General features: G+C 38.8%; 55 protein-coding genes, 1 tRNA gene and 1 other RNA gene (2 of these 57 only partly in view). 44 read left to right on the top strand and 13 right to left on the bottom strand.

From position 1 onward, the window contains the following. From nagE to J2Z82_RS01660, 14 genes are all read left to right on the top strand, one after another. Positions 1–87, top strand: partial view of an N-acetylglucosamine-specific PTS transporter subunit IIBC gene (nagE, locus tag J2Z82_RS01725; protein ID WP_209479058.1) — the 3' portion only. Its footprint begins 1,383 nt before the window's first position; the window shows 87 of its 1,470 coding nt (coding positions 1,384–1,470); the start codon falls outside the window, past its left edge; the stop codon is at positions 85–87. Positions 88–348: 261 nt separating this feature from the next. Next, positions 349–594, top strand: coding sequence for a hypothetical protein (locus J2Z82_RS01720; protein ID WP_209479057.1), 246 nt, complete (start codon positions 349–351; stop codon positions 592–594). 31 nt (positions 595–625) lie between these two features. After that, positions 626–1,612 (top strand): LacI family DNA-binding transcriptional regulator, encoded by a 987-nt coding sequence (locus tag J2Z82_RS01715; protein ID WP_209479056.1) that lies wholly within the window; start codon positions 626–628, stop codon positions 1,610–1,612. A gap of 4 nt (positions 1,613–1,616) precedes the next feature. After that, a complete protein-coding gene (gene rbsK / locus J2Z82_RS01710; protein ID WP_209479055.1) occupies positions 1,617–2,513 on the top strand; it encodes a ribokinase in 897 nt (298 codons plus the stop codon). Next, positions 2,510–2,905, top strand: coding sequence for a D-ribose pyranase (rbsD, locus tag J2Z82_RS01705; RefSeq protein ID WP_209479054.1), 396 nt, complete (start codon positions 2,510–2,512; stop codon positions 2,903–2,905). Before rbsK ends, rbsD begins: the two co-directional genes overlap by 4 nt. Positions 2,906–2,923: 18 nt before the next feature. Next, positions 2,924–4,426, top strand: coding sequence for a sugar ABC transporter ATP-binding protein (locus tag J2Z82_RS01700; RefSeq protein ID WP_209479053.1), 1,503 nt, complete (start codon positions 2,924–2,926; stop codon positions 4,424–4,426). Beyond that, the gene (locus tag J2Z82_RS01695; protein ID WP_209479174.1) at positions 4,426–5,361 is read left to right on the top strand and encodes an ABC transporter permease subunit; all 936 of its coding nucleotides are present in this window, start codon (positions 4,426–4,428) and stop codon (positions 5,359–5,361) included. Before J2Z82_RS01700 ends, J2Z82_RS01695 begins: the two co-directional genes overlap by 1 nt. Positions 5,362–5,386: 25 nt before the next feature. Beyond that, the gene (gene rbsB / locus J2Z82_RS01690) at positions 5,387–6,337 is read left to right on the top strand and encodes a ribose ABC transporter substrate-binding protein RbsB (RefSeq protein WP_209479052.1); all 951 of its coding nucleotides are present in this window, start codon (positions 5,387–5,389) and stop codon (positions 6,335–6,337) included. A 240-nt stretch (positions 6,338–6,577) separates the two neighbouring features. Then, entirely contained in the window at positions 6,578–8,182 is a 1,605-nt protein-coding gene (locus J2Z82_RS01685; RefSeq protein WP_245250987.1) for a fatty acyl-CoA synthetase, read from the top strand. Between the two features lie 224 nt (positions 8,183–8,406). Further along, positions 8,407–8,544, top strand: coding sequence for a small, acid-soluble spore protein L (locus J2Z82_RS01680; RefSeq protein WP_209479051.1), 138 nt, complete (start codon positions 8,407–8,409; stop codon positions 8,542–8,544). Positions 8,545–8,569: 25 nt separating this feature from the next. Then, positions 8,570–8,806, top strand: coding sequence for a sporulation protein (locus tag J2Z82_RS01675; RefSeq protein WP_280922959.1), 237 nt, complete (start codon positions 8,570–8,572; stop codon positions 8,804–8,806). 64 nt (positions 8,807–8,870) lie between these two features. Continuing rightward, positions 8,871–9,051, top strand: a non-coding RNA gene (gene ssrS / locus J2Z82_RS01670) — 6S RNA. Between the two features lie 207 nt (positions 9,052–9,258). After that, positions 9,259–10,662: a S8 family serine peptidase gene (locus tag J2Z82_RS01665; RefSeq protein WP_209479050.1), complete on the top strand. Its 1,404-nt coding sequence runs from the start codon at positions 9,259–9,261 to the stop codon at positions 10,660–10,662. A gap of 190 nt (positions 10,663–10,852) precedes the next feature. Next, complete coding sequence (locus tag J2Z82_RS01660; RefSeq protein WP_209479049.1) at positions 10,853–11,224, top strand: VOC family protein; 372 nt, start codon at positions 10,853–10,855, stop codon at positions 11,222–11,224. A gap of 58 nt (positions 11,225–11,282) precedes the next feature. Here the strand turns inward: J2Z82_RS01660 and J2Z82_RS01655 are convergent, their stop codons facing one another. Next, positions 11,283–12,704: a DUF4179 domain-containing protein gene (locus tag J2Z82_RS01655; protein WP_209479048.1), complete on the bottom strand. Its 1,422-nt coding sequence runs from the start codon at positions 12,702–12,704 to the stop codon at positions 11,283–11,285. Beyond that, positions 12,682–13,221, bottom strand: a complete 540-nt coding sequence (locus J2Z82_RS01650; protein WP_209479047.1) for a sigma-70 family RNA polymerase sigma factor — start codon at positions 13,219–13,221, stop codon at positions 12,682–12,684. The genes J2Z82_RS01655 and J2Z82_RS01650 overlap by 23 nt, the downstream gene beginning before the upstream one ends. Before the next feature lie 140 nt (positions 13,222–13,361). Here J2Z82_RS01650 and J2Z82_RS01645 point away from each other — a divergent pair, with 140 nt between their 5' ends. After that, positions 13,362–14,510 carry an AI-2E family transporter gene (locus J2Z82_RS01645; protein WP_209479046.1) on the top strand — a complete coding sequence of 383 codons (1,149 nt, stop codon included), beginning with the start codon at positions 13,362–13,364 and terminating at the stop codon, positions 14,508–14,510. A gap of 202 nt (positions 14,511–14,712) precedes the next feature. Here the strand turns inward: J2Z82_RS01645 and J2Z82_RS01640 are convergent, their stop codons facing one another. Both J2Z82_RS01640 and J2Z82_RS01635 read right to left on the bottom strand, forming a co-directional pair. Next, the gene (locus J2Z82_RS01640) at positions 14,713–14,898 is read right to left on the bottom strand and encodes a hypothetical protein (RefSeq protein WP_209479045.1); all 186 of its coding nucleotides are present in this window, start codon (positions 14,896–14,898) and stop codon (positions 14,713–14,715) included. A gap of 421 nt (positions 14,899–15,319) precedes the next feature. Further along, positions 15,320–15,880: a nucleotidyltransferase family protein gene (locus J2Z82_RS01635; RefSeq protein ID WP_209479044.1), complete on the bottom strand. Its 561-nt coding sequence runs from the start codon at positions 15,878–15,880 to the stop codon at positions 15,320–15,322. A gap of 114 nt (positions 15,881–15,994) precedes the next feature. Here J2Z82_RS01635 and J2Z82_RS01630 point away from each other — a divergent pair, with 114 nt between their 5' ends. Beyond that, positions 15,995–17,440, top strand: coding sequence for an MDR family MFS transporter (locus J2Z82_RS01630; RefSeq protein ID WP_209479043.1), 1,446 nt, complete (start codon positions 15,995–15,997; stop codon positions 17,438–17,440). A 91-nt stretch (positions 17,441–17,531) separates the two neighbouring features. Here J2Z82_RS01630 and J2Z82_RS01625 read toward each other — a convergent pair whose 3' ends face one another. Continuing rightward, entirely contained in the window at positions 17,532–18,479 is a 948-nt protein-coding gene (locus J2Z82_RS01625) for a DMT family transporter (RefSeq protein ID WP_209479042.1), read from the bottom strand. A gap of 437 nt (positions 18,480–18,916) precedes the next feature. Here J2Z82_RS01625 and J2Z82_RS01620 point away from each other — a divergent pair, with 437 nt between their 5' ends. Genes J2Z82_RS01620 through J2Z82_RS01610 form a run of 3 tightly spaced genes read left to right on the top strand, consistent with a single transcriptional unit; the run spans position 18,917 to position 20,769 of the window. Then, on the top strand, positions 18,917–19,417 hold the full coding sequence (locus J2Z82_RS01620; RefSeq protein WP_209479041.1) for a GNAT family N-acetyltransferase: 501 nt from the start codon (positions 18,917–18,919) through the stop codon (positions 19,415–19,417). Between the two features lie 48 nt (positions 19,418–19,465). Beyond that, positions 19,466–20,428: a phosphotransferase enzyme family protein gene (locus J2Z82_RS01615; protein ID WP_209479040.1), complete on the top strand. Its 963-nt coding sequence runs from the start codon at positions 19,466–19,468 to the stop codon at positions 20,426–20,428. Then, positions 20,425–20,769 carry a hypothetical protein gene (locus tag J2Z82_RS01610; RefSeq protein ID WP_209479039.1) on the top strand — a complete coding sequence of 115 codons (345 nt, stop codon included), beginning with the start codon at positions 20,425–20,427 and terminating at the stop codon, positions 20,767–20,769. The genes J2Z82_RS01615 and J2Z82_RS01610 overlap by 4 nt, the downstream gene beginning before the upstream one ends. Before the next feature lie 195 nt (positions 20,770–20,964). On the opposite strand, the gene J2Z82_RS01605 is transcribed toward J2Z82_RS01610, so the two are convergent. Continuing rightward, positions 20,965–21,900, bottom strand: coding sequence for an NADP-dependent oxidoreductase (locus J2Z82_RS01605; RefSeq protein ID WP_209479038.1), 936 nt, complete (start codon positions 21,898–21,900; stop codon positions 20,965–20,967). Positions 21,901–22,025: 125 nt separating this feature from the next. Here J2Z82_RS01605 and J2Z82_RS01600 point away from each other — a divergent pair, with 125 nt between their 5' ends. Continuing rightward, a complete protein-coding gene (locus J2Z82_RS01600; RefSeq protein ID WP_209479037.1) occupies positions 22,026–22,520 on the top strand; it encodes a DNA-deoxyinosine glycosylase in 495 nt (164 codons plus the stop codon). A gap of 607 nt (positions 22,521–23,127) precedes the next feature. Here the strand turns inward: J2Z82_RS01600 and J2Z82_RS01595 are convergent. Then, on the bottom strand, positions 23,128–24,228 hold the full coding sequence (locus J2Z82_RS01595) for an SDR family oxidoreductase (protein WP_209479036.1): 1,101 nt from the start codon (positions 24,226–24,228) through the stop codon (positions 23,128–23,130). 160 nt (positions 24,229–24,388) lie between these two features. On the opposite strand from J2Z82_RS01595, the gene J2Z82_RS19665 reads away from it, so the two are divergent. The 8 genes from J2Z82_RS19665 (at position 24,389) to J2Z82_RS01555 (ending at position 31,497) form a co-directional block, all read left to right on the top strand. Next, on the top strand, positions 24,389–25,480 hold the full coding sequence (locus J2Z82_RS19665) for a sensor histidine kinase (RefSeq protein WP_209479035.1): 1,092 nt from the start codon (positions 24,389–24,391) through the stop codon (positions 25,478–25,480). Beyond that, positions 25,480–26,118 (top strand): response regulator transcription factor, encoded by a 639-nt coding sequence (locus tag J2Z82_RS01585; protein WP_209479034.1) that lies wholly within the window; start codon positions 25,480–25,482, stop codon positions 26,116–26,118. The genes J2Z82_RS19665 and J2Z82_RS01585 overlap by 1 nt, the downstream gene beginning before the upstream one ends. Before the next feature lie 19 nt (positions 26,119–26,137). Continuing rightward, positions 26,138–26,440 carry a hypothetical protein gene (locus J2Z82_RS01580; RefSeq protein ID WP_209479033.1) on the top strand — a complete coding sequence of 101 codons (303 nt, stop codon included), beginning with the start codon at positions 26,138–26,140 and terminating at the stop codon, positions 26,438–26,440. 100 nt (positions 26,441–26,540) lie between these two features. Next, the gene (locus J2Z82_RS01575; RefSeq protein WP_209479032.1) at positions 26,541–27,473 is read left to right on the top strand and encodes an ABC transporter ATP-binding protein; all 933 of its coding nucleotides are present in this window, start codon (positions 26,541–26,543) and stop codon (positions 27,471–27,473) included. A 15-nt stretch (positions 27,474–27,488) separates the two neighbouring features. After that, positions 27,489–28,757, top strand: coding sequence for an ABC transporter permease (locus J2Z82_RS01570; RefSeq protein WP_209479031.1), 1,269 nt, complete (start codon positions 27,489–27,491; stop codon positions 28,755–28,757). Next, a complete protein-coding gene (locus tag J2Z82_RS01565) occupies positions 28,754–29,869 on the top strand; it encodes an ABC transporter permease (protein ID WP_209479030.1) in 1,116 nt (371 codons plus the stop codon). The genes J2Z82_RS01570 and J2Z82_RS01565 overlap by 4 nt, the downstream gene beginning before the upstream one ends. Positions 29,870–29,916: 47 nt before the next feature. Next, positions 29,917–30,411 (top strand): DinB family protein, encoded by a 495-nt coding sequence (locus J2Z82_RS01560; protein ID WP_245250986.1) that lies wholly within the window; start codon positions 29,917–29,919, stop codon positions 30,409–30,411. 126 nt (positions 30,412–30,537) lie between these two features. Beyond that, positions 30,538–31,497: an alpha/beta hydrolase gene (locus tag J2Z82_RS01555; RefSeq protein ID WP_209479029.1), complete on the top strand. Its 960-nt coding sequence runs from the start codon at positions 30,538–30,540 to the stop codon at positions 31,495–31,497. 272 nt (positions 31,498–31,769) lie between these two features. Here the strand turns inward: J2Z82_RS01555 and J2Z82_RS01550 are convergent, their stop codons facing one another. Both J2Z82_RS01550 and dat read right to left on the bottom strand, forming a co-directional pair. After that, positions 31,770–33,767 carry a S9 family peptidase gene (locus J2Z82_RS01550; RefSeq protein WP_209479028.1) on the bottom strand — a complete coding sequence of 666 codons (1,998 nt, stop codon included), beginning with the start codon at positions 33,765–33,767 and terminating at the stop codon, positions 31,770–31,772. 60 nt (positions 33,768–33,827) lie between these two features. Then, positions 33,828–34,691, bottom strand: coding sequence for a D-amino-acid transaminase (gene dat / locus J2Z82_RS01545; protein WP_209479027.1), 864 nt, complete (start codon positions 34,689–34,691; stop codon positions 33,828–33,830). A gap of 159 nt (positions 34,692–34,850) precedes the next feature. Between dat and J2Z82_RS01540 the strand changes: the two genes are divergently transcribed. From J2Z82_RS01540 to J2Z82_RS01485, 12 genes are all read left to right on the top strand, one after another. Continuing rightward, a complete protein-coding gene (locus J2Z82_RS01540) occupies positions 34,851–35,531 on the top strand; it encodes a Crp/Fnr family transcriptional regulator (RefSeq protein ID WP_342453592.1) in 681 nt (226 codons plus the stop codon). A 354-nt stretch (positions 35,532–35,885) separates the two neighbouring features. Further along, positions 35,886–35,959: transfer RNA gene (locus J2Z82_RS01535), tRNA-Gly, on the top strand. A gap of 136 nt (positions 35,960–36,095) precedes the next feature. Further along, a complete protein-coding gene (locus J2Z82_RS01530) occupies positions 36,096–37,799 on the top strand; it encodes an ABC-ATPase domain-containing protein (protein WP_209479025.1) in 1,704 nt (567 codons plus the stop codon). 14 nt (positions 37,800–37,813) lie between these two features. Then, positions 37,814–38,959, top strand: coding sequence for a tRNA epoxyqueuosine(34) reductase QueG (gene queG / locus J2Z82_RS01525; protein ID WP_209479024.1), 1,146 nt, complete (start codon positions 37,814–37,816; stop codon positions 38,957–38,959). A 193-nt stretch (positions 38,960–39,152) separates the two neighbouring features. Beyond that, entirely contained in the window at positions 39,153–39,659 is a 507-nt protein-coding gene (locus J2Z82_RS01520; protein ID WP_209479023.1) for a methylated-DNA--[protein]-cysteine S-methyltransferase, read from the top strand. Between the two features lie 63 nt (positions 39,660–39,722). Continuing rightward, positions 39,723–40,568, top strand: coding sequence for an amidase domain-containing protein (locus tag J2Z82_RS01515; RefSeq protein WP_209479022.1), 846 nt, complete (start codon positions 39,723–39,725; stop codon positions 40,566–40,568). 42 nt (positions 40,569–40,610) lie between these two features. After that, positions 40,611–41,084, top strand: a complete 474-nt coding sequence (gene trmL, locus J2Z82_RS01510; protein ID WP_209479021.1) for a tRNA (uridine(34)/cytosine(34)/5-carboxymethylaminomethyluridine(34)-2'-O)-methyltransferase TrmL — start codon at positions 40,611–40,613, stop codon at positions 41,082–41,084. A gap of 436 nt (positions 41,085–41,520) precedes the next feature. Continuing rightward, on the top strand, positions 41,521–44,385 hold the full coding sequence (locus J2Z82_RS01505; protein WP_209479020.1) for a 2-oxoglutarate dehydrogenase E1 component: 2,865 nt from the start codon (positions 41,521–41,523) through the stop codon (positions 44,383–44,385). Beyond that, positions 44,372–45,634: a 2-oxoglutarate dehydrogenase complex dihydrolipoyllysine-residue succinyltransferase gene (gene odhB / locus J2Z82_RS01500; protein ID WP_209479019.1), complete on the top strand. Its 1,263-nt coding sequence runs from the start codon at positions 44,372–44,374 to the stop codon at positions 45,632–45,634. The genes J2Z82_RS01505 and odhB overlap by 14 nt, the downstream gene beginning before the upstream one ends. Positions 45,635–45,737: 103 nt before the next feature. Then, entirely contained in the window at positions 45,738–45,938 is a 201-nt protein-coding gene (locus J2Z82_RS01495; RefSeq protein ID WP_209479018.1) for a hypothetical protein, read from the top strand. A gap of 164 nt (positions 45,939–46,102) precedes the next feature. Next, positions 46,103–47,395, top strand: coding sequence for an NCS2 family permease (locus J2Z82_RS01490; RefSeq protein WP_245250985.1), 1,293 nt, complete (start codon positions 46,103–46,105; stop codon positions 47,393–47,395). A 384-nt stretch (positions 47,396–47,779) separates the two neighbouring features. After that, positions 47,780–48,970: a NupC/NupG family nucleoside CNT transporter gene (locus J2Z82_RS01485; protein WP_092493547.1), complete on the top strand. Its 1,191-nt coding sequence runs from the start codon at positions 47,780–47,782 to the stop codon at positions 48,968–48,970. A 73-nt stretch (positions 48,971–49,043) separates the two neighbouring features. On the opposite strand, the gene J2Z82_RS01480 is transcribed toward J2Z82_RS01485, so the two are convergent. Further along, the gene (locus tag J2Z82_RS01480) at positions 49,044–50,405 is read right to left on the bottom strand and encodes an MATE family efflux transporter (protein ID WP_209479017.1); all 1,362 of its coding nucleotides are present in this window, start codon (positions 50,403–50,405) and stop codon (positions 49,044–49,046) included. 112 nt (positions 50,406–50,517) lie between these two features. Here J2Z82_RS01480 and J2Z82_RS01475 point away from each other — a divergent pair, with 112 nt between their 5' ends. The 4 genes from J2Z82_RS01475 (at position 50,518) to J2Z82_RS01460 (ending at position 55,137) form a co-directional block, all read left to right on the top strand. Continuing rightward, positions 50,518–51,591 (top strand): undecaprenyldiphospho-muramoylpentapeptide beta-N-acetylglucosaminyltransferase, encoded by a 1,074-nt coding sequence (locus J2Z82_RS01475; protein WP_209479016.1) that lies wholly within the window; start codon positions 50,518–50,520, stop codon positions 51,589–51,591. Between the two features lie 396 nt (positions 51,592–51,987). Continuing rightward, entirely contained in the window at positions 51,988–53,001 is a 1,014-nt protein-coding gene (locus J2Z82_RS01470) for an ABC transporter substrate-binding protein (RefSeq protein WP_209479015.1), read from the top strand. A 70-nt stretch (positions 53,002–53,071) separates the two neighbouring features. Next, the gene (locus tag J2Z82_RS01465) at positions 53,072–53,929 is read left to right on the top strand and encodes an ABC transporter permease (RefSeq protein WP_209479014.1); all 858 of its coding nucleotides are present in this window, start codon (positions 53,072–53,074) and stop codon (positions 53,927–53,929) included. After that, positions 53,929–55,137, top strand: a complete 1,209-nt coding sequence (locus tag J2Z82_RS01460) for a quaternary amine ABC transporter ATP-binding protein (RefSeq protein WP_209479013.1) — start codon at positions 53,929–53,931, stop codon at positions 55,135–55,137. Before J2Z82_RS01465 ends, J2Z82_RS01460 begins: the two co-directional genes overlap by 1 nt. Before the next feature lie 43 nt (positions 55,138–55,180). Here the strand turns inward: J2Z82_RS01460 and J2Z82_RS01455 are convergent, their stop codons facing one another. The 3 genes in view from J2Z82_RS01455 to J2Z82_RS01445 are tightly spaced (at most 8 nt apart) and all read right to left on the bottom strand, a layout consistent with a single transcriptional unit that may run on beyond the window. Next, on the bottom strand, positions 55,181–56,326 hold the full coding sequence (locus J2Z82_RS01455) for a Ger(x)C family spore germination protein (RefSeq protein WP_209479012.1): 1,146 nt from the start codon (positions 56,324–56,326) through the stop codon (positions 55,181–55,183). Then, a complete protein-coding gene (locus tag J2Z82_RS01450; RefSeq protein WP_209479011.1) occupies positions 56,323–57,438 on the bottom strand; it encodes a GerAB/ArcD/ProY family transporter in 1,116 nt (371 codons plus the stop codon). Before J2Z82_RS01450 ends, J2Z82_RS01455 begins: the two co-directional genes overlap by 4 nt. An 8-nt stretch (positions 57,439–57,446) precedes the next feature. Then, on the bottom strand, positions 57,447–57,671 hold the final stretch of the coding sequence (locus J2Z82_RS01445) for a spore germination protein (RefSeq protein WP_209479010.1). It continues 1,284 nt past the right edge of the window; the window shows 225 of its 1,509 coding nt (coding positions 1,285–1,509); its start codon lies off the right edge, out of view; its stop codon occupies positions 57,447–57,449.

Raw genomic sequence — 57,671 nt, 5'->3', positions numbered from 1 at the left:
GTTGGCAAGCATAATATACAGGTTGTTGTCGGGACACAAGTACAATTTGTTGCAGATGAAATAAGAAAGATTCGAAATAAGAAATAACATTATGGAAGCGGGCAGTGCTAAGTGCACTGCTCGTTTGTTTTAGCAGTCAAGGTGTTACTGCAAAAGTGTAACTAAGGCTATTATGGCTTGTGATTTATAAGGAATTAACAAGTTTTGTGGCTGTTGATGGGTTACGGTAAATTTTTATAATTCAACTATTGACACATTAATGAAAACGCTTTACCATAATGTGTAACGGGTTACATGAAGGACGTTGTTTTTTATTTTAGTATTTATGTAACGGGTTACATGTGAGGCGTGTCAACAGAAGCGGCGCTGGAATCAACAGAAGAGGCGCTGGAATCAACAGAAGAGGTGCCGGAATCAACAGAAGAAGCGCTGGAATCAACAGAAGAGGCACGAACATCGACAGAAGAGTCGGGACATCGACAGAAGAGGCGCGAACATCAACAGAAGAGCCGGAACATCGACAGAAGAGGCGCGAACATCAACAGAAGAGTCGGGACATCGACAGAAGAGGCCGGAATATCAACAGAAGTTTAAAAATACTAATTTATGAGAGTGGTTATTGTATATGACAACTATTAAGGATGTCGCTAAGCTTGCGAATGTGTCAACCGCTACAGTTTCACGTGTTCTGAATAGTAATGGATATGTGAATTCTGCGACAAAAGAGCGGGTTAAGCAGGCGATTGAGCAATTGAATTATTTGCCGAATGACGTGGCGCGAAGTCTTTTTAAGGGACGTTCGAAAATGATTGCGTTATTTGTGCCGGATATTATGAACCCTTATTTCCCAGAACTTGCGCGAGCTGTGGAAGATGTAACGAATCATCATGAATATACATTTGTGCTTTGTAATACTGATGATGACATTGAAAAAGAATTAACCTATTTGAGTGCTTTACAGCAAAAGTCGGTGGATGGTTTCATTATTGTTTCGAGTACAATTTCGGAAGAGCATATAAGTAAAATAAATGCCCCAATTGTAGCGTTAGACCGAATTTTGAGTTCTAATCTTTCATCGGTGACGGTGAATAATCGTGAAGGTGCAAGACAAGCTGTACAGTATTTAAAATCAATTGAGTGTAAGCGCATCGCTCATATTTGCGGACCTGAGCATGCAGGTAACACGAAAACACGACTGCAAGGTTATCTCGATGAGGTACAAGATGAAAATTGGTTCATATCCAGCTATATTTCACCTGGTGAATTTAATTTCGAAATTGCCAAGCAATCCGCGATGAAATTATTGAATGACCATCCTGAAATTGATGGAATTTTTGCTGGAAATGATCTGATGGGTGCTGGGGCATTGAGTGCAGCAGCTAATCTTGGAATTAATGTTCCAGCTGATTTGTCGATTATTGGGTTTGATGGAATTGCTCTTGGAGAGACAACGACGCCTTCACTTACGACGATGGCTCAGCCTATTTACGATATAGGATCTAAAGCGGCAGAAATGCTCGTTCAGCAAATCTCCGACAATCAAACAAGTATCAAGTCAGAAGAATTTAAAGTTGTTTTAACAGAACGACAATCAACAAGAGCAAGGAGGTAAGTAGATGGCTATAAAACCAAGTGTATGTGTTGTTGGAAGTATCAATATGGATCTAACCGTAACGACTAGGGCTATGCCAAAGCAAGGTGAGACCGTTCTTGGCGATAATTTTTTCACCTATCCTGGTGGAAAAGGGGCAAATCAAGCAGTTGCTGCAGCAAGGATTGGCTCGAATGTAAATTTCATAGGCGCTGTTGGGGATGATCCTTTCGGTAAAACTCTTTTAGATCACCTTGAAAGTGAGGGCATTAAGGTTGATGGTGTCGCAACCGTTTCAAATGCAGCAACTGGTATTGCAAATATTATCTTATCTGATAATGATAACCGGATTATTGTAGCTTCCGGAGCAAACTCGCTTGTTACACCAGAGTTAGTAGAACATAATCTTGATCAAATAAAGCATAGTGATGTGGTGTTGCTGCAATTGGAAGTCCCTATGGAAACCGTTCTCTATACGCTGGAAGCTGCAAGTGTGTATAACATTCCAGTAATTGTGAACCCTGCACCATACCAACCATTACCAGATGCACTGCTTGAGAAGGCATCCTATTTAACACCTAATGAATTAGAGGTTGAATCGATGAAAAACGATCCGTTATTTGAAGGTATTCATGAAAAAGTGATTGTTACCCAGGGTGATCAAGGCGTTCAATTTTTCGAAGATGGTGTAAAAAAGCATGTACCGAGTTACTCCGTTGATGTAGAGGATACAACAGGTGCGGGCGATACATTTAATGGTGTGTTTGCAACAGAACTTGCACGAGGCTCAGCTGTTGGTGAAGCAATTCGGTTGGCCAATGCCGCTTCAGCACTATCTGTGACAAAAGTTGGAGCACAAGGTGGTATGCCGACAAAAGAAAAGGTAGAGAAGTTTTTGCTAGAAAGGAAGAATTTTGAATGAAAAAGTCAGGCATTTTAAATCGAGATATCGCAACAGTACTTGCAAAATTAGGACACACCAATACAATCGTTATCGGTGATTGTGGGCTCCCAATTCCGAATGAAGTTCCGTGTATCGATTTATCGCTAGAGATTGGCACACCAAAATTTACATCAGTTCTTAAGGCCGTGTCAAAAGATATGGAGATCGAGGAAATGACGTTCGCAAATGAAATAAAAGACAATAATAAAGCTTTATATAATGAAATTTCGGAGGATTATAAAGACATCCCTAAAAACTATATAACACATGAGAATTTAAAAAAGGAAACTGGCAATTCACGGGTGATTATTCGTACAGGCGAAGCGACCCCTTTTGCAAACGTAATATTGAAGTCAGGCGTCATTTTTTAATCAAAGGAGGTGAAAATCATGGTGAAAACACCTTTTGTGGAAATGAATGGAATCGATAAATCCTTTTCTGGTAACCAAGTGTTGAATGGAGTCAACTTTAACGTCCAAAAGGGTGAGGTTCACGCATTAATGGGTGAGAATGGTGCTGGAAAATCTACGTTGATTAAAGTGCTAACGGGAATTCATAAACGAGATAATGGTGTAATTAAAGTGAATGGTAAAGAAGTAGATTTCTCAAACCCGAAACAGGCAGAGAAGGAAGGAATCCTTGTTATTCACCAGGAGCTTAACATTATTCCGCACCTGACTGTTACAGAAAACATGTTTCTTGGGAAAGACATCACTTATCCGAAAACCGGTATTTTAAATACAAAAGAAATGAAAAAACAAACCGAAGCAAGTTTACAAGCATTGGGTGTAACAAATATTCATCCGGACGATACAGCAGGTGATTTGTCAGTTGGTAAACAGCAGATGGTGGAAATCGCACGAGCGTTATCAACTAACGCCGAGTTAATTGTGATGGATGAGCCAACCGCTGCGTTGACAGAACGTGAGATTGATAATCTGTTTAGAGTTGTCGAATCGCTGCGAAATCGTGGTGTTGCAATTATTTATATTTCACACCGGATGGAGGAAATTTTTAAGATTTGTGACCGAGTTACTGTATTACGTGATGGTGCTTATATCGGAACGGAGAATATTTCGGATACCAGTTTTGAAGCAATTGTAAAAATGATGGTAGGACGCGAGCTTGGCGAGCGTTTTCCGGAACGGTCGAACGCAGTTGGTGATGTGATTTTTGAAGTAAAGAACCTTGAACGAAAAGGATTATTTAACGATATTAGCTTTCATGTGAATAAGGGTGAAATTCTCGGTGTATCAGGGCTAATGGGAGCAGGCAGGACCGAGATTATGGAAGCCATATTTGGCTATGAAAAGAAAAATAACGGGAGTGTCTTTCTGGATGGAAAGAAGTTGTCTATTAAACACCCGCGTGACGCTGTGAAAGCTGGGATTGGTTTTATATCAGAGGATCGTAAAGCAAAAGGGCTGGTGATTAATTCATCAATTCGCGAAAATATCTCCCTTCCCAATATGAAAACAGTATCAAAAAATGGAATTGTTTCAGCTAAAAAAGAACACGATCTTGTAACAGATTTAATTAAGCGGTTGCATGTAAAAACGACTGGTGGAGAACAGGAAGTTAAGTCATTAAGTGGTGGTAATCAGCAAAAAATTGTTATCGCGAAATGGCTAGGAATTAATCCGAAGCTGCTTATCTTGGATGAGCCAACACGCGGTGTTGATGTTGGAGCGAAAAAAGAAATCTATAACATTATGAATGAACTTACCAAAAATGGTGTTGCAATTATCATGATTTCGTCTGAACTGCCGGAGATTCTAGGTGTAAGCGACCGGATCATGGTTATTCACGAAGGTAAGATTACACAAACCATGGACAGGCATGAAGCTGATCAGGAAAAAATAATGACGGCAGCTACAGGAGGGGAGTCATGATGAAAAAATTATTGGTTACTAATTTTGCGAAGATTGGTCCATTGATAGGACTGATTCTAATAATGATAATACTAGGGTTTATGAGTGAGAATTTCTTCACATTAGATAACATTCTTAATCTGCTTCGCCAAATTTCCGTGAATGCGCTAATCGCGTTTGGGATGACATTTGTTATTTTGACTGCTGGTATTGACTTATCAGTAGGGTCGATGCTTGCCTTAGGCAGTGCGTTGACAGCTGGGATGTTAACGACCGGAATGGATCCACTGTTTGCTGTATTGGTTGGTTTATTGATCGGGCTGGCATTGGGTGCAATGAATGGGCTTATTATTACAAAAGGTAAAGTGGCCCCATTTATTGCAACACTTGCAACCATGACCATTTTCCGTGGTGCCACGCTCGTTTATACGGATGGTAAACCAGTTACAGGGCTTTCTGATAGTTTCACATTTGAAATGATTGGTCGAGGTTATGTATTTGGTATTCCATTTCCAGTTATTTTGATGCTTGGCGTATTCCTTATCCTATACTTTGTGCTTCGTAAAACAGTTTTTGGCCGACAAGTCTATGCTGTGGGCGGAAACGAAGAAGCATCTACATTATCAGGAATTAAAGCGGATCGTGTGAAGATCTGGGTTTACGCGTTAACAGGGATGTTATCTGTATTGGCTGGAATTATTTTGACAAGCCGATTAAATTCAGCGCAGCCAACAGCAGGGTCCATGTTTGAACTGGATGCAATCGCTGCAGTTGTTATCGGTGGTACAAGCCTTATGGGTGGACGCGGCCGTATTTTTGGAACATTGGTTGGTGCATTAATTATTGGTGTTATCGACAATGGCTTGAACTTATTGAATGTTTCATCATTCTATCAGCAAATTGTAAAGGGTGGTGTTATATTGCTAGCCGTATTACTTGATAGAAGATCTAAATAATTAATAAATTTTGGGAGGAATTAAAATGAGTAAATGGATTAAGAGATTAGGGCTATTAACATTATTGCTGGTTGTAATCAGTGCATGTTCTACTGAAAAGCCAGGATCATCAGATGAAAACGAAGGTAATTCTTCAGAAGGCAGTTCCGATGATTCCATTAAAATCGGACTATCTGTCTCAACATTGAACAACCCATTCTTCGTATCTTTACGTGATGGTGCTGAAGCTGCTGCAGAAGAAGCTGGGTATGAAATCGTAACAGCGGATGCGCAGAATGATGCATCAACACAGTTAAGTGATATTGAAGATTTATTGCAGCAGGATATTGATGTTCTTTTAGTAAACCCAACCGATTCAGAGGCAGTAGTTTCAGCTATTGAATCAGCAAATGATTCAGGTGTTCCAGTTATAACTGTTGACCGTAGTGCTGACGGCGGTGAAGTTGTAACACATATCGCTTCTGATAACGTAGCAGGTGGTGAAATGGCTGGTGAGTTTATTGCTGAGCAGTTAGGTGAAAGCGGCAAACTAGTAGAGCTTGAAGGTATCCCAGGTGCATCAGCTACACGCGAGCGTGGTGAAGGATTTCATAATATTGTTGATGGTATTGACAGCTTGGAAGTCGTTGCGAATCAGTCTGCTAACTTTGACCGTTCAGAAGGCTTAACAGTAATGGAAAACATTATTCAGAGTACGGACCAAATTGATGCTGTGTTCGCTCACAATGATGAAATGGCATTAGGTGCAGTACAAGCACTTGAATCAAACGGCATGCTGGAAGACGTTGTCGTTGTTGGCTTTGACGCAACCGATGATGCCCGTGCAGCAGTAGAAGAAGGCCGTATGGATGCAACAGTCGCTCAACAACCAGAATTAATTGGAGAAAAAGCTATTGATGCTGCAGGGAAAGTAGCTGCAGATGAGTCTGTTGAAGAATTTATTCCAGTAGAATTACAGCTAGTAACATCAGAATAAAGTATTGGAGAGATCAGGTCATCGCAGGATGGCCTGATTTTTTGGTGATAAGCCAAGCAATTTTAAGTTTAGTGAGGAACTTATGATTCGACGACATTATCTTAAATAATTAGGTTATCGAGCATTTTTGGCAAAAGAAGTCATTACGACTTGCTTGTCATTATCAGTTTTCTGAATTAAAATAAAACAAAGAATATTCAGCACATAAGTCATCGAAAAAATCATTTGAGGAGTGGAAATATGAACACAGAAACAAATGTACATGATGATCTTGATAAGATGTTGCAGCGCGCTCGACGAAATACACTGGGCGATTTGTTGGCGCGGACTCGTGATCGAATGCCTGAGAAGTTAGCACTTACGTATGAAGGACAACGGTTGAATTATGCAGAACTGGATAACTTGGTAAACCAAACAGCACATGCCTTTTTGGCCGATGGAATGAAAAAAGGTGATATGGTGACGGTAATGTCCAAAAATAGTTTGGATTTCGTCATAGCAAACTTTTCTTTAGCAAGAATTGGGGCAGTTATGATTCCGATTAACTACATGCTTTCCATTGAGGACGTAGCGTATATTTTGGAACATGCGGATGTTAGTGCATTTATTGCCTCAGAGGAATATGCACCAGTTTTGGATAAATCGGCTGGAAGACTGGAAATCAGACAGCGCTATTTGATGGATACCCTTGGAACATATGAAGGAGAACTCTCTTCGTGGGTATCGTTGTCTGATGCACGTGATGGTCGTTCAAATGACTTTGTGGATGCTGATATTGCTGATGATGATCTTGCACATGTGTTGTATACAAGTGGGACAGAATCACGGCCAAAAGGAGTTATGCTTTCCCATAAGAGCTTGATTAGTGAGTATGTAAGCTCCATTGTAGATGGAAAAATGGCAGCTGAAGATGTGGCGATTCACGCGTTACCGCTATATCATAGTGCACAGTTACATGTATTTTTAGGGCCAAGTATTTACGTTGGATCAAGTGGAATTATCCTTGGCGCAGCCAGTCCTGAGGTGATTTTACAAACAATAGAAGAGGAGGGTGCAACACAGCTATTTGCTCCACCAACTGTTTGGATAGCATTACTGCGGCATCCGGATTTTGATAAACGTAATTTATCGACGCTGGAAAAATGCTATTATGGAGCTGCAATTATGCCACGGGAAATTTTAAAAGAGCTTGCCGAGCGTTTACCGAATGCGAAGTTCTGGAACTTTTACGGACAAACAGAAGTAGCGCCGCTTGCAACAGCATTGCAGCCAGAAGATCAATTACGGAAATTGGGGTCAGCTGGTGTGGCAACCTTAAATGTACAGACGAAAATCGTTGATGATAACGATAAAGAAGTTGCTCGCGGTGAAACGGGTGAGATTGTTCACCGGACACCACATACGATGAAAGGTTACTTACATGATCCGGATAAAACAGCTGAAGCATTTCGCGGGGGCTGGTTTCACAGTGGGGATTTGGGTGTAATGGACGAAGAAGGCTACATTACAATTGTTGACCGCAAAAAAGATATGATTAATACAGGCGGTGTCAATGTCTCGAGCCGGGAAGTAGAGGAAACTATTTATCAAATGGACGGCGTTTCCGAAGTTGCTGTTGTAAGTATTCCTGACCCATATTGGATCGAAGCAGTAACTGCAGTCATTGTTCCGAAAGAAGGCGCTAGTCTTACGGAAGATGGAGTTGCTGAATTCTGCAGAGAGAGACTTTCAAAATTCAAAGTTCCAAAGCATGTAGATTTTGCTGACGAATTGCCAAAGAACCCAAGTGGAAAAGTACTGAAGCGGTCGTTACGTGATAAGTATGAAGAACTTGGGGAAAAATAGAGCCAGAGCCACAGTTGTAAAAGCAGCTCAAAACTGGCGAATAGATAAAGTTCGACACGGTATCGATAAAGTTATGGCCAAAATAGATAAAGTTCGACATTATACCGATAAACATCGGCAAAAAAACGATAAAGTTGTTAAAAGGTGTCCTGGCCACAGGGCACCTTTTTTAGGCATAAAATGGCTCATAGTTTGAAATAATACCAAGTGGAGGTGTACATGTTATGAGTGAAAAAGAGGATAACAGAAGCAAGCGCAGAGTGAATTCAAGTGTCAATCAACAGGGATTAAGCGAGGATGCTGCTGATCAGCGGCCAAAATCACAGCTCGAACAACGGACCAAGAAGAAGAACACGAAATAAAAGGGTGAGGATCATCGATAATACATTGAATTATTTGCGTGAATCATTAGCGAATTATAGTGAAAATGATATGTGCCAAAAGATTGGCAAGAAGCTTGAAACAGAAGGATACAAAAATGAAGTCGAGTTTGTCAGAAATTTAGATGAAGAAGAAATGGCTTATCTGGACTCTGTGTTGGAAAAAGAATTGGCCTATGCCAGGAATGTCGAAAATGATATTCGTGTTAAGGAATTAACGGAAGTATATGAGTTATTATTTTGAAACCGTTTTCAAAATAGGTTAAAATTCCCATTGAATTTGGGTGGGTTTACGTGTAATATGTATTTATAAGCTGCAATGTACGTATTAATTTTAGTTTAACCTCTAACATATGAATAGGGAGTTTTACATCGAAACTATAATGTCGTGCCTCGATAGTGTGGAAGACAGGAAGGTTTCTGCAAACACCCACTTTGCGAAGTGGTGGTTTAAACTTTTTATGAAAATACGGCAATTGTGGCTGATAAATTTTTAAATGACAGGCCAGTTTCCTAATGGGAAGCTGGTCATTTTGTATGGAAAAAATTAATTATATGATTTAAGATGTACGACTTTTGTATGATTAAGTTGGGTCTTTCCCAACAATAATCTATCATTTGTACGGTAGTAAACGAGATTTCTCTCATTCATAATGAATTTGAAAGAAAATTCTATCAAATGGGAGGATGAAGTTTATGAAAAAGGTTATTTATTTAACACTACTATCATTTTTTCTATTTTCGTTACTAATTTTTGGACAACCTAAAGCAAACGCTACAACGAATTCGGTTGCAATTGATTCTCTTCTGGAAGAGAAGATTGCAGAAGGTATAGGAAGTTTTCAAGTGATTGTTACCTTCGATGGTAATGAAGAACCAACCTTAGCCAATTTGAATCTACTAGAAAGAATAGGAATTACTGATGGGATTTCGCTTAAGTCCTTGCCAATGGTAGCCACGATTGCTACTGCAGACCAAATAGAAGATTTAAAAAATAAAGATGGTGTTCGTTCTGTTTATTTAAATCAAAAGCTAGAATATTCCAATGCTGACGCTACAGAATTAACTGGTGTTGATCAAGTTCGTTCTGATGAACAAATGACAGAACAAAATGATGGAATACCTGTTACTGGTGAAGGAGTAGGTGTTGTCGTGAATGATAGCGGGGTTGATGGAACACACCAGGATTTACTGTTTGGTGAGAATTTAGTGCAAAACGTCTTGGCAAGTTTAAATTTAAGCAATTTGGCACCAGGGTTATTGCCTGCTACTTATCTGGAAAATGTACCAAATACCGATAGTAACTCAGGCCATGGCACTCACGTAGCTGGAACTGTCGGCGGTACTGGGGAAATGTCTGATGGGAAGTATGAAGGTGTTGCGCCAGGTGCAGATTTGATTGGTTATGGATCAGGTGCAGCATTATCTATCTTAGACGCTCTTGGTGGATTCGATTATGCAATGGAACACCAGGAAGAATATGGAGTTCGTGTAATCACAAATTCCTGGGGAACAAGTGGAGATTTCGATCCTAATGATCCAATAAACATCGCTAGTAAGGAAGCTTATGATAATGGCATAACGGTATTATTTGCCGCGGGAAATGAAGGACCAGCTGAAGATACACATAATCCATATGCGAAGGCACCATGGGTCGTTTCTGTTGCAGCAGGTACAAAAGGTGGTGAATTGGCAGACTTTTCATCGCGTGGAACAACTGATGGTGGTGGTACTTTTGAGATTAATGGGGAAACATGGACATGGAAAGATCAACCATCTATTACCGCACCAGGAGTAGATATTATATCTTCAAGAGTTATTGCACCGATATCATCATTAGCATTGGATAAAGATCTTCAATACATTGAGACGGAATATCTCCCATATTATACAACAATGAGCGGAACATCGATGGCTACACCACACGTTGCAGGGGTCGTTGCTTTAATTCTTGATGCTAATCCAGAATTAACACCTGAAGAGGTAAAAAATATCATTCAACAAACAGCAACCCCAATGTCAGACTATGAAGCTTGGGAAGTTGGGGCAGGTTATGTGAATGCCTATGATGCAGTTGATTTGGCGTTTAATGAAAACTAATTAATTGAAAAATTTGTTAGACCAGTTTCTTATGAAGCTGGTCTTTCTTACTGCATAAATAAGATTGTATTCCAGAGTATAAGGCCCTTATAAATGTTCTATAAGTATAACTTTTCAAAAGTGATATGTAATTACTATTATTCATGCTGCGTAATAGCGGTTAATATAGAAGAGAAGGGAGAGTGAGCATATGTCATTTGACTATGAAAAGATTGATCATGTCCAATTAGCAGCTCCTATTAAAGGAGAAAATCAGGCTCGTGAATTTTATAAGGATAAATTAGGCTTTGAAGAGGTCGAAAAACCAGTGCTATTAAAGAAGAATGGTGGTGTTTGGTTTCAGGCTGGAAATATTCATATACATATTGGAATAGAAGAGCCATTTGTTCCAGCTAAAAAAGCCCATCCAGCTTTTCAGGTGAAAAATATAGAAGCGATGAAGCAGTATTTGATTGAGAAGGATGTTGCTTTTAAAACGGATGCCCGGCTTCCAGGAGCAAATCGTTTTTATGTGTCTGATCCATTTGGAAATAGGCTGGAGTTCCTGGAGTGGGAGGAATAGCTTAGACAAACTTAAGAAGGCTTTGAGGAAAATATCCCCAAAGCCTTTTGCTGAACGATCAATTATTATTTTTTAAGTCGATTTTTATTGGATCCATTTTAATGGGGTCATCATTTGCGCTTAGCGTGCCAAATGGAACCATTATTGAGTAGTCTCTGATATTGAATCGATCAGGGTTCTCTATTGTATAAGTTGATTTAAAATGTAATCTTTCTTCGTCTATTATTTCTGCTGTGTTACTTCTAATCCTGTTTTCGAGCATTTTTTCCATCTCCAAATTGCCATTTTCATCTCTATAGATATTGTCGGACTTAATTAACATAATAAAGTTGGCGAAGTTTTGAACAATATCCTTTCTAATGGTATCCGTGTCTACATTTTGTATATTGTAATCCAATATAAGTTTATCCCCGTTTTGCTCTAATTTATTAACTCTAATACTATAATCAAATCTCTCACTTTCCACCATAAATGGGGTAGTCTGATCGAGTGATGTCACGGTGTCTTCTTCGTGTTGGACAATTTCAGGTTGAATAGTTAGATATTCTGCTTTACCACTGATTTTGCTATTAAATAACTCTCGTATCTCTTTCTCAACTAAATCACCATTCTGTTCGGTTTCTAAGACTGCTGCGTGTCGTGGTGATAGTTCATTTCCCTCATTATCCACTACGGTTAATCTTATATCGTCATTTTTACCAGCTAACGGAAATGAGGTCTTATAATTCAACATTGATGTTGCTTTCCATACTTCAATTGACTCCATTTTAAGTGAATAGTCTTTAAGTGTACTTTCTGCTTGAGTATAAATTGTTTCTGAAGGAATTTGCTGAACCGGTATATTGAATGTCCAATTTCCCTTCACCCCTGCCATGGAGGTAAATGTTAATGGCAGATTATAATCTTGAGGTAAATTAGCATCAGGATTTTCAAACTCCATCGCAGCAACGTAACCATCTTCAGTTTCTTCTAGTTCAGTCATAGATGAGGTCCATTGTTCCCGTTCATCACCACCAAACAGGTGAAAGCCATATCCAGTTTCAGGTCCTTTATCTCCACCAATATTATCTAAAGATAACCGATCACCTTGAGTTTTAAATGTAATGCCAATAATATTTCCGTCATAGTAAGCACTCGTTATTGTAATATCTACATTATTACTTGTTGCATTTTGATTTAGTTCCGTCACTAAACCACTTTTCGATAATTGCGACCCAATCTGCATGCTGAAGTTCTCATATATAGAGCCTATTAAAGGTACAGATGCTAACACGTTTGTGATTGGTGCAAAAACCAAACCGGATGCTAAGAATGTACTGGCAGCGACCGATGCAATAGTCCCAAGAATTTTAGCCATTGATTTTCTTTTTGGCGGTTTTTCATTTCGTCCCTTTTCTATTCCTTTGTCAATTGCATCAAATATTTCACTCTTTTCAACATTTATTTCATTAATTTCTTTATTGAATTGCTCTTTGAACATTGCTATCCACTCCCCCAATTATCTTTTTTAATTCCATCTTTGCCCGGCGCAGATAAGTCTTAATTGTGTTTTCTGGTTTTGCCATTGTTTCCGAGATTTGATAAATAGTCAGATCATGATAATAAAATAAGATAATTACTGTTTGATAGTCCTTATTTAATCTGTTTACTGCGTTTAAAGTGTCCAGTTTGTCCTCAATATTTGTACTGGGTTTGTCCGGCATAATATCAATAATATTTTCATCTAGTACAACTTTTTTTCGCTTTCTTATAAAGTCGTATGCTGTACGGATTAATATTTTAGTTAGCCATGTGTGAAAATACTGGGGCTGTTTTACTTGTTTTATGGATACAAATGCTTTATAAATCGTCTCTTGCAGAACGTCTAATGCATCTTCTTTGTTTCGTACATAAAGAAAAGCCGTTTTGTACAATTTCTCACTTTCATTTTTTACTAGGGTTTCAAATGCTTGTCCGTCCCCATTTATTGCTTTGTCAACAAGGTCCAAATTTTCCAAGTTGTAACCTCCTTTCACACGTTAGAGCAATTACCATTTAAAAAAGTTTCAAAAAATATATTATCCCAAGTTACATAGACCCTCAATTATGGAATTTTTCTACAATATAATCTATAATTTGTGTATTAAGGAGGGTCGCTATGAAGACAGAGAGTCGATTTATGAATTTTATTGGAGGACGGGATCTTTTTTTCGGATTAATTCTGCTGATTCTGATAGGTATTGCAATATTAATTTATACAAAAGTTTCATTCATTTTTAATCCAATACTTATCGTTTTTTCAACTGTTTTACCGCCAGTGATACTAGCCTTTATAGCTTACTATTTGTTAAATCCAATTGTAAATATCCTGCATCGTTTACATATTAAGCGAATTTGGGGAATTGTCATCATTATCCTTGGTATTAGTGGATTGCTTACTGGTGTGATTTTACTTACGGCACCAGCTATTGAAACTCAGGTCAAAGATTTGGCTACTAATTTTCCAAAATACTTACAACAAATGGGAGAAGGCATTAAGTCATCGATACAAAGTTCATTTTTGGCACCTTACTATGATCAGGGATATAACTGGCTTGTATCAAATCTCAGCAATCTGACTAGCAGAATTGGTGAGTACATTGGTGGTGCTCTAGAAAGCGTCCAGAATGTTGCTAGTACGCTTACTAGTGTTATTGTTTCTATTATTACATTTCCTTTCATCCTATTCTTTTTGTTAAAAGATGGAGATCGATTTAAGGAATTTTGTATAAAACTCTTGCCACCTAGATACAGAGATGATGCGAATCAAATCCTTAAGAATATGGATGTTCAGGTCGGTTCGTATATCCAGGGACAAATTATTGTGGCTTCATGTATAGGTATTCTTTTATTTATTGGTTACTTGATTATTGGTTTGGACTATGCTATAACGCTGGCGATCATCGCTGCGGTAACAAGTGTTGTCCCTTATCTTGGACCAATGATTGCTATATCGCCGGCTATCATAATTGCGCTGGTTGCTTCACCATTTATGTTTTTTAAATTAGCGATTGTTTGGGTTGCTGTTCAATTTCTGGAAGGGAATTTCATATCACCAAATGTTATGGGGAAAACAATGAGTGTTCATCCGCTCACAATTATTATCGTGTTATTAGTTGCGGGAAATCTATTTGGAATCGTTGGTGTGGTCCTTGGTATTCCAGGTTATGCTATTTTAAAAGTCATAGTCCAGTATTTATATACTAAATTTAAGCAACGGTATAACCGGTATTATGGTGAAGAATATGGGACCTATGAGCATGAATAAATTATAGTGCAAGTGCCTGAATTGATGCGCCAAATCGGAAACTCGAGCGACAGCGGCCAGAACTCGAGCGACGGCAGCCAGAACTCGAGCGACGGCAGCTAGAACTCGAGCGACAACAGCCAAACTCGAGCGACAACAGCCGGAACTCGAGCGACAGCGGCCAGAACTCGAGCGACGGCAGCCAGAACTCGAGCGACAACAGCTAGAACTCGAGCGACAACGGCCGCAACTCGAGCGATGGCGGCCAGAACTCGAGCGACAACGGTCGCAACTCGAGCGACAACAGCCAGAACTCGAGCGACAACAGCCAGAACTCGAGCGACAACAGCCAGAACTCGAGCGACAACGGCCAGAACTCGAGCGACTGCAGCCAGAACTCGAGCGACAACAGCCAAACTCGAGCGACAACGGCCGCAACTCGAGCGACAACAGCCAGAACTCGAGCGACAGCGGTCTCAACTCGAGCGACAGCGGCCAAAACTCGAGCGACAACAGCCGCAACTCGAGCGACGGCAGCCAGAACTCGAGCGACGGCAGCTAGAACTCGAGCGACAACAGCCTCAACTCGAGCGACTGCAGCCAGAACTCGAGCGACAACGGCCAGAACTCGAGCGACAACAGCCAAACTCGAGCGACAACGGCCGCAACTCGAGCCACAACAGCCCCAACTTGAGCGACAGCGGCCTCAACTCGAGCGACAACAGCCAGAACTCGAGCGACAACGGTCGCAACTCGAGCGACAGCGGCCAGAACTCGAGCGACGGCAGCCGCAACTCGAGCGACAGCAGCCAGAACTCGAGCGAGAATCACTATACGTCCAACTTAATCTTATCCCATCTCCTCGACCAATTTTTCTCTACAACTCGATTTTTATAAATAGTAAATAGCTCATTAGACTTCGCGAAATATGGTGTCGGACGAACTAACATGTTGAGCAAATCATCTACGCCATGTGGTGCTATTAAAATCAGATCACCATCCATATTGAGTTTCACTCCCAGGGCGGTTGCTGTTTCTGGGAATTTTGCTATGGCGTCTTCTGTACTGCTATAAGGATCCATGTTATTTCGTACATGCATACGCGCTTCATTCTTAACGGACCAAGGTACCTCAGGCTTAATCTCGTGCAAAACTCTTTCCAGTCGTTTTTCCTCATCCTCATCAATAATGCCCTCATCAAAATACACGACATCAATATCAGGAAGAACAGTCCGTTCATCGAATCCATGCAGGACATCCCAAACTTTCGACCGTACAAATCCTGCGCAGATCCACCAATCCGGCAGCTGTAATTGTTGTGCTGCATTTAAGATATCCATCATCCATCTGTCATCTTGGATAGACTGGATGATATCCTCTATATTATTCATCAAAGTACTTCCTTTTTTTTAATTTTCATTATACATCATTATTGACCTTACCTGTTATTTTCCATATAATTCAATACGTGTACAAAAACAGCAGCTGAGAAGGAGATGTGTTGTATGGAAAACAATCAGAACGAAAATGTACAACAGTTAAATAAATTTCCGATTGTTGCTGTACTGCTATCAGGTGCTTTTTTGGCGATTTTAAATCAGACGTTATTGGCTACGGCTATTCCTCCGATTATGGCTGACTTTAATTTAACGGAAAGTACTGGACAGTGGTTAACGACTATTTTTATGCTGGTGAATGGGATTATGATACCTATCACAGCTTTTTTAATAGAGACATTTACGGCTAGAAAATTATTACTGACGGCAATGTCTACCTTTGCGGTGGGAACACTCATTTGTGGTATAGCACCAAATTTCTTTATTTTGATGATCGGAAGAGTTGTTCAGGCATCTGGCGCAGGGATAATGCTGCCGTTAATGATGACTATATTTCTACTGATTTTTCCAATTGAAAAACGTGGTTCTGCTATGGGGACTGTTGGATTGGTTATATCGTTTGCCCCGGCAATCGGGCCAACGCTTTCCGGATGGGTAGTAGAGAACTACGCGTGGCGTGTAATGTTTTTCATTATTTTACCGCTCGCGATTATTGATATTATTGTTGCTTATTTTGTTATGAAAAATGTGACCACACAAACTTATCCTAAGGTTGATATTCTCTCCATCATTTTATCAACGCTCGGTTTTGGTGGATTGTTGTATGGCTTCAGCAGTGCCGGAAATTACGGCTGGTCTGATCAAGTAGTACTTGCATCTCTTGCTATAGGGGCTGTTACGCTTACTGCATTTATTCTGCGACAGTTTAAACTTGCTCAACCTATATTGGAATTTCGTGTATTAAAATATCCAACATTCACAATTGCTACGGCGATAGGTATGATTGTGTTTATGGCTCTGATTGGTGCAGAAACAATTCTGCCGATTTATATGCAAAACATGGCTGGGTTTACGGCGCTTCAATCCGGAATGATGATTATGCCTGGTGCATTACTGATGGGTTTTATGTCACCAATTACGGGCCGTATTTTTGACAGAGTAGGGGCTAGATGGCTTGTGATTATTGGACTTTCTATACTAACAATCACGACGTTTATGTTTACAAATTTATCTACAGAGACGTCACTGACTTATCTCACAGTAGTGTTTGCGATACGTATGTTTGGCATTTCCATGGTGATGATGCCCGTAACTACTGCTGGTCTTAACCAATTACCGACCCGGTTAATACCACATGGTACGGCAATGAATAATACGATGCGCCAGGTTGCGGCATCGATTGGAACAGCTATCTTAGTTACAGTAATGTCGGCTGCTGCAGTGGATATGAGTGCGTCTGCTGACCCAAGTGAAATGATTCATGGTGTTAATGTTGCCTTCTATGTTGCGACAGGATTGACATTAGCAGGGCTGGGACTTGCGTTCTTTATTAAACGGTCGACACCAGCTGAAGATAGGGCAGCAATGGAACTGGCCGAAAAAAATAATGATTAAAAACTGCTATGCCGTGTTGGTGTAGCGTTTTTTTAGCAGTTATAGTAATAAATTATTACTTACTGCATAAGTGCAACTATGGCACTCACCGTTAGGCTTGGCGGATGCCAAGTTTTCTAATTTTACGATTCCCTAATGCTGAAATGACACTATGCAGAATAATTCCGACAATAACAAGTGCCATACCAACAAATGATAAAAAGCTTGGTAATGGCGCGCTTAACAGGAACAGTTCACCAAATAAGGCGAAGACAACTTCACCTGATTGTGTTGCTTCGACTGCAGCTAATTTATGGTTATCGTGGTTGACCAATTCGGTTGCATAGAAAAATAATACAGTAGCAATTATCCCAGATGAAACAGCGACAATGAAGGTCTGCAGCACTTGGCTTGTGTTTGGTGTGCCATGCGCGATAATTCCATAAATGGATAAAAAAATCCAAAATGGCATCGATGCAATTGTCATTCCGAGAATTCGTTGGAATGTATTTAAATTCCCATTTACAAGCTGCATCATTTTTCGATTTCCAAGTGGGTACGCAAATGCAGATATAATTAAGGGGATGACACATAGCAATACACTGGTTAACAAGACGGATGACGCATGTTCGAGTTGCATCACAAACACACCAGAAAGGATAATAAGCGAAATAAATATGCTCTGAATAGGAATCCTCTGTTTTACTTTTTTATTTAAGAAGGGAACTAAAAGTGAACCCGCAATAATTGTTATCTGAAATGTTGCTGCGACAAGCCACCCAGGTCCATATATAGTAGCAAATGTAATAGGTGCATAGAATAAACCAAATCCAATAGTGCTCCAAGTCATCCATCGGAGTGGTTGCTCTCTTAAATGCTGAATAACTGGTCTGACGTTCTTTTTGTATCCGACAATGACTAACAGCATCGGAAGCATAAACATAAATCGGAGTGATGCACTCCAAACCCAGCTTCCACCCTCCAGCTCCATTGAACGATTTAAAATAAATGTTACCGAAAAAAATACTGCAGATAGAACTCCAATTAATATAGCTTTCATTATGTCACCTCATAATCAAGTATCTTTAGATTATCATATCAGAAAACGTAAGAGTATTAAGACTCTTATTATGATTTTAAATTTTAATCATGAATATTATGATACGATACATATATTAATATCGACTGTTATATTTGGAGAGGGGTTAAGTAATGGGAGATGAACTGATAAAATCATTTGTGTCTGTTATCCAGGTTTATTTCCTATTGCGTTAAAAATGGTTTGGAGAGACGTTTCCTTATAGGGAGACGTTTTTGGTTTTACAATTAAGAAAGCATTCCTTACTGCATAAGTGTTACCACTGCAAATCTTTATTAGGACTCGGGCTCTAGACTATAAGGGGTTCTGAGAGAGCAAAGGACGCTTTCATAAATAAATGCCAAGTTTTCTAAATAGAAATATAGTATAATCTATAAAACTTAAGGGGGAGTGGTTAAATGGATATACGTATATTGGAGCCAGAGGATGCTGAAGCTTATCGGAAATTGAGACTAGAAGCGTTGCTTAATAGTCCAGAAGCTTTTATTTCGAGCTACGACGAAGTGAAAAATAATTCGGTGGATGTGTATAAGGTTAGGTTTCAATCAGAGAATGCATATAATTTTGGCGCGTTCGAGGATAATGAACTAATTGGAGTTGTAACATTGGTCAGGGAAACTAAGGTGAAAGTAGACCATCTGACAAATGTATATGCCGTATATGTTACGCCATATAAACGAGGTAGAGGTGTGAGCAAACAGTTATTACAAAAAGCAATTGATCATGCAAGCTCGCTTGATGGGGTAGAGCAGGTTTGCATATCTGTCGTAACTAAGAATGACACTGCCAAAAGCCTTTATTATGCATTGGGATTTGTCCCGTATGGCACTCACAAACGTGCAGTGAGACTTGGAGAGACTTACTATGATGAAGAACATATGGTGTTGTTTTTCCAGTAGAAGGTATAGAATTGTAGTGTAGAGTTTATTTTTTGGAGGGGTAGGATCTTGGATATTCAGGTAAGACATTCATTAATTCACACAGATACAATTTTACAAATTATCGATGAACATGATATAGAAGCTCTCCAATGCGATTTTTTAGCACGTGGGCTGAATGACACATATCTCATTACGACTGAAGAAGAGACCTATATATACAGGCTTTATCGCGCTGGCTGGCGGAATAAGGAATCTATATTATTTGAGTTGGATGCGATTAATCATTTGCTAGGTAATAGAGTTTCTTTTCCGATTAAAAAGAAGGATGGCAACTATTTGACTGAGGTAAAAGCCCCCGAGGGAGTTCGTTATGGGGTGTTATTTTCCTATTCAAAAGGAGAGCGTCCGCAGATTAACGTTGAAAATTCAAAAGTTATTGGAGAAACACTTGGTAAGCTACATAAAAAATCGGACAAGCTTACTACTCAATATGAACGGGGGTTTGAGCTGGACACTGAACATTTGCTGGATGAACAGGTAGCTGTCATCTCACCGGTTTTGAAAAAATACCTTGGAAATGAGGCAGAGGAAACGCTGCGTAGAGTTGTTGAAAATATTAAGGCAGATTTGACTGAGCTTAATCTAGAGACAGGGTTTTGCCATGGTGATTTTCATAATCACAACATGCATATCCATGATGGTACAATTGAGGTTTTTGATTTCGATTGTTGTGCCTTTGGATACCGTGCATATGATGTTGCCGTTTCATGGTGGAACCTGAAAAATAATTATAAAAACCTAGAAACTGAGTGCTGGGATGCATTTTTACAGGGCTATTTAAAAGAAAGAAAGTTAACTGACGATGATTTGAAAAGCCTGCCACTGTTTATTACTGTAAGAAGAATATGGCTGTTAGGTACGATGGTTCGAAACGATGATGTATGGGGTACGAGCTGGATTAACTCCAGATCGCTAGAGCTTTTTATCTGGCAGTTGAAGACAGATAGACTTGAGGATGAAGTTCTATGATAGAGTTTAAAAAATCAGAAACAAAAATATATTGTGACAGGTGTACAAGACCAATTGAAATTAGAGATGATGTTATTACTGCTAAAATTTTCTTAGATGTAAAAGCATATCACGAGGAATGCTATGCCAAGGATTTAAAATGGATGAAGTCATTTTTCCTGGATAATACGCCAATCAATGGAATTGCCGGTAATATCACCACAGTTCTAACTGCTATAATTGGGATTATATGGTTATTTGTAACAGCTGGATCGATGAAGTTCATAGCATTGGTAGCTCTATTTCCAGTAGGTTACCGTCTGTATTCCTATCTTGCTATTGAGCGTTACTTAGCGAAGTAAGTCCACTCGTGATAATTATGAAGTTTTGCTTTCTTAGGACCCTCTATACTTTAGTCTTTAAATATGCAATAAGAGAACAAAGCGCTGGAACTGGACGTGGCTGATTCGGAAGTCCAGTTATCAACTATACATTAATTTTATAGTTTCCTAAATAATGAAAGAAACCTGTGAAATATCACAGGTTCCTTACAAACACTACTTAATTTTAATTACAATTTTTCCTTTTGCATGGTGTGTTTCACTTAGTTTATGTGCTTCACGCATCTCTTCTTCGGAAAATTGGAACGTTTGACCAATATGTGCCTTCATTTCTCCTTTTTCCATCAACTCTCCAAGCTTGGCCAGCTGCTTGCCATCAGGCTCTAGCCAATGAAAGCTTGCTTTAACGCCTTTTGACTCAGCGAGCTTTTCGTCTGGAGGTTCTGCAATTGATACTAGTTTTCCACCATCTTTTAAGACGTCATAGCTTTTCTCTTGAATGCCTCCACCCATCGTATCGAGTACAATGTCATAATCACTTAGTTCTTCTTCAAAATTCTCCATCTGATAATTAATGAATTGGTCCACTCCTAATTCTTTGAGGAATCCTTCATTTTTGCCACTGGCAGTTGAGGCTACATGTGCGCCGAAGCTTTTGGCAATCTGGATGGCAAAACTCCCGACACCTCCTGAGCCTGCGTGGATTAAGACTTTGTCCTCTGATTTAATTTCACAAATATCGACTAGACATTGCCATGCAGTAAGTCCGGTGAGTGGAACTGCAGCAGCCTCCTCAAATGAGATATCTTCTGGTATTTTTGCTAACAGATCTTTATCAACAGCGGTATATTCAGCATACGTTCCATTTTTTGTTGTAGCTGGTCGTGCAAAAACTCGATCGCCAACTGAAAAGTTCGATACACTATGGCCAACTTCGCTAACAATTCCCGCGGCATCCCAACCTAAGATAATAGGGAAATTAAATGGGAATTTCTCTTTTAAATAACCTTCACGCAGCTTCCAATCGATTGGATTTATTGATGTTGCATAAAGTTCCACTAATACTTGGTCATCAGTTATAATAGGTTTTGGGGTATTTTCCTCAACTAGTTGATTAGCGGACCCATATTCATTTATAACAATTGCTTTCATTTAGATACCTTCTTTCTAAAAATATCTTCACAGGTTAATTCTTCCCCGATCAGTTTAATATAAATCATAAAATGATTAGAGATGACTAAAAAAGGAAATATAAACTATAAAGGAGAGACCGAATAGTGGCTGAAAAATTAACTTCATTCGCACCAGTACTGCCAGAAAACCCTAAGGTTCTTATCCTCGGTTCCATGCCAGGCGGGATTTCATTGGAAAAAGCAGAGTATTACGGAAATCCACGTAACCATTTTTGGGATATACTTTTTGAACTTTTTGAGCAAAAGCCAATATCTGATTACAACGAAAAAATCGCATTTGTAAGGCGTAAGCAGCTTGCTTTATGGGATACAATAGGTCTCTGTTATCGGGAAGGGAGTCTTGACGCAAATATTGTAGAAGAGGAGCCGAATGATATTGTCGGGTTGCTGAATGAATATCCTGGCATTCGCTTGATAGCTTGTAATGGAGGGAGATCATATGAAACCTTCAGGAAAAATTTTAATATAAGTGGAGTGGATGTTATAAAATTACCTTCGACCAGTCCAATTCCAGGACGTTATACGAAGACCTTTAAGGGGAAGGTAGAAGAGTGGAAGAAAATATTGGAATATTTGTAATGACCAACAAAATATAATGTGATACTATTTAATTAAGACGAAAGTATGATTTTTTTCTTTCTTAGCAGTTAAGAAAGTACAAATACTTTCATACTGTTTAGGTGCAACTAAGGAACTCGCGATTAAGGCCAAGTTATTTAGTGTTTTAAAAAAAGTGAATAAATTTGATTGGAATGCAATATTATTAAATTGGTTGTTTTCTCGGGGGAGTTAGTGGTATTTAGTGAGCCGCAAGCTGCAACTTGCGGCTCTGACAGTTATCCGCAAGGCACGGCGACTCCGTTTAGGGATGAAAAAAGTAATTTTCCCAAGTTCACGTAGACGACAGGGTGATTACTTTTTTCCGTGGCTACTATTGACGATCAGTAATACGAGTGTGGCAAACATTAACATTAGCTCAAGAGCACTGTCAACTGGTATCACTCGCTCAACCCCTTTCTTAGGGGATTTGAAGTCGCCAAGTAATAAGATGAAACTCTTCCACTACTTCAGAATTTGAAGCCACCCTGCATAGACCTGTCCCAAATATTATACTATAAATGGAATCAGAAATGTGGTAATTTTTAGGAAATGGTACAATATTCTCATAACTCTGTTAATTAAAAAATTAGGTAATTTGTATGTGTTTGCTCCGGTCATGCTTGTATTTTCGATAAAAATTAATCATTGGTTCGACAGTGTCTTTTAAGTCGGGACATATAATCCCTGCACCTTTTAAATCTGCTACTGCAGTTGAACAGTCGAAAGATGCATTTATAGAGAAGTAATCTAGTGCTTCTAACTCGACTTGAAGCCATTTCCGGACTGGAGCAGATGATAACGAGCTTCTTACCCAAGCTAACGGAATTTTACCTTTTGGTGTTTTTCCTAAGTAAGCCTCGGCGAGTATTTTCTGTAATTCATGCATTTTGTAAGGGTTTGGATCAGTCAGATGATATGTTTTTCCTTTGCCGACAGGTGCAATTGCCAGATAGCTTGTCGCACGTAATACATAATCAGATGGCACAAAGTTTCCCTCTGGTTTACCATCTCCCATATATGGTGTGATTGGAAGAAAACTTATATGATCAAGTAAATTTAACATAAAATATAAACCGTCAAACTTGATGGTCTCCCCAGTCTTTGAGTTACCTTTAACAATACCTGGTCTAATAATAGTTGTCGGAACTGACTGCTTGAGGTCCTCCACTAAAACCTCTGCATGATATTTCGTTTCCTCATAATGATTCTTAAATGTCTGTCCTGCTGCTAATTCATTTTCAAATATCTTTCCTTCACGCATCCCCGCTACGAACGCTGTGCTAAAATAAGTATAACGTTCGAGATTACCTAACGTTTTCACCCAATTGTTCATATTCTTCGTTCCATCGACATTAACCTTAAATGCAATATTCTTGGGCACTGCCAGGTCGTAAATGGCTGCAAGGTGAAAGACGTGGGTAACTGATTCCTGTATTTCGCGGTTTATATCATGGTCAAGTGCCAGAGTTGGTTCTGTGATGTCACCGGTTACAATGGAAAATATGCCTGGATCATGTCCAGTTTTTTTTGCTAGGCTGTTAATCTCTTGAGTTGCTTTATCTTGGAGGGATGGTAACACTAGTAAGTAGATTCGCTTGATGTCTTTTTGGTGGTCATGGAGAAGTTGCTTAATTAAGCTTGATGCAAGGAAACCAGGGTAGCCTGTGAGAAAATATGTATGCTTCATATAATCGCTCCTTTTATTTGAAGTTTATCTATATTAAGGCTTGGCGAATACCAAGTTTTCTAATAATTACTCTTATTATAGTATAAGATACACTATTTAAGAAGATATTTCCATATTAATATAATAATGCTAGTCTTTTCTTAAGGCAGGTGATAATCGAGTGAGCGTTTTTTGGGTACGGTTCTGTATATTTTGTGGGCTTTGGACCTTGCTTATCTTCTGGCACAGTGAACACCAATCTGTAAGTCTATTGTTTGCGGCATTTTCATTAGGGTTATTTTTCTTTGTATCTATTCGAAAAGAATTGCTTTTTCTTTTCATTAGTCTGTCAGTAATCATTTTTATTCATGGGGTTATGTTGACAGGTGAAGGTACATTCTCGATTTTATTATTATTTTATCTAGCAATTATTGCCGTGTATCGCCATCAGGAGATGCATTTAAAAATCTATTTAATTTTTAATTTGGTATTATCGATGATGGTGGTTGTTTATTTTAATAATAATGTAGTTGAAATGATTGTTCTATCCAGTTTCTTCTATTTCATGGTAATTGCGCTTAATCAGTTGAATTTGGAAAAAAATGAGCAACGTAAAATGTATGAGCAAATGTCAGGTGAGTATCGTAAATTAAAAAGGATGAACCTAGCAGCTGAAAGAGATGCACGTCTTGAAGAGCGTACAAAAATTGCCCGGGATATCCATGATTCGGTAGGACATCGATTAACAGCTTTGATTATGAAGCTGGAGATGCTGTCTATTCAAAATAATTCAGCGGAATATAGTGAATTAAAAGTAATGGCACAGGGTAGTCTTGATCAGACAAGACATGCTGTAAAAGCTTTGCAACGTGAGGAACATGAAGGTCTGGCCACGGTTGTCCACCTGATTCGTAAACTTGAAGCCGAAAGTCATATCCAAGTTCAGTTCACCATCAAGCAAGGTGTGCTGTCAGTTCCGCTTTCCAATGAAAAAAGTGTTGTTTTATATCGGGTCATTCAGGAAGCATTAACCAATGCAATGCGCCATGCACAGTCAAAGGAAGTACATATTAATTTGGGCAGGTCTGCCACAGGAGCAATTTCTTTTGAAGTTTTGAATCGGATTTATGACGCAACACCGTTCGAATTTGGATTCGGACTATCGAATATGAAAGACCGAGTAGAAGAAGTTAATGGAACACTATACGTATATCAAACAGAGGGGAAATTTGTTGTGTTGGGGACAATTCCTGTGAATGAGGAGGAAGCGTAATGATTCGTGTGCTGCTAGTTGAAGATCAAGCGATTGTCAGGCAGGGGCTGAAGGTTATTTTAGAACAGGACGAAAATATTACAGTGACCCATGAAGCGGATAATGGTCAGCATGCTTTGGATATTCTGGAAAAATATATGGTCGATTTTATCATGATGGATGTGCGTATGCCTGTGGTAAACGGGATTGAAGCGACAAGAAAGATAAAGAAGCAATGGCCAGAGGTTAAGATTTTGATGTTGACAACCTTTAATGACGACGAATATGCTCTTCAGGCATTAAAGGAAGGTGCAAATGGATTTCTATTAAAAACATCGGAATCGACTAAATTAATTGATGCTGTTTACAGTTGTATGAGTGGAGGTTTAACAATTCATGAAGAAGTAGCGGCAAAAGTGATGCCGCGTTTATTGGAACGTTCATCGAATAATGCTGCAGTTAATGTTGATCTGACATCAAGGGAATTAACAATAACACGTTTGGTTGGCGAGGGAAAAACGAACAAGGAAATCTCAGAAGAGCTATACTTATCAATCGGCACCGTAAAAAACAATATCACACAAATCTTGCAAAAAACAGGGCTGCGTGACCGCACACAGCTGGCTATCTTTGCTGTTAAGCATGAAATAGGTGACTAGTAGTAGACTTCCCGCGAGAGTGGGGAGTTTTTTTATTGCAGATAAGAAAGAGGGTGGAACATCAACAGAAGAGGTTGGAACATCAACAGAAGAGGCGGAACATCAACAGAAGATGCGGAACATCAACAGAAGATGCGGAACATCAACAGAAGATGCGGAACATCAACAGAAGAGGCGGAACATCAACAGAAGAGGCGGAACATCAACAGAAGAGGCGGAACATCAACAGAAGAGGTGGAACATCAACAGAAGAGGTGGAACATCAACAGAAGAAGCGGAACATCGACAGAAGAGGCTGGAACATCGACAGAAGATACTATAAAAGTGACTCAGGTCATCCTCCTTTCATAATTATTCGTGACTTGAGACAGTATGCGATGGTGACCAGACACTATACAATAATATAAGAGGAGGAAGATACGATGCTTGAGTTAGTTGATTTATCTAAGAAATTTAAACAATATTATGCTGTGAAAAATTTGAATATGTATATTGAAAAAGGTGAAATTGTAGGTTTACTGGGACCAAATGGTGCTGGGAAATCAACGGCAATTTCCATACTGTCATCTTTAATTGAACCGACAACAGGAGATGTGCGGTTTAAGAATTCCAGTATTATTAAGACCCCCGGTCCGATTCGGGATGTGATTGGCATGGTACCACAAGAGATTGCATTATATGATGATTTGACTGCAGAAGAGAATTTACAGTTCTTTGGCAGGATTTATCGGCTGTCAGGTATGGAACTGAAGCAGAAAATTGATGAGGTGCTGGAACTGATTGGTTTAACAGATCGGCGCAAAGATGTTGTTAAGAAGTTTTCGGGTGGCATGAAGCGTCGTTTGAATATCGGTGTTGCGCTACTGCACAACCCAGAGTTGATCATCATGGATGAGCCAACAGTTGGGATTGATCCGCAGTCGAGGAACTACATCCTAGAGACGGTGAAACGGCTTAATCGTGAGAAAGAGATGACTGTATTGTATACGAGTCACTATATGGAAGAAGTGGAATTTCTTTGTGACCGCATTTATATTATGGACAAAGGAAACCTTATTGCATCCGGAACGAATGAGGAAATTAAACGAATTCTTTCAGCAGAAAAAACGATTGAAATCAAGTCTGATAGGATAAATGAAATTTTTGTTCAATCACTTCGGAATGATGCAACGATAAATAGTGTCACGGAAGATGAGAAATCTGTGACAATAATCGTACCAAGGGAAACAAAAGTGTTTGGTACAATTTTGAAATATGCAGAGGAAGCTGAAATTGAATTGAATTCAGTTGATGTTCAGGAGGCAACATTGGAAGATGTGTTTCTGCATCTTACTGGAAGAGCATTACGGGACTAGGGAGGAGAGGGTTTTATGATTTGGCAAATTGTGAAAAAAATAGGATTAACATTGGTGCGTAATCCTCAGCAGTTGCTTCTGCTGCTTGGCCTCCCAATTATTCTGATTGCAATTTTAGGTGCAGCGCTTGGGAATGTAATGAATGGTGAAGAAGTTACGATAGATGCCAAGGTTGCTATTATTGAGCATGGAGATGAAACGGAGCAGGTGGACCGATTTATAAATGATTTCGAAAACAGTGGAGCGCCTTCGGAAAGAGTGGAAGCGGTTCGAGCGGCAACTGGAGAATTAGCTCCTATTAAACTATTAAAAGAATCCGTTTTTGGAAGTGAGGGATTAAAGGAATTAGTACAACTGGAAAGCGTTAAACCATCTGAACGGGAAAAAATTCTAAATGATGATTCCTATACAGCAGTTATTGAGATTCCAGAAAATTTCACATATAAAACACTTCAAAATTTCTTTGGCATGGAGAATGCCGGGACTTCATTAAATGTATCCCGTAACGAAGGGAAACAACTAGGGTCTACTATTATTTTGGAGGTATTACAGCAGTTTCAGGAACAATTAACGCTAACAAGTTTTGTTGGTGAAAAAGGCATTTCGATGGAAGCAATTCAGGTTGATACAGAAGCGATTTCTGGTGAAATAACGACGATTGATCAGACGCAGCCTGTGACAGCTAAGAATTATTATGCAATTGGAATGGCTGTCATGAATGTTCTTTTTCTTGCATCCACAATAGGTTCCTATGCCTTTCTTGAAAAAAGACTCCACGTTTTTGACCGTATTATTTTGGCCAACGTATCAAGATGGGTTTATTTTTCAGGTGTGTTAATTGCTGGTACTGTATTTGGTTTTCTTCATTTATTAATTGTGTTTGGTGTGTCATGGATTCTCTTTGGGGTAGCGTGGCCAAGTATTCTAGCGTTCTTAATTGTTACATTTGGTCTGGCAATAGCAGTTGGGGGCTTGTCCGTTTTGCTTACTGCTATTAGTTATCGGATTAATTCGGAATTGGTAACGAACTTTTTTCAATCGATTGTCATTACGATTATTGCCTTTTTAGGAGGAAGCTTCTTTCCAATTGGTGATACTTCTAAAACGATTCAATTTATTGGTAACTTAACGCCTAATGGTGCCGGGATGACAGCTTATCTTAGTGTCCTTAGAGGCGATCCTATTTCGTCGATTTGGGAGCATGTTTTTTTCCTTTGTATTTTTGCAGTTACGATTGTTGTGATTGCGGCACTTAATTTTCCGAAAAGGGGGCAAACGGCATGAAGGGTATTTTCTTAGCAAAAATAAAAATGTTTATGCGAAATCCATGGACGTTTCTAATTATGATTGTCATGTCGGTTGGGTTTGCCCTTATTTTAGGAGGGTCCGGAAACTATACAACAATCAGTGTTCCGCTTTATGCAGCTGATGATTCGGTTCGTGAATCAATGGTAGGTGAAATGGTAGACGAATCTGATGCATATTCTTTTACATGGCTTTCTGAAGAAGAAATGATGCAGCAGATTTCAAGTGGAAAAGCTGAGGTTGGTGTTGAACTCAAGGAAAATGATTTTAATGTGATCGTTGGAGTTTCTTCGCAAAACACCAAGATGGTTCAGCAAACAATAAAGGAAGTGTACACGAAAAAAGCCCAATATAACCAAATTTTTGCGGAGGCAGATGCAACAACATCAAGTGAAAAAGAACAGGTTCAGGATGACTTGGAAGCAGCTTTAGATGAACCGGTATTTGCTATTCAGTCAAACAATTTTCGGGGGGCAAATGCGGTTATTATTGATAACACATTCCATACGTTATTCGGATTTACACTGTTTTTTGTAATCTATACGATTGCTTATAATGTTTTTTATATTTTGACAGAAAAGAAGGATGGCATTTGGGATAGGGTTATATTGTCACCAGTTCGAAAGTGGGAAATGTATACAGCAAATTTCGTTTATACGTTTATCACAGGATACTTGCAGGTGGCAATTGTATTTCTGGTTTTTCGTTATTGGATTGGTGTTGATTTTCATGGAAGGTTTATTGAATCCCTGCTGGTAATTATTCCATATGTTTTTGCGATTGTTGCCCTTTCCATTTTGATAACAGGCTTGGTTAAAACAGTGCAGCAATTTAATGCGGTGATTCCAATTGTGGCCGTGAGTATGGCAATGATTGGTGGGGCTTACTGGCCAATTGAAATTGTTCAATCCCAGTTTATGTTATTTTTATCAAAAATCGTTCCAATTACGTACGGAATGGAAGTGTTAAATGGTGTAGCCGTTTATGGTTATCCGGTGGAAGATTTATTATTTCCAATCAGTATATTATTGCTAATGGGTGTCATGATGACTGGAGTTGGCATTCATTTAATGGAAAAAAGGCATGTGTGACCGGCTGTTTTTTTCTTAAATGATAGAATAAAAGTATGTGAGGAGTGATGGGACTGGAAATCAATAATCAGGCACGTGAAGAACTTTTAATAGAAGTAAACGGCATCTCAGATGAGAATCTAAATAGAAAACCATCAGAAAACAGATGGTCAATAAAACAGGTACTCGAGCACTTGTATCTAATGGAGGGAGCAATCACAAAAAACATCGGAAGCCAGCTGGCTCATGGTGAATTCGTTGATACTGCTGATAAACCAATCGAATTGTCTGTTGATCGAAGCAGGAAAGTGGATGCACCAGGATTTTCCCAACCCAGCGAATCGTTTGTTACGCTTGCAGAATTGAAACAGAAACTTGAAGCGACACATAGCGGATTGTCGGAATTGGCTGATACATCGGATGAAAAACTTTTGGCGGAGAGAGGATTTGAGCATTCGGTATTCGGCCAAATGAGTTTAAAACAGTGGATACCATTCGTTGGCTACCATGAAAAGCGGCACACAGAACAGATAAAAGAAGTGAAAGAAGATTTAGGGCTTTGATGGATGAGGCGAGCGACATAATGTTGCTTGCTTTTCCATTGTAAAGAAGTACCAGACTATATAGGGCGAAATTGTTTTTAATTTTTAGTATAATAGAGTTAGAGTATTGTAGAAAGGAGAGCTGTTGTGAAAAAGAAGAAATGGCTAAAAATTTCTGTAGGAATCTTAAGTATTCTACTTATTATAGATATTATTGCAAGTTTTTATTTTTATAATTTAGCAATCGACCGTAATGAAAAGGATTTTTTACAAGGAAATGAAGACTTGGAAGTGTCCGCTGAAGCAATGGATGTTTTCCTTGAAGGCGACTGGCGTAAATGGGTTGGTGATCAGGACTTTGATGAATGGACAATGACTTCCTATGACGGGTTGAAGCTGCAAGGCTATTTTTTAGAGGCGAAACAACCAACGAATAAAATTGTTGTTATGGCACATGGGTATCTTGGCAATGCAATGGACATGGGATTGTATGGTCAATATTATTACGAAAAGCTTGGCTATAACATTTTCATGGCAGACGCCAGAGGTCATGGCTCAAGTGAAGGCGAGTACATTGGATTTGGTTGGCACGATCGAAATGACTATATTGATTGGATCAATCGAATTGTAAAAAAATATGGTCAAAATACTGAAATTGTCCTGCACGGTGTTTCGATGGGGGCTGCAACAATGTTAATGGCAAGTGGCGAAGAGCTTCCTGCTAACGTCAAGGCAATTGTGGCTGATAGTCCCTATACAAGTGTAGAGGATATGTTTTCCTATCAGATGAATCGAATGTATAACATTCCGGCATTCCCTGTGTTGCCAAGCACAAGTCTAGTATCTAAAGCGAAAGCGGGCTATTCCTTTACCGAAGCCTCTTCTTTAGAACAAGTGAAGAAAGCTAACGTACCAATCTTGTATATCCATGGTAATGCCGACACGTTTGTCCCAACTAAAATGGCATATAAATTATATGAAAATACGAAAAGTGAAGCTGAGATTATGACGGTAGATGGGGCAGGTCATGGAGAAGCTTTTGCTACAAAAAAAGAGAAATATATTAATAAATTGAATTCGTTTCTGAAACAGTATATGGGAGAATAATAATAGAAAGGTTTTCCACCTGGTCGGCGGAAAACCTTTCTATTTGGCATTTGTATCAACTTATAATACGATATATCAACCGGTAATGTGGGATATCAACCCGAAACACGGTATATCGACCTGGAATGTGGTATATCAACCCGAAACACGATATATCAACCGGTAATGCGGGATATCAACCCGAAACACGGTATATCGACCTGGAATGTGGTATATCAACCCGAAACATGGTATATCGACCACCGATACGATCAACTTGCAACATTAGCGCATTACAAATATTTTTCAAACCAACCTGCTATGTGGTTTAACCTGGCAATTCGCATTTTTGGTTTTCCGCTTCTGCTTAATTCATGATTGGCTCCTGGAAAACGGACAAATTCAACTTCTTTACGTAAATGCTTCAATGTGGTGTACATTTGTTCACTTTGCTCGATTGGGCAACGCAAATCCTGCTCGCCATGAACAATAAGCAGTGGTGTTTCCACATTTTCAGCATACTTCAATGGTGAGAAATTCCATAGTTTAGTAGGATCATCCATTAGATTTTTGCCGAGTTCCCACTTTGTAAAGAAATAGCCAATATCGCTTACTCCGTAAAAACTTAGCCAATTACTAATGCAGCGCTGGGTAACGGCAGCTTTAAATCGATTTGTGTGACCAACGATCCAGTTTGTCATAAAGCCGCCATAGCTGCCGCCAGTTACGCCAAGCCGGTTTTCATCGATAAAGTCAAATTCTTTTAAGGCATAGTCAACAGCACTCATCAGATCGGTGTAGTCTTTGCCACCATAATCTTCACGGCAGGCATCAACGAACGACTGCCCATATCCATGACTGCCACGTGGATTCGTATACAAAACGACATAGCCTCTTGCTGCCAGTAATTGTAGTTCATGAAAATATGTCTGGCCATACATTGCGTGTGGACCGCCATGAATTTCCAGTACGAATGGGTATTTTTTGCCTTCCTCAAAGTCATATGGCCGCAATAGCCATCCTTGTATTTCCCAGCCATCTTCGGCGCTAAAAGTTAGTGTTTCTGGTTCGCTTAATGATACATCACTTAGAAATTCCTGATTCGCGTTGGTTAATCGTGTTAGCTTCCCATCGTTATTCAATTGATAGAAATTACATGGGTTTGTTGGAGTGCTAATACCAAGGATTAATGTACCAGCCTTGTATGTAAAGCCAAAAACATGGTTATCGTCTTTATATAGAACTTTAAGGTCGCCATCCAAATTCACTTGGTACAGCCCAGTTGCACCAAAATCAGTTCCAATGAAAAATAATTGTTTTTCATCCTCGTCCCATATTGGTCCTGTTGTTGATTGACCAATTCTGGTATCACCAATCATCGCATCACCCAATTGAATATCCCATTCTTTGCTAAGGCATGTGATATCGCCTGTTTCTGTATCAATTACATATAGATCATTCAGTGTGGCACCCTGGTATGCATATTCATGACCAAAACATGCGATTTTTGCTCCACTTGGCGAAAATTGTGCACTGCCGTAAGCACCATGTCCGTTTGTTAATTTTTTTGTTTCTTTTGTTGAAAGATTAAAAAGGTAGAGGTCGTTTGTCAGTTCATAATCTGCATCATCATTCAAGTTGGCAGTGAACAAAATCTCTTTCCCATCAGGTGATATATCCTCAAAATTATGATTCGTATCTGCTGTTGTTAATTGCTCGAATGTTTCTTTTTCGATGTCGAATAAAACAAGCTGTGTTCGTTTATCATCATAAAATCCTTTCGCGTCTGATTTGTAATCCAAGCGGTTGATTACGATTGGTTTCTTGTGTTTTTCTTCCTCTAACTTTTGACGTTCGTCTTTGGATTGCTCACTTTGGACAGTAACGTCATCATCTTTTTCTAGTGGTGCACTGAAAACAATATACTTGCCATCCTTAGACCAGGAAGGGTTAGTCGCACCGTTCTTAAATGTTGTAATCTGCCTTGCTTCACCTCCATCTGTATGTATCATCCATAATTGTGGAAGACCACTTCTAGTTGATTGAAAAATAATTTTCTTTCCATCAGGTGAGAAGGAAGGGTTGTTATTTTTAGCTTTATCAAATGTCCACTGGATAGGCTTCATCTCACTTAACCTTTGAAAAAACAACTGTGATGTATATTCATTGTCGTCGTTGACTATTGTAGATACATATGTATACGCGTATCCATTTGGTGTTAACTGAGGATCACTATACACATCAATATGAAGTAGATCTTCTGCTGTCAATGGACGTTTCGTTGTATCCATTAATTGACCTCCTTGTAATTAGCTGCTATTAAAAAGAAAAGCCTTTTGATTAACAAAAGACTAGACTTTATGTTTGATTAGATTGGCATCCAGTTCGTATGCTTCCTGAAGTCTTTTTGTAATCTTTCCCGGACGGCCATTGCTTATCGTATCGTTATCTACTTTAACAATCGGCAAGACTTCTGAAGTACTGCTTGATAAGAATAATTCATCAGCTGTGGCGATATCGCTGATAGAAAAAGGCTCTTCTATTAGTGGTATATCAAAATCGCGAGCAAACTTCTCAATACGCATGCGTACACAGCCATGTAGAATGTTATTAGTGGTTGGGTGAGTATAAACCTTTCCATCTTTAACTAAATAAACATTGGAGGAACTGCATTCAGTAACGACTCCATCCTTATGAAGGATAGCTTCATAGCTGCCATTCTCTTTAGCCTCTTGTTTTGCGATAACATTAGGCAATAGATTTAAACTCTTTATATAACAATTTTCCCAGCGAACATCACGCCGCGTAATGGTAGAAACCCCATCGGATAAATTTTTAAGATTACGAGGAAAATCCTCCATATAAGCATAAACATTTGCTGGAACGTCGGTCGGAAAAGTGTGTTCACGTGGAGCGGTACCACGTGAAGCCTGCATGTATAACTTTCCATCCGTTGACATAGAATTTTTTTCTAATAATTCCTGCAGCAAAGTTGTTATTTCGTCTTTGCTGAAAGGTAACTCAATTTTAATTGCTTCCGCAGATCGAAATAACCTATTTATATGTTCCTCAAGTAAATAATACTTACCATTGTAGATGCGAATTACTTCATATACACCATCACCAAACTGTAATCCACGTTCTTCATATGGATATGTAAGGTTGTCGCGGTGTACAAAATTTGTTTGAGACATGATCACTGGATAGACAGACATACTATTCCCCTCCTTGAAACTTATGACTATTTTATATCTTCTTTTACTTTATGTAAATGCTTAGTTATATAGTGATAAATATCACAGAATTTGGTTAAACACACTTGTATAATGGGAAGAGGAAGTAAGTAGAAGGAGGCGTGACTATAATTGGAACCAGTGTTGGAACGACTTAATAAACATGAGTACAATATTCTTATGGTGAAATCAAAACAAATGAACGTAAAAAAAGGCGAGTTAATTTTTCTAGAGGGAAGTCCAGCTAATCATTTGTTTTTTATACAAGAGGGTGATATTAGAGTCTTCAAAAGCCTTGGTTCAAACAAAGATATTACTATTTTTACACGTGGTAAAAATGATGGATTCGGTGAGATTGGTATTTTTAGTGGTGATAAATATTCCAATTCAGCACAAGCAGTCAAAGATAGTAAGCTGTATTCTATAACACGTAATGAAATTGAAGAGATCTTAGCAGATAATGGAAGAATAGGTCTTCACTTTACGCGCTGGGTAGCTGAAAATTTGGAAGCTAGTAAAGCAAAAATACGTGATTACATCGCATTTGGATCTGAAGGTGCTGTTGCGTCTGTGTTTGTCCGGTATTCCAACATATGTGGTGTCGTAACTCCGGAAGGGATACAGCTAACTGATCCAATTATGATTCAGGATATTAGTAAACATATTGCTGTATCAAGAGAAACAGTGAGCCGTATTGTGAATAAATGGAAAGAACAAGGGATTATAGACAATCATAATAAACACTTTATACTTAAAGATATGAACTATTTTAGGAGATTACTTGTTTGTGACCAATGCGGTGTACAGAATTGTGCAATATAATTTAAACTGCTATTTCTTATAATAACAATCGAACGTGGATGAAGAAAAGTGGCATCATTTCTAAAAATATTCATTCATGTTCGATTATCGATAAGGCAAGTTAAAAAAATAAAAAAACTATTGATTTGATTTGATAGAGTTGGTATAATATATAGTGTTCTCTAAAAAAAGAGTATATATCGTACATACACGGATGAAATGCGGGTGTAGTTTAGTGGTAAAACTTCAGCCACGAGCAAAGCTTCCACCGAGTAGGCTACGAGTTGCCTCGAAGATGATACAGCCTTGAATAAGCTTGCAGATGCAGAGGCATGACTTGTGTGATTATCACTAAGTAAGTAATTAAATATATATGCGGGTGTAGTTTAGTGGTAAAACTTCAGCCTTCCAAGCTGATATCGTGGGTTCGATTCCCATCACCCGCTCCATACATAAGTCATAACGCAGTGTTTCGTAACATATCCTACGAAGCATTGCGTTTTTTCATTATTTATATAGAACTTGAACTTATATCAATTTACGTTGTATTCTTAAGAAAACTACGATAATTTGAGGGATTTATATATGAAAAAATTAATGCAAAACTTGAAACAGATTGATGGTAAGGGCTATAAAGCATATAAAAGTGTTCAGGGTCACTACACATTTGATGATTTTGATTTATATATAGATTATGTGCAGGGTGATCCATTCGCTACACCGTCTAAAATACGTGTTGTCGTTCCAGCTCAAAAACGGCAGGTCAAAAGTGAGTGGCTCGAATCTCAGGCACGCAAAATTGCAGCAGAGGATGTGTTTGCTCGCAAAGTTGGTACAGCCGTCGCAAAGGGTGGACAATTTATCAAGGGATCTGGAAAGAGTGGACAGATTCTTTTTGATAAGCCTGGACAGGAAGTTCTAGAGCGGAGCGCTGTTCAAATTGATTCAGCATCAATAACGGCTTGTATTTCTGTGGGCTTGCCGGCGAATGGGCGAAAAATTAATGGGAAAGAGGCAGAGAAATTATTTTCAAATGCCATCCCGACGATAATTAAAAATTCCATTCTCACCATAACTGATGAAGAAATTAGTAAGGTTATCGAGCTTGCCGATCAGCAGGAAGCTATTCGCAATGAGATGTTTAATAATAATTGGGTTTCATTTATTGCAAATGGCTCGATTTTGCCAAGGGAAAGCGGTATTAGTAACCGGCCACTAAAAGATGCGGTTCCTTTTAAAAGTCCTGCTGCAGATGAAGTAGAAATTCAGTTGCCGCACCAATCCCAACCAATTAAAGGAATGGCTATCAAAAAAGGTATCTCACTCATTGTTGGTGGGGGCTATCATGGTAAAAGTACGATTTTACAGGCGATAGAGCGAGGTGTATATTCACATACGAAAGGTGATGGACGTGAGTACGTACTTACTGATTCTGATGCTGTGAAAATTCGTGCAGAAGATGGGCGACAAGTTACTGGTGTTAACATTTCACCATTTATCAATAATTTACCACACAAACAGGATACACAATTCTTCTCGACTGAAAATGCCAGCGGAAGTACCTCGCAGGCAGCGAATGTAATGGAAGCATTAGAAGCAGGAGCTACTACATTGCTAATCGATGAGGATACCAGTGCAACGAACTTTATGATCCGTGATCATCGAATGCAGCAGCTTGTGAAAAAGGATAAAGAGCCAATTACACCATTTATTGATAAAATAAAACAAATGCGAGATCAGCTTGATGTATCAACAATTCTCGTTATGGGAGGCTCCGGTGATTATTTTGCTGTAGCGGATTCGATTATTATGATGGAAGCATATGTCCCTTATAATGTAACGAATGACGCAAAGGAGATAATGGAAAAATACCCATTAGACCGTGATACCTTATCGGACGAAGCTTTTGGTGATGTTGCTGAGCGTTATTTTCAGCAGAATTCACTGCAGACTAAAAAAGGCAGTCGTCCGAAAACACAGGCAAAAGGGTTAACGAAGATTGTTATGGGTCGAACAGATATTTCATTTGATGATACTGAGCAATTAGTGGATTCCTCACAAACACGCATGATTGCAGAGATTATTCAGTATTTGGATCGAACCAATGGGCTTGGTGCTAAATCGTTAAATAAACTACTGGATGATTTGGAAGAACAGATGGACAAAAGTGGGTTAGCATCATTTACAACGTTTAAAAATCAGCATCCAGGTGATATCGCGCGGCCACGCCGGTATGAAATCGCTGCTGTATTAAATCGAATTCGTACAGCAAAAGTTACGCAACAATAGAAGGAGGGTTACCGTTGAATACAGACCAATTGAAGCAAGAGATTATTGATTACAGCAAAGATATTGGCATCGATAAGATAGGATTTGCATCTGCTGATGTGTTTGGTGAACTGAAGGAACGCTTACGGCGTCAGCAGTCGCTTGGCTATCAATCAGGCTTCGAAAAAGGGTCTGTAGACGAGAGGACGGAACCAGAGCGGTTATTACCAGAGGCGAAGTCGATCCTTTCGATCGCAATCGCCTACCCTTCACGAATTAAGGATGCACCAAAAAGCACGAAAGATGAACGCCGCGGGATATTTTGCCGTGCTTCATGGGGTGTTGACTACCATGTTGTTTTACGAGAAAAGCTGGAGAAGCTTTCTGCCTTCATTGAGGAAAAATTTCCTGATGCAGTGGATAAGGTGATGGTCGACACGGGTGAATTATCAGACCGTGCGGTGGCAGAACGTGCTGGTATTGGATTCAGTGGGAAAAACACTTCTATTATTACACCTGAATTCGGATCATACGTTTATCTAGGTGAACTGATCACGAATATCCCTTTTGTCCCTGATTCACAGCTTGCGGATGGATGCGGTTCCTGTACAAAATGCCTGGATGCTTGCCCAACCGGAGCTCTCGTTCAAGGTGGGCAGTTAAACGCGCAGCGCTGTCTTGCGTTTCTGACTCAGACAAAAGATTTTATGCCAGATGAATTCCGTTCACAAATCGGTAATTTCATTTATGGGTTTGATACATGTCAGGTTGTTTGTCCATATAACCAGAAGGTAGACTTTCATAATCACCCAGAGCTTGAACCGGAACCAGATGTTGCAAAACCAAAATTAAAACCAATGCTCCGGATATCCAACCGGGAATTTAAGGAAACGTTTGGTCATATAGCGGGTTCTTGGCGAGGGAAGAAACCATTACAGCGAAATGCTCTCATTGCACTTGGCCACTATAAGGACGTGACCGCTGTTGAGGAAATGATTGAAGTAATGAAAAATGATGTTCGTCCGGTGATACGCGGTACAGCTGCATGGTCACTTGGTAAAATTGGCACCAAGGAAGCGTTTGAAGCAATTACTGAAGCAATGAAAAAAGAAACAGATGAACAGGTTTTGTTTGAAATGGAAAAAGGATTGAATTTTCAACAGGAGCTTTCCACCACCTAATACGCTTTGCTGTCATTAAAAAAGCTGATGCTTTTTCGAGGAATGAATGATCCAGCAGGAACTTGAAGCGTTGCGAAGTGTATTTCCGAAGCGGTGTCATAGCACTCAAGTATTTTTCCGCATAGTGTCACAGATCAATAGCGACAAGCTTTTAAAAAACATCCTAAATTATATACGGAAAGAGGATTTGGTTATGGAACTATACTATGATGAGATGGAATCACCAGTTGGTCCGTTGACAATTATTAGTGAAGCTGAACATATTGTTCGAATAGAATATGGATTGTTTAATCAAATGGAAGCGAAAATGCGAAAGTGGAGCGAACGTTATTTTGACAATCCGATATTTATCCATAAACCAGGGAAAGTTGATCATGTCAAAATGGAACTTCAAGACTACTTTAACGGAAAACGCAGTGTTTTTTCATTTGAACTTTCTTTCCATGGCACGACTTTTCAGCATAAAGTCTGGCAAGCTTTGTACGACACTATTTCGTATGGAGAAACGAAAACATATAAAGATATTGCGGCTGCAATCGGCAAACCTAAAGCGGTTCGTGCGGTTGGTGGTGCAGTAAACAAGAATCCATTTTCTATTGTTGTCCCATGCCATCGTGTAATTGGTGCAAGTGGTAAAATGGTTGGCTATAATGGTGGGCTTGATAAAAAAGAATATTTACTTGCCCATGAAGCTAAATAAATGCTCTTATCATTGCATTTAATCCTATCCCCGCTCCATATACTAAAATGGAGGGGATTTTTTATGGAGAAAATTAAGAACATATGGCTGAATTTTTTTCAAGGAAAAGAAGTTAATGAGGGTTGGTGGGAACGAAAAAAAATGCTATGTAATGATAGGAATGTGGAGATTATTCGAATTAGCGGGAAGGGTGAATTTTTTGAAGAACTTCGCTACTCCAATAAAGTAAGCTATCAATATTTATTGCATTTATCTTTTTTGATGAAACAGAAAAATCAGTTCATCAGGGAAGAACAGGTTATTCCGTTTCAGTTTCAGATAGAAGAAGGGAAAATTAAAGATCATAAAGTAGCAGAACCAAAAGTTATAACGATCGAGAGACCAACAATGGAAACAGGTGAGATTCGTAATCTGGCTGATGAACGCTTCACCTATGATCGACGTGCTGCAGTACAATATGCCGAACACTGGTGGAATAGTTATAATCCTGTCTATCGTAAGTTCGATGTAGATTGCACGAATTATATATCACAATGTTTACGTGCTGGTGGTGCCCCAATGCGCGGCATCCCTAATCGAGGGAGCGGCTGGTGGTATCAAGCGGATAATTGGAGTTTCAGCTGGGCGGTAGCGCACTCCATGCGTTGGTATTTAAGTGGGTCAACAGCAGGGTTGAAAGGAAAAGAAATGGAATCAGCACGGGATCTTATACTTGGTGATGTGATTTGCTATGATTTTCAAGGAAATGGTAAGTGGGATCATAATACAATTGTTGTGGCAAAAGACGCAAACGGGATGCCGCTGGTAAACGCACATACTGATAATAGCCGTAACCGCTATTGGTCGTATGAGGATTCTACAGCATGGACTTCGGATATTCAGTATAAGTTTTTTCGAATTGGTGAGTAGTGTATAATGGTATAGGTATTAATCGAATAAGGAGAATGAACAGTGAGTATAAATATTGTATTATATCAGCCAGAAATTCCTGCAAATACTGGGAATATTGCAAGAACGTGTCTAGCAACAAACGCAACATTGCATTTGATCCATCCACTTGGATTTTCTACCGATGATAAAATGGTAAAGCGAGCTGGGCTTGATTATTGGGAAAACGTTGATATTCGCGAATACGATTCAATTCAAGACTTATATGCTACATATCCAGAAGGAACGTTTTATTATATTGAAAACTTTGGTACAAAGTATTACACAGAATATGATTACAGTAATAGTGATGAAGACCTGTACTTTGTATTTGGCCGCGAGACCGACGGAATTCCGAAAAGCCTTTTAGAGGGTAAAGAAGACAGGTGCTTGCGAATTCATATGAGTGATAAAGTACGATCGTTAAATTTGTCCAACACATCAGCAATTATTATCTATGAAGCATTAAGGCAGCGGGATTTTTCAGGGCTGGAATAGATTGTGACTTAGGAAATTTTGCACTTAAATACTAAAAAAGCCGTCATGTGTGTGAACATGGCGGCTCTTATTATTACTGATCTTTTTTAGGAACTCCTGGTTTTGCATCGTAACCTGAAGTGAAGCAAGATACTATAAATGTTACAATAACGCCCATTAATAGTGCTAATTTCATGACGTTTTCCTCCTTCTATTCTATATGTAAAGTCGAATTAACATATTTATGCCCTTATTATACCGAATAATTAACCCTATGTGAACCAGGAGATATGTCATGTTCATGAAAATATTTGAAATGACTGGATTGGATGTTGTTTCTATTTGTAAAATAGGGTATATTAGTTGATGAAATCATAGTAGAGTTCTATAATGAAACTTGAGTGTAAAAGACCGTTTTGCAACGGGGTAAAGTTAACTTCTAATGGGGGTATAAGACGTGGCACAGAATGAAGAATCTAACGAAAGATTCTGGGGTACTTTTCATGGTCCAAATATGGGGTATATTGAAGAGCAATATGATTTATACAAAGAAAATCATGAAGCTGTAGACCCATCACTAAGAGAAATCTTTGATGAACATGGGGCTCCTGAATGGTTGAACCAATCAAAAGGTACCATACAAGCAACAACTCAAAAAACGTCACCTATAGATGATGTTAAAAAGCTAACCTCAGCAATGAAACTTGTTGAGGCTATTCGTCGTTTTGGGCATTTGGAAGCGGACATCTATCCAGTAGGACGTAAAGAGCGTGATACAGAATTAGTTAATCCGGAAACTTATGGATTATCAGAACAAGATTTAAGAAATATGCCTGCATCTTGGTTGTGGGAGCAATCTCCTAGTGGTGTAGAAGATGGATTCGACGTCATACAAAAATTAAAAAAACTCTATTCTGGAACTATTACATTTGAATATGATCATGTCAATAATGATGATGAACGAACATGGCTTTTGGAACGTATTGAGTCCGGAGAGTTTCATTTAAAACTTTCCAATGAGGAACAAAGGCAATTGCTTGAACGTCTTGCTCATGTGGAAGGGTTTGAAAGTTTCTTGCAGAAAACTTTTGTTGGACAGAAGCGCTTCTCGATTGAAGGTCTGGAAGCAATGGTCCCAATGCTTGATCGTATTGTTAAGTACGCGACAGAAGACAAAGTTGAACATATAATGATGGGAATGGCCCATCGTGGACGTTTAAGCGTGTTAGCGCATGTATTAGGAAAACCTTATGATAGAATATTTTCTGAATTTCACCATTCACCAGACAAAGAGTTAATCCCTTCAGAAGGATCTACGGGTATTAATTATGGATGGACTGGAGATGTAAAGTATCACTTTGGTGCAACAAAAGAAGTGAAAGATGGCGATGAAATCGAAACACGAATCACGCTTGCACATAATCCATCACATCTAGAATTTGTAAACCCGGTTGTTGAAGGGTTTGCCCGTGCTGCTCAAGATAATCGATCAGAAAGTGGCTATCCAGAACAGGATATTAATAAAGCTGTAGGTGTATTAATTCATGGAGACGCAGCGTTCATTGGTGAAGGTGTTGTTGCAGAAACATTAAATTTAAGTGGATTGCCTGGCTACAAGACAGGTGGAACACTTCATATTATCGCAAATAACCTAGTTGGTTACACAACAAATCAAGAAGATGGAAGATCAACTCGTTATGCTAGTGATTTGGCAAAAGGGTTTGAAATACCGATTATTCATGTCAATGCGGATGACCCAATTGCATGCGTCTCTGCCATTAAAATTGCCTATGAATATCGTCAAAAATTCCATAAAGACTTTCTAATTGACCTGGTAGGCTATCGTCGCTATGGACATAATGAAATGGACGAACCACGTACAACGCAGCCCTATTTATATCAGGATATTGATGAGCATTCAACAGCGGCAAAAGTTTTTGCTGATAGGCTGAAGGTTGAAGGTGTTGTCGATAATGATGAATTTGAAAAAATTAAAGATCAAGTAGAATCTAGCCTGCGTGGTATTTATGACGGTATGAAAGAAAATAACACAGGCGAAGCCGAAGCTAAAAATATGCCAAAAGCATTAGCAAATGGCTTGGATCGCTTTGAAACAGCAGTTCCGCTTGAGGATTTAAAAGCCTTAAATGCTGGTATATTGAAACGTCCTGAAGGATTTACCGGATTTAAAAAACTCGAAAAAATCCTGAAGCGTCGTGAGAATGTTTTAGAAGAAGGAAACAAAGCAGACTGGGGAGCAGGCGAAGCTTTAACATACGCATCTATATTAAATGATGGCATTCCAATCAGACTAACAGGTCAGGATACGGAACGTGGAACATTTGCACATAGACATATGGTGTTACACGATGTTAAAACTGCTGAAACCTATTGTCCAATGCATGGATTAGATCAAGCTAAAGCATCCTTTGATATTCGAAATAGTCCGCTTTCTGAAGCAGGTGTATTAGGATTTGAATACGGGTACAGTGTACAATCCAAAAACACTCTAGTGATTTGGGAAGCTCAATTTGGCGATTTCGCAAATGCTGGCCAAGTTATCTTTGATCAGTTCATCGCAGCTAGCCGCGCGAAATGGGGCGAAAAGTCCAACATGGTAATGCTGTTGCCACACGGCTATGAAGGTCAGGGTCCGGAGCATTCCAGTGCACGTTTGGAACGCTTTTTACAGATGGCTGCAGAGAAAAACTGGATAGTGGCAAATGTGACATCAGCAGCACAATTTTTCCATTTAATTCGTCGTCAGGCAGCACTGCGTGATAAAGAGGAAGCACGACCATTAGTGTTAATGACTCCGAAGAGCTTATTGCGTAATCAGCGCGTTGCATCCACTGCAAAAGAGTTTGTAGAAGGAAAATTTGAACCCTTGAGACAACAACCTAACTTGAAGGTGAGTAAGAAAAATGCAAAACGTTTATTAATCGGTAGTGGTAAAGTAATGGTGGATGTTGAAGATGCCATTGATAATTCAGAAGAGAATTTTGATTGGCTTCGCGCATTAAGATTGGAACAAATTTATCCGTTCCCGAAAAAAGAGCTAGAAAAGGCATTAAAAGAGCTTCCAAACCTGGAGGAGATTGTCTGGGTACAGGAAGAGCCGAAAAACATGGGCAGCTGGGATTTCGTGGATGATTACTTAAGGGATTTATTAAGCGAAGGTCAATCGCTACGATATATAGGCCGTCCAGACCGTTCCTCACCGGCAGTTGGTGAGCCGAACATTCACAAAACAGAGCAAAACCAAATAGTACGAGAAGCGATTAATCCGTCAAAAGGAGGAGATTCCAGTGAACGAAATTAAAATTCCAGAGCTTGCAGAGTCCATTACAGAAGGTACAATTGCCGAGTGGCTTGTCAAAAAAGGCGACAAGATTGAAAAAGGTGATCCGGTTGTTGAATTGGAAACAGATAAAGTAAATGTTGAAGTAAACTCTGACTTTGCCGGCGTAATTACTGAAATTGTTAGTGGTGAAGGTGAAGACGTTGAAGTTGGAGACGTAATTGCTAAAATAGATGAAAATGGTGAAGCTGGCGGGGACGCTTCAGCTGAAGAAACAAAAGAAAAAGCTAGTGAAGAGCCAAAAGAAGAATCACCTAAAAAAGAAGAACCAAAGGAACCGGCGAAAGAAGATACTTCTGATAATAAGCAAGATGTAATTGCATCGCCTGCTGCTCGTAAACGTGCTCGTGAACTAGGCATTGACCTAAGCAGTGTTCAAGCTCGTGATCCATTAGGTCGTATCCGTCCTGAAGATGTTGATTCTGCAGCAAAAGGTGGCAGTGATAAAAAAGAATCCAAGCCAGCTAAAAAAGAAGAACCAAAGAAATCCGAGAAAACAGAGTTCGATAAACCTGTTGAGCGCGTGAAAATGAGCCGTCGCCGTCAAACGATTGCCAACCGTCTTGTTGAAGTTCAACAGGAAGCAGCGATGCTTACAACGTTTAATGAAGTCGACATGACAAATGTGATGAAACTTCGCAGTGAACGGAAAGAAAACTTTATTAAAAAACACGATGTTAAATTAGGCTTTATGTCATTCTTTACCAAAGCAGTAATTGGTGCTTTAAAAGAGTTCCCGCTGTTGAATGCAGAAATACAGGGCAACGAGATTGTAATGAAAAAATTCTATGATATCGGTATTGCCGTATCAACTGAGGAAGGCCTTGTAGTACCAGTTGTTCGCGATGCAGATCGTCTTGACTTTGCTGGAGTTGAACGTGAAATTGGCAACTTAGGCAAGAAAGCTATTAATAAAGAATTAGGATTGAATGATTTACAAGGTGGAACATTCACAATTACTAATGGCGGTACCTTTGGATCTATGATGTCAACACCTATTTTAAACGCACCGCAAGTAGGTATTCTTGGTATGCACAACATCCAAAAACGTCCAATGGTAATGCCAGACGATTCCATTGAAGTACGTCCAATGATGTATCTTGCAGTATCATATGATCACCGTATTGTTGACGGGAAAGATGCGGTGCAGTTCTTAGTTAGAATCAAAGAATTGCTAGAAGACCCATATGACCTATTGTTAGAAGGTTAATTAAATAGAAAGAAGCTATATGTGAACCTCGCTTTGATAATACATCGAAGCGGGGTTTTTTGTATGTTGCGATTTATTTGAAAAGGTGGTGAATCAGCAGAGGATGGATGTGAATGAAGGGAAGATGGGTGCTGAATCGCCAGAAGAGGCAGTTGAATCAACAGAAGAGGATGCTGAATCAACAGAAGGAGGTGCGGAATCGCCAGAAGGAAGAGCTGAATCCCCAGAAGAGGGAGCTGAATCCCCAGAAGAGGGACCTGAATCTCCAGAAGAAGGAGCAGAATCACCAGAAGAAGGTGCATAATCAACAGAACGGATATCTGGATAAGGAGCACATCATGTTAATACCCCGAATGAGGATTAAGCTCAAAAATTTTGATAGAAATCCTTTATAGGCATTGCATTCTGTTCTAAAAACGAATATTATATTACTTGTGATTATAATTATTCGGAAGTAAGGTGAACTCATTGGAAAATATATTTAAACTAAAACAAAACAATACAACAATTCAAACAGAGTTTGTTGCAGGAATAACTACTTTCTTAACGATGGTCTATATTGTTGTGGTAAACCCGGCAATCCTTTCCTCGGCAGGGGTACCATTTGATCAAGTATTTATGGCTACGGTCATTGCTGCAGTTGTTGGAACGGTATTCATGGCATTGGGTGCCAATTATCCAATTGCGATTGCGCCAGGTATGGGATTGAATGCTTATTTTGCCAGTGTTGTTGCATCACAGGGGTTATCCTATCAGGTGGTATTTGGAACGGTGTTTTTGGCAGGTATTCTATTTGTTTTATTGAGTTTCACAAAGTTACGTGAAACGTTAATATGGGCGATACCACCTTCACTAAAGTTTGGGATTACTTCAGGGATAGGCCTTTTCATAGCATTCTTAGGTCTGAAGATGTCTGGTATTGTCGTACCAAATGAGGCAAATATGGTTGGTTTTGGTGACCTGCATCAACCCATGACGCTATTAACGTTAGCTGGATTATTTATTACACTAATTCTAATGGCTCGAAATATTAAAGGGGCTTTATTTCTAGGTATGCTGACTACGGGTATTATTGCTTATTTTACCGGTCAGCTGGAATTCTCGGAAGGATTTACATCAATGCCACCAATGCCAGTGTTCTTTGATATCGATATTGGCGGAGTTTTTACCAACGGACTATACACGGTTGTTTTTGCTTTTTTATTGGTCACAATTTTTGATACAACTGGCACCATGATTGGTGTGGCAGAACAAGCAGGATTTATCAAAGATGGAAAAATGCCACGGGCAAAATCAGCACTATTAGCCGATGCTACAGCAACGACAGTAGGTTCAATGTTTGGGACAAGTCCTTCTTCAGCATATATCGAATCTTCTTCTGGTGTTGCAGCAGGTGGGCGTACAGGTTTAACGGCATTGGTTATTGCTGGATTATTTACAATTTCTATTTTCTTCACACCGGTTGTAGGTGCGATAGCTGGCTTACCCGCAATTACAGCTCCTGTATTAATTATTGTAGGATGTTTCATGATGGAAGGGCTGGCACGGATTGACTGGAAAACATTCGATGAAGCATTTCCAGCGTTTGCAATTATTTTAACAATGCCACTGACCTCAAGCATTGCAACAGGAATATCAATCGGATTCATAACATATCCATTATTAAAATTGGTTACCGGTAAGGGAAAAGATGTCCACTGGATTTTATATTTCTTTGGAATCGTGTTCGTCCTGCAAATGATCTTTTTCCCTGCACATTAATATATTAAATTTACGTGGGACTCTAGCAAATTATTGCTAGGGTCCTTTTGCTTTTGCTGGTAATCGCTTTTAACAGAAGAGAGTGAGGAATCGCCAGAAGAAGGTGCTGAATCCCCAGAAGAGGATGCTAAATCAACAGAAGAGTGCACAGAACCCCCAGAAGAGCCGGACGCTAATCCCCTGCTTATATTTTTTTATGTGTGTTTCGTGAGCATGCAAATAAAGTTGTTAAAAAGTTTCAATATAGGGTACTACTAAAACAGTGCCCCAATTGGAAAAAATTTAACTTGCATGACGTCTGACAACCTGCTAGAATCATTTATGGAAAATGTTATTGTAAGCAGTTACAATAACATTCAATCAACTATAAGGGAGGCTGCATCCGTGGATATACTTCTCGGGTTTCTAGCAATCATCATCGTCCTCGGACTGGCATTTTTGATGTCCAATGATAAGAAAAATATTAATTATAAAGGCATCATCGTTATGTTAGGATCGCAATTTTTGATAACGTGGTTTATGTTCGCTACAGAAATTGGACAGACAATTATAAATGGTATTTCGGCTGGATTTAATAAATTAATTGAATTTGGCATGGAAGGTATTAATTTTATACTTGGTGGGGTTGCACGTACAGAAGGTGGAAGCATTTTCTTCTTTGATGTCCTACTTCTAATTATCTTTTTCTCAACCATTCTGTCAGTGCTAACATATTTAAGAATCTTGCCACCGATTATTAAATATTTTGGCGGGTTCTTATCAAAAATCACCGGGTTGCCAAAGGTGGAATCGTTTAATGCGGTGAACAGTATTTTCTTTGGTCAATCTGAAGCATTACTAGCGATTAAATCTCAGTTTCATCACTTGGACAAGAATCGTTTATATATTGTAAGTGCGTCGGCAATGGGTTCAGTTTCAGCATCGATTGTTGGAGCATATATTCAGATTCTTCCTCCAGAATATGTACTCGTTGCATTACCGCTTAACATGTTTAGTGCGTTGATGATTTCGTCCGTTATTTCACCTGTAAATGTGGCAGCGGAAGATGATCATGTTGACGTGAAAGATGTATCAAATGATAAAAGTATTTTTGAAGCGATGGGTAATGGTGCACTTGATGGTGGTAAAATTGCCTTAATCGTTGCAGCAATGCTTGTTGCATTTATCGCTTCACTGGAATTAGTAAATTGGATCATTCAATCAGTATTTGCAGGAGTTACCTTACAGCAAATTCTAGGCTATATCATTGCTCCAATAGGTATATTAATGGGTATTGCTCCTGGTGAGGTAATTGAAGCTGGTGGAATAATGGGTACAAAGATTGTTACCAACGAATTTGTGGCTATGTTGGAATTCGAAAAAATGCTAGGTAGCATGTCCGAGAAAACAATCGGAATCGTATCGGTATTTCTTACAAGCTTTGCCAACTTTTCATCCATTGGAATTATCGCGGGAACAGTACAAGCTATTGACAGCGAAAAAGCTGTAAAAGTTTCTGGCTTTGGAATGAAGTTATTAGTTGGTGCAACACTTGCATCCATCTTATCAGCTACTGTAGCAGGAATATTCTTATAGTATCTTTTTAGAAAGCCGCCTAGTTTGGGTGGCTTTCTTCATCTCTATGGGCTCTTTTATCATGGTTGAAGAACTAGCCGGTTTCACCACTTCGTACATATTTTTTTTGCAAATAAAGCAGGCGCCACAGTAACGTAACAGCCCCAACACTTAACCCAATAATAATACCAACCCAATAGCCAAACGGTTCTAATGCTGTATAATTCGCCAAAAGCCAGCCACTAGGTAATCCAATAACCCAATAGGATACAAATGCCATAATGAGTGTCATATTAACATCTTTATAGCCACGCAATGCGCCTTGAATTGGTGCGCCGAATGCGTCTGCCAGCTGGAAGAAGATTGCATAATAGATAAACTGCTTTGTTAATTTAATTACTTCAGGGTTCGAGTTATAAAGTGCTGCAACCATGCCGTTGAATACATACAGTACAAGTCCTGCAAATGCGGCAATAAAAATCCCGCCACTAATTCCAATATAGCCATATGTTCGGGCATGATCATAGCGTTTAGCTCCGACTTCAAAACCAATTGCGATGGTCAAGGCGATGCCAACACTTAGTGGGATCATATAAAGCATTGTGGCGAAGTTAATTGCAGCCTGATGGGCGGCAATTGTATATGTGCTGTAGACACTCATCAAAAGTGTGACCGCTGAAAAGATACTTGTCTCAAAAAAGATTGCAAAACCGATTGGGATTCCGATTGTAAGCTGCTCCCACCATGCTTTAAGGGATGGAGAAACCCAATTGATTAAAATCCCGTAGCTGCGAAAAGGCTGAATTTTATGGATGATTCCTATTGCAATAACACAAACTAACCAGTAAGTAATTGCGGTTGCAATACCAGAACCGATGCCACCAAAGGCAGGCACCCCAAGCTTTCCGAAAATAAATATATAATTAAAGAATATATTTAATGGTAGTGAAATCAAAATGATAATCATGGAGATTCGAGTTTGACCAAGAGCGTCAATGAAACTGCGCAATGTGTTGAAAATAAATAAGGGAACAATACCTGTACTTAAGGCAATAAGGTAATATTTTGCTGTGTGTCGTACTTGCGATTCCAGGTCCATTGAATTCAGAATAGGGTTAAGTACAAATACACCCAGGACCACAATTATAAGTGCCAATGCAATAGCCAAGTAAATACCCTGTTGAATTTTTTTGGATATTTCTCCTTCTGACTTTGCTCCGGTTAATTGCGCTATAATAGGAGTAATTGCGAGAAGAATTCCATTCACACCGGTGAAAATAGGTACCCAAAGACTGGATCCAATTGCAACACCAGCTAAATCAGCAGCTCCAGCTTGCCCGGACATCACCGTATCAAAAAAGTTCATTAAATACATACTTATTTGGGTAATAAGGATGGGTATTAATATGACATTAAACAGTTTTAATTTTTCTTTTAGTGTCGTTGTCTCATACATAATACTCTTCCTTTTTATATGTTTTTCGATTAGGATAGAGAAAGTGATTTTTATAATTATAAAAGCAATTATACAAGTTAAGTTAGCATTATGAAAGAAAGGAGTTAATTCTGTGAGTACGAAACGAATTCTTTTTACAGGTGGAGGCTCAGCTGGTCATGTGATCGTTAATCTTGCGCTGATACCCATATTCCAAAAAGAAGGATGGGAAATTGATTATATCGGCTCCAAAAAAGGGATTGAACGCAATCTAATTGAACAGCTTAACGGTGTTACATATTATCCGATCTCAACAGGAAAATTACGTCGTTATATGTCTAAGGAAAATTTTAAAGATCCATTTAAAGTAATGAAAGGTACAATGCAGGCCTGTCGGATTATTGGTAAGCGAAAACCATCAATTATTTTCTCAAAAGGTGGTTTTGTTTCAGTGCCAGTAATTATGGCAGCCAAGATGCGTGGTGTACCAGCTGTTATTCATGAATCAGACTTCACGCCAGGGCTCGCAAACAAGCTCGCAATTCCTTTTGCTAACAAGGTCTTGGCAACATTTCCTGAAACAATGAAATATCTTCCAGAAAAGAAGGCTGAATATGTGGGTGCCATTATTCGGGATGAGTTATTCCAAGGAAATAAGGATAAGGGCTTGGAGTTGTGCGGATTCACTAAAGCAAAACCAGTTTTACTCATAATGGGCGGCAGTGGTGGCTCTGAAAAAATCAACAATACAGTACGAGCAAGCCTTGATGAGCTGTTACCAGTATTTCAAATAGCACATATATGCGGGCAAGGTAAAACAGACACGTCGATAAACCGTGATGGATATACGCAATTTGAATATGTGAATGAAGTATTGAAAGACCTTTTTGCTGCAACTGATTTTGTCCTGTCACGAGCTGGTTCAAATGCAATTTTTGAGTTTTTGGCATTGCGAAAACCAATGCTGCTTATCCCGTTATCAAAAGAAGCGAGCAGGGGTGACCAAATCATAAATGCGAAATCGTTTGTTGAAAAAAGATATGCTCGGGTAATGGAAGAAGAAGAACTTACAGAAGACTCGTTAGTACATGAACTTTCTCAATTAAAAGAGCACGCCCCAATTATTATGGATAATATGAAAAATTATCAGAGCGAGAAAGCGCGAGACCGAGTGATTGAAATTATTAAGAACTCAGGTAAAAAGTAAATTAATCCAACAAGCAACACTGAGAAAAAAGTCCCCAAGCGCATAGCTTTTCGGGGACTTTTTACATTTCATTCATTAAATGGTGACCAGTAAAAAAAATGTTAGAAATTTAAATTATGTCGAATATTGTAGTATTTTCGACAATTAAGCAAATATATACAGCTAGAAGCCACTGACTTCCAATAATCATCGCTAATTAGAGATAAACGCTTTAAATACAGTTTGATTAAAAAATACCAATTCACTATCATAAAGAGTGTTGTCATTAACTTTCATCTTCACAACTCTTCTATATATGTATCCTTCAGCTGTTACATCATATACACATATTTTAATCACGTCTGTGTGACGTACTTTACTTATTTTCGACAATACAAAAATAAAGGGGTAATTATTATGAAGAAACTATTATTATTGTTTTCTGCTATTATTTTAGTAGCAGCTCTCTCTGCTTGCGGAGGATCAGATTCTAGTTCGGATTCAAAAGAAGAAATTGATAAGCTCGTGTTTGCTGATGCTGGCTGGAACAGTATCAAAGTGCATAATAGTATCGCACAAAAGATTATTGAGGAAGGCTACGGTATTGAAACAGAAGTTACTGCTGGATCGACTGCAGCCACTTTGCAAGGGTTCGTTGAAGGTGACATTGATGTTTATATGGAGATATGGACAGATAATACTAAAGAAGTATATGAAGAGGCGATTGACGCTGGTGATATTGTAAAAACTTCTGTAAACTTTGACGATAATGTTCAAGGATTATATGTACCAACTTACGTAATTGAGGGTGATGAAGAACGCGGTATTGAACCAATGGCACCAGAGTTAAAAACCGTTGAAGATTTGAAAAATTATCCTGAATTATTTGCAGATCCAGCAGAACCTGATAAAGGTCGTTTAATTAATGCACCAAGTGGTTGGGCTGTTGAAAAAACAATCACTCAAAAAATGGAAACATATGGCTTAAACGATACGTTTGTGAACTTTAAACCAGGCTCTGATGCAGCTATAGTAGCATCTTTAACTGACGCATATAATGCTGGAGAACCATGGGTAGGGTATTATTGGTCACCGACTGCTGTGACTGCAAAATATGATTTAACATTATTGCAAGAACCAGAATTTGATCAGCAAACATGGGATGAAACAAAAGGTACAGAGTTTCCTCCAAATGATGTTGTAACTGCAGTTCATAAGGATGTTCCTGGTCCGGCACCTGAGGTTGTTGAATTCCTTAAAAATTATGAAACAAGCAGTTCGCTAACTGAAGAAGCTTTAAGTTATATGGAATCTAAAGAAGATATTTCACCAGAAGAAGCGGCAATGTGGTGGATGAACGAACATGAAGATATTTGGACAAGTTGGGTCCCTGAAGACGTGGCCAAAAAAGTCAAAGATTCAATGGAGTAAAAATCTCAAGCAGCTGGCGCCGGATTAACGTCGGCTGCTTTTTCTAATTTAAAAGAAAGAGGTGGTACCTATGGGTGCTTTTCCTGGTATAACTACTAATCTTGGTGATTATGTTGCAGACTTAGTTAAATTTCTAGATGAATCATTAGAAGGCTTTTTCAATTTTATCTATCTATTTTCATCACAGATTATCAATGCAATTGAAGGCTTTTTACTATGGATGCCTTGGTGGGTGTTTATTCTATTAATAGTAATACTTGGCTGGTATTTCAAGTCGATGGTATCTGGGGTTCTCTATGGTGCATTTGTATTCTTGATTGGTACATTCGGTTTATGGGAAGATTTGATGACTACAATAGCGATTGTGATGACAGCGGTTATCATTTCCTTAGCTGTAGGTATCCCATCAGGGGTATGGATGGCATTTAGTAAAGGATTTTCGACCGTAATGCGTCCAATTTTAGATGCGATGCAGACGATGCCGAGTTTCGTTTATTTAATCCCAGCAATATTTTTCTTTGGATTAGGGAATATATCGGCAATCTTTGCTACATTAATTTATGCAGTTCCACCAGTAATCAGGCTTACAGAACTAGCAATTAGAAGTGTCGACAGAGAAGTTATTGAATCAGCACAATCTTTCGGATCTTCAAATTGGCAAATGCTTTTTAAAATTCAGCTTCCACAAGCTCTGCCAACAATTATGGCTGGTGTAAACCAGACAACAATGATGGCATTGGCGATGGTTGTTATAGCATCAATGGTTGGTGCACAAGGTCTTGGTGAGCAAGTTCTAGTATCGATTAACCAAATCGATATTGCATTAGGTTTTGAAGCGGGTATTAGTATTGTATTTTTAGCAATTATAATTGACCGTATTACTGGTGGAGTAGCCGACAAGCTCCAGAAGCATAGGAGGGTAAGCTAATGTCTACTAAAATTAAACTTGAGCATGTATCAAAGATCTTTGGTTCGAAACCAAAGTCAATAATCCCTAAAATAAAAGCAGGTATGGAAAAAGATCAAATCCTTGCTGAAACGGGTCATACTGTAGGTGTTTACGACGCATCTATGGATATAAAAGAAGGTGAAATCTTTGTTATCATGGGGCTTTCAGGAAGTGGAAAGTCAACTTTAATACGCTGTTTTAATCTATTGAATAAACCTACTGATGGATCGATATTTATTGATGGGGAAGATATCGTTAAATTCAATAGTTCACAGCTTAAAAAGATTCGCCAGGAAAAGGTTGCTATGGTATTCCAGCATTTTGGTCTTTTCAACCATAGGACTATCATGGCAAATGTAGAATACGGTCTTGAGATACGTAATATTTCCAAAGAAGAACGGCGGGAAGTTGCACAGAAGAACATTGATATTGTCGGATTGGGTGGATACGAGGACAAATATCCTGATGAGCTATCTGGTGGTATGCAACAGCGTGTAGGCTTGGCTCGCGCGCTTGCAAATGACCCGGATATTCTCTTAATGGATGAACCATTCAGTGCACTGGATCCGTTAATTCGCCGTGAGATGCAGCTTGAATTACTTGATATCCAAGACCGTTTACAGAAAACGATCATTTTTATTACACATGACGTAAATGAGGCATTTAAATTGGGTGATCGAGTTGCGGTTATGAAAGATGGTAAGGTCAACCAGGTTGATACCCCTGAGGCAATTATTGAAAATCCGGCAAATGACTATATATCTGATTTCATAAAGGATATTGACCGCTCAAAAGTATTTCAGGCCGAACATGTTATGATTAAACCGAATGCACTTGTTTCCATGAAAGATGGCTTAAATGTTGCCAGAAAAGAAATGGAAGAGAATGGTATCTCCAGTGTGTTTGTTGTAGATCGTCAACGTCATTTGAAAGGAATAGTGACGATTGATGATGCCATTTCAGGATTAAAAGAAAAGAAATCACTAGAAGATGTTTTGCGTGATGATGTTACGGTAGTTCCAAAAGATGAATATATAAATGATATTATTCCAAAAGCATTGGAATCAAGTTTTCCACTTGCAGTTGTAAATGAAGAAGATAAGCTAGTCGGATTTATTTTGCGTGTACACGTGTTATCTGGCTTGGTATCTGATGATGTGAGTGAAAGCGACGAATATCATGGATAATATGAAACCGACCCTTTTATGAGGTCGGTTTCTTTTTGCTTCATTATGGAGTTGTACCATGTCCCTTGAGAATAAATTCTATTTTAAAATCTACATTTATATCGGGAAATTTATTGTGCCATTCCGCATCTGTAAGTTTTCCGCCTGGCTTATTAATCCGATAGATAGTACCGTACCCAAAAGGGTCTGAATTAAATTCCTGTAACTTCTTGAAAAGCTGTTCATATTGTTTCTTGAAATTCTTTTCCACTTCTTTTTCAAAAATTTCTTTAACCTTAGGGTTCTTCAGGTCTATTTCTTCTGATAACTCTAACATCGTTACATTGAAAGTTACTTCAGTTTGAAATTGCATATTCTGTAGATTTGTTAATTTTGTTTTACTGTTACCTCTCAATATCTTCATCAGTGCATGTGCTGTATCTTCATCATTCTCATCCTGCCTTTCACTTTTCATATATTTTTTGAATGGCTGCATTGGAAGTTGAACTTCTAGAGATGCATTTTCGATTGATTTGTTAAAAACATTGATTAATAATGCATTTTTTAATGGAACTTGTCCAACATATTTATCATCTTGAAATAAGGCAATAGCTGATAATGTAGGTGATTTTGTCACAGTTGATAAAACAGGCAAATAAGGGTCATGACCATAGTCGTAATAGATATGCAAAAAATCCTGCAAGGTAACTCGTGGAATAATATTATCTTCTACATTTTGTTCGATTAATTCGAATAAATATTTTCCTATTTGAACAGCTGCTCCTTCGTGCCCCTGTGTAATAACATCTTTTGCGGTTGTCTCACTTATTGCCAAATACATGGTATCCGACACCCTGGCATCACGTATTTGTGTATCAACAAAACTTAATAGTCCTTTCTCAGCAGTTTCTTTTCCAAACAGTTCAAAACGTATTTGTCCTGGTGTTAATTGGAAGCTTGTTTTGTAATTCGCATTCTGACGGGCACCTTTAATGGTTTTACCCTCCCCAAAAACAAGTGATGAAAGTTCCTGATTCTGTGAGTCAAATTTATAAATTACTAAAGTTGTTTCTATTTTGTCATCTTCTATTATGTCGACACCACGTGTATTAATGATTCCAAGGTCTTCAATAGATTTAGGTTCCACACAGCCAGTAAGGGAAGTAATTAATAGCAATGACAAAACAACTAATCTTAAGGTATTCCTCATCTAGTTTCACTTTCCTTTTTCCTCTGCCATCTTTTTTTTAGTAATACAATTGGGAAGAGTATAAATGGATAGACATAAACAACCCAGAAACCAACTTTGGCAACCAAGTCGGTTAGCCTAATGATTATATTATGGTTGGACATGAAGGCAATAAGAATTAATAAAATAAATGATGTTATAAATAATGTCTTTGTTTGTGGAACCTTGTACATACGTTTAATTCCATAAGTTATCGCCCACATTAGTAATATCATGTTTGGTAAAGCTACCATCATCCATTCGGCAACAACGATATAATCGAAACGCTCAACAAAAGGAAGAGAAACTATCTTAAATAAGGATAATACAGCCCATTCCAGTTCTTTCAATTGTACTGCGCTAAAGTAGCCAATTGAAATGACGGTACCAATGAGCAGAAGTCCAAATGACCAGAAAGCACCAAAATAGGCAGGGAATTTTGCGCTTTCTTTGTTCTGAATAAATGGATAAATTAGTAAAAGAATCTCAAAACCTGCAAAGCTGTATGCTGTAGCTCTTGCTCCTTTTAATAATTCGGGAAAAGAAGCTTGAAAAAATGGCTGAAAGTGATCCAGTTCCATTCTTATGGCTGGCTCATATAAAAGAAATAGAAGCCAGTGTGCAGAAAAAAAGAATATAAACACGACACCGATTATTACTTTCAATCCCCCATAAATACAGTAAATTATTAGGGAAATAAGTAAAACACCTATAATAAGTGAACTTATTTCTGGAAAGATGAAGACTTTAACAACATCAATATACGTCAGTATTACGGATAACAATGCAGCAGCAAAGTAAATTATATACAATGTTCCTAATATTTTACCCAGCCATTTACCAAAGATATCCACTTGGATTCCAAAAATATCAGCATTTTCATATTGCTCCAATATACGAAACATAACAAATATAACAAGCAGTACGTAAACAAACGCGATAATAATAGATAACCAGGAATCTTGCTCTGCTTCTGTGAAAATATACATTGGAGCTCCCATTATCCCAACACCTACTTGGATGGATGTGATAATGAAAAACAAGTAGAATGCACGGATACGAAGGTTCTCTTTAATTTTAGGGTTAATTTCCATAGAACTACCTACTCATCTATATCGTGTTTTTTTACCGCCTCAGATTTTTTAAAACGAAATAAATCCTTTGGTCTCAAAGACAGAAATCGTTTATCTTGATATGCATATGGAGGTCTAAACAATACTTTATTCAAGTCATCCCAACGAAATGGATAAATGGGAGACAGATATGGCTCACCCAATGATTTAAGTTTTAGTACATGTATTACTAAAAAACAGAGTCCGTACATAAT

Origin of the sequence: Virgibacillus litoralis (assembly GCF_017873675.1) — a bacterium.
GTDB lineage: Bacteria > Bacillota > Bacilli > Bacillales > Amphibacillaceae > Lentibacillus > Lentibacillus litoralis.
This window is presented reverse-complemented; position numbering and strand designations above follow the sequence as displayed.

What these genes read in the sequence shown, in the direction of transcription:
- J2Z82_RS01715 (WP_209479056.1), top strand. Translation starts at nt 626, where the DNA reads ATGACAACTATTAAGGATGTCGCTAAGCTTGCGAATGTGTCAACCGCT.
- rbsK (WP_209479055.1), top strand. Translation starts at nt 1,617, where the DNA reads ATGGCTATAAAACCAAGTGTATGTGTTGTTGGAAGTATCAATATGGAT.
- rbsD (WP_209479054.1), top strand. Translation starts at nt 2,510, where the DNA reads ATGAAAAAGTCAGGCATTTTAAATCGAGATATCGCAACAGTACTTGCA.
- J2Z82_RS01700 (WP_209479053.1), top strand. Translation starts at nt 2,924, where the DNA reads ATGGTGAAAACACCTTTTGTGGAAATGAATGGAATCGATAAATCCTTT.
- J2Z82_RS01695 (WP_209479174.1), top strand. Translation starts at nt 4,426, where the DNA reads ATGAAAAAATTATTGGTTACTAATTTTGCGAAGATTGGTCCATTGATA.
- rbsB (WP_209479052.1), top strand. Translation starts at nt 5,387, where the DNA reads ATGAGTAAATGGATTAAGAGATTAGGGCTATTAACATTATTGCTGGTT.
- J2Z82_RS01685 (WP_245250987.1), top strand. Translation starts at nt 6,578, where the DNA reads ATGAACACAGAAACAAATGTACATGATGATCTTGATAAGATGTTGCAG.
- J2Z82_RS01680 (WP_209479051.1), top strand. Translation starts at nt 8,407, where the DNA reads ATGAGTGAAAAAGAGGATAACAGAAGCAAGCGCAGAGTGAATTCAAGT.
- J2Z82_RS01665 (WP_209479050.1), top strand. Translation starts at nt 9,259, where the DNA reads ATGAAAAAGGTTATTTATTTAACACTACTATCATTTTTTCTATTTTCG.
- J2Z82_RS01660 (WP_209479049.1), top strand. Translation starts at nt 10,853, where the DNA reads ATGTCATTTGACTATGAAAAGATTGATCATGTCCAATTAGCAGCTCCT.
- J2Z82_RS01655 (WP_209479048.1), bottom strand. Translation starts at nt 12,704, where the DNA reads ATGTTCAAAGAGCAATTCAATAAAGAAATTAATGAAATAAATGTTGAA.
- J2Z82_RS01645 (WP_209479046.1), top strand. Translation starts at nt 13,362, where the DNA reads ATGAAGACAGAGAGTCGATTTATGAATTTTATTGGAGGACGGGATCTT.
- J2Z82_RS01635 (WP_209479044.1), bottom strand. Translation starts at nt 15,880, where the DNA reads ATGAATAATATAGAGGATATCATCCAGTCTATCCAAGATGACAGATGG.
- J2Z82_RS01630 (WP_209479043.1), top strand. Translation starts at nt 15,995, where the DNA reads ATGGAAAACAATCAGAACGAAAATGTACAACAGTTAAATAAATTTCCG.
- J2Z82_RS01625 (WP_209479042.1), bottom strand. Translation starts at nt 18,479, where the DNA reads ATGAAAGCTATATTAATTGGAGTTCTATCTGCAGTATTTTTTTCGGTA.
- J2Z82_RS01620 (WP_209479041.1), top strand. Translation starts at nt 18,917, where the DNA reads ATGGATATACGTATATTGGAGCCAGAGGATGCTGAAGCTTATCGGAAA.
- J2Z82_RS01610 (WP_209479039.1), top strand. Translation starts at nt 20,425, where the DNA reads ATGATAGAGTTTAAAAAATCAGAAACAAAAATATATTGTGACAGGTGT.
- J2Z82_RS01605 (WP_209479038.1), bottom strand. Translation starts at nt 21,900, where the DNA reads ATGAAAGCAATTGTTATAAATGAATATGGGTCCGCTAATCAACTAGTT.
- J2Z82_RS01595 (WP_209479036.1), bottom strand. Translation starts at nt 24,228, where the DNA reads ATGAAGCATACATATTTTCTCACAGGCTACCCTGGTTTCCTTGCATCA.
- J2Z82_RS01585 (WP_209479034.1), top strand. Translation starts at nt 25,480, where the DNA reads ATGATTCGTGTGCTGCTAGTTGAAGATCAAGCGATTGTCAGGCAGGGG.
- J2Z82_RS01575 (WP_209479032.1), top strand. Translation starts at nt 26,541, where the DNA reads ATGCTTGAGTTAGTTGATTTATCTAAGAAATTTAAACAATATTATGCT.
- J2Z82_RS01570 (WP_209479031.1), top strand. Translation starts at nt 27,489, where the DNA reads ATGATTTGGCAAATTGTGAAAAAAATAGGATTAACATTGGTGCGTAAT.
- J2Z82_RS01565 (WP_209479030.1), top strand. Translation starts at nt 28,754, where the DNA reads ATGAAGGGTATTTTCTTAGCAAAAATAAAAATGTTTATGCGAAATCCA.
- J2Z82_RS01560 (WP_245250986.1), top strand. Translation starts at nt 29,917, where the DNA reads ATGGGACTGGAAATCAATAATCAGGCACGTGAAGAACTTTTAATAGAA.
- J2Z82_RS01550 (WP_209479028.1), bottom strand. Translation starts at nt 33,767, where the DNA reads ATGGATACAACGAAACGTCCATTGACAGCAGAAGATCTACTTCATATT.
- dat (WP_209479027.1), bottom strand. Translation starts at nt 34,691, where the DNA reads ATGTCTGTCTATCCAGTGATCATGTCTCAAACAAATTTTGTACACCGC.
- J2Z82_RS01530 (WP_209479025.1), top strand. Translation starts at nt 36,096, where the DNA reads ATGAAAAAATTAATGCAAAACTTGAAACAGATTGATGGTAAGGGCTAT.
- J2Z82_RS01520 (WP_209479023.1), top strand. Translation starts at nt 39,153, where the DNA reads ATGGAACTATACTATGATGAGATGGAATCACCAGTTGGTCCGTTGACA.
- J2Z82_RS01515 (WP_209479022.1), top strand. Translation starts at nt 39,723, where the DNA reads ATGGAGAAAATTAAGAACATATGGCTGAATTTTTTTCAAGGAAAAGAA.
- J2Z82_RS01495 (WP_209479018.1), top strand. Translation starts at nt 45,738, where the DNA reads ATGGATGTGAATGAAGGGAAGATGGGTGCTGAATCGCCAGAAGAGGCA.
- J2Z82_RS01480 (WP_209479017.1), bottom strand. Translation starts at nt 50,405, where the DNA reads ATGTATGAGACAACGACACTAAAAGAAAAATTAAAACTGTTTAATGTC.
- J2Z82_RS01470 (WP_209479015.1), top strand. Translation starts at nt 51,988, where the DNA reads ATGAAGAAACTATTATTATTGTTTTCTGCTATTATTTTAGTAGCAGCT.
- J2Z82_RS01465 (WP_209479014.1), top strand. Translation starts at nt 53,072, where the DNA reads ATGGGTGCTTTTCCTGGTATAACTACTAATCTTGGTGATTATGTTGCA.
- J2Z82_RS01460 (WP_209479013.1), top strand. Translation starts at nt 53,929, where the DNA reads ATGTCTACTAAAATTAAACTTGAGCATGTATCAAAGATCTTTGGTTCG.
- J2Z82_RS01455 (WP_209479012.1), bottom strand. Translation starts at nt 56,326, where the DNA reads ATGAGGAATACCTTAAGATTAGTTGTTTTGTCATTGCTATTAATTACT.
- J2Z82_RS01450 (WP_209479011.1), bottom strand. Translation starts at nt 57,438, where the DNA reads ATGGAAATTAACCCTAAAATTAAAGAGAACCTTCGTATCCGTGCATTC.